51 protein-coding genes and 8 pseudogenes (2 of these 59 running past the window's edge) are annotated in these 57,550 nt (G+C 58.9%); 31 read left to right on the top strand and 28 right to left on the bottom strand.

Annotated features, from left to right (window positions below; all coding sequences use genetic code 11):
- Positions 1 to 996, top strand: partial view of an IS1380 family transposase gene (locus tag HB777_12140; GenBank protein ID QND64584.1) — the 3' portion only. It extends 345 nt beyond the left edge of the window; the window shows 996 of its 1,341 coding nt (coding positions 346–1,341); its start codon lies off the left edge, out of view; it ends in the stop codon at positions 994 to 996.
- 455 nt (positions 997 to 1,451) lie between these two features.
- Here the strand turns inward: HB777_12140 and HB777_12135 are convergent, their stop codons facing one another.
- Both HB777_12135 and HB777_12130 read right to left on the bottom strand, forming a co-directional pair.
- The gene (locus HB777_12135; protein QND64583.1) at positions 1,452 to 1,727 is read right to left on the bottom strand and encodes a hypothetical protein; all 276 of its coding nucleotides are present in this window, start codon (positions 1,725 to 1,727) and stop codon (positions 1,452 to 1,454) included.
- Between the two features lie 170 nt (positions 1,728 to 1,897).
- Positions 1,898 to 2,107 (bottom strand): cold-shock protein, encoded by a 210-nt coding sequence (locus HB777_12130; GenBank protein ID QND68748.1) that lies wholly within the window; start codon positions 2,105 to 2,107, stop codon positions 1,898 to 1,900.
- Between the two features lie 1,235 nt (positions 2,108 to 3,342).
- On the opposite strand from HB777_12130, the gene HB777_12125 reads away from it, so the two are divergent.
- The 3 genes and pseudogenes from HB777_12125 to HB777_12115 all read left to right on the top strand — a co-directional run bounded on the left by HB777_12125 (position 3,343) and on the right by HB777_12115 (position 6,121).
- A complete protein-coding gene (locus HB777_12125) occupies positions 3,343 to 4,299 on the top strand; it encodes a magnesium transporter CorA family protein (GenBank protein QND64582.1) in 957 nt (318 codons plus the stop codon).
- 248 nt (positions 4,300 to 4,547) lie between these two features.
- A pseudogene (locus tag HB777_12120) lies at positions 4,548 to 5,342 on the top strand (PRC-barrel domain containing protein).
- Positions 5,343 to 5,815: 473 nt separating this feature from the next.
- Positions 5,816 to 6,121 (top strand): GlsB/YeaQ/YmgE family stress response membrane protein, encoded by a 306-nt coding sequence (locus tag HB777_12115; protein ID QND64581.1) that lies wholly within the window; start codon positions 5,816 to 5,818, stop codon positions 6,119 to 6,121.
- A gap of 622 nt (positions 6,122 to 6,743) precedes the next feature.
- On the opposite strand, the gene arr is transcribed toward HB777_12115, so the two are convergent.
- The gene (arr, locus tag HB777_12110; GenBank protein ID QND64580.1) at positions 6,744 to 7,160 is read right to left on the bottom strand and encodes an NAD(+)--rifampin ADP-ribosyltransferase; all 417 of its coding nucleotides are present in this window, start codon (positions 7,158 to 7,160) and stop codon (positions 6,744 to 6,746) included.
- Between the two features lie 214 nt (positions 7,161 to 7,374).
- Here arr and HB777_12105 point away from each other — a divergent pair.
- The 3 genes and pseudogenes from HB777_12105 to HB777_12095 all read left to right on the top strand — a co-directional run bounded on the left by HB777_12105 (position 7,375) and on the right by HB777_12095 (position 9,698).
- A pseudogene (locus HB777_12105) lies at positions 7,375 to 8,122 on the top strand (IS5 family transposase).
- Between the two features lie 147 nt (positions 8,123 to 8,269).
- A pseudogene (locus HB777_12100) lies at positions 8,270 to 9,093 on the top strand (IS5 family transposase).
- 416 nt (positions 9,094 to 9,509) lie between these two features.
- Entirely contained in the window at positions 9,510 to 9,698 is a 189-nt protein-coding gene (locus tag HB777_12095) for a hypothetical protein (protein QND64579.1), read from the top strand.
- Positions 9,699 to 10,057: 359 nt separating this feature from the next.
- On the opposite strand, the gene HB777_12090 is transcribed toward HB777_12095, so the two are convergent.
- Both HB777_12090 and HB777_12085 read right to left on the bottom strand, forming a co-directional pair.
- Positions 10,058 to 10,531 carry a DUF982 domain-containing protein gene (locus HB777_12090; GenBank protein ID QND64578.1) on the bottom strand — a complete coding sequence of 158 codons (474 nt, stop codon included), beginning with the start codon at positions 10,529 to 10,531 and terminating at the stop codon, positions 10,058 to 10,060.
- Between the two features lie 67 nt (positions 10,532 to 10,598).
- Positions 10,599 to 10,722 (bottom strand): annotated as a pseudogene (locus HB777_12085) (SOS response-associated peptidase).
- A 696-nt stretch (positions 10,723 to 11,418) separates the two neighbouring features.
- Between HB777_12085 and HB777_12080 the strand changes: the two are divergent.
- Positions 11,419 to 12,291 (top strand): transglutaminase family protein, encoded by an 873-nt coding sequence (locus HB777_12080; protein ID QND64577.1) that lies wholly within the window; start codon positions 11,419 to 11,421, stop codon positions 12,289 to 12,291.
- Positions 12,292 to 12,383: 92 nt separating this feature from the next.
- Entirely contained in the window at positions 12,384 to 13,193 is an 810-nt protein-coding gene (locus tag HB777_12075) for a transglutaminase family protein (protein QND64576.1), read from the top strand.
- A gap of 221 nt (positions 13,194 to 13,414) precedes the next feature.
- On the opposite strand, the gene HB777_12070 is transcribed toward HB777_12075, so the two are convergent.
- Positions 13,415 to 14,284, bottom strand: a complete 870-nt coding sequence (locus tag HB777_12070) for a PRC-barrel domain containing protein (protein QND64575.1) — start codon at positions 14,282 to 14,284, stop codon at positions 13,415 to 13,417.
- Positions 14,285 to 14,616: 332 nt separating this feature from the next.
- Between HB777_12070 and HB777_12065 the strand changes: the two genes are divergently transcribed.
- The 3 genes from HB777_12065 (at position 14,617) to HB777_12055 (ending at position 16,294) form a co-directional block, all read left to right on the top strand.
- The gene (locus HB777_12065) at positions 14,617 to 14,868 is read left to right on the top strand and encodes a GlsB/YeaQ/YmgE family stress response membrane protein (GenBank protein ID QND68747.1); all 252 of its coding nucleotides are present in this window, start codon (positions 14,617 to 14,619) and stop codon (positions 14,866 to 14,868) included.
- Between the two features lie 181 nt (positions 14,869 to 15,049).
- Complete coding sequence (locus HB777_12060) at positions 15,050 to 15,313, top strand: hypothetical protein (GenBank protein ID QND64574.1); 264 nt, start codon at positions 15,050 to 15,052, stop codon at positions 15,311 to 15,313.
- A gap of 45 nt (positions 15,314 to 15,358) precedes the next feature.
- Positions 15,359 to 16,294, top strand: a complete 936-nt coding sequence (locus HB777_12055; GenBank protein ID QND64573.1) for an outer membrane lipoprotein carrier protein LolA — start codon at positions 15,359 to 15,361, stop codon at positions 16,292 to 16,294.
- 780 nt (positions 16,295 to 17,074) lie between these two features.
- Here HB777_12055 and HB777_12050 read toward each other — a convergent pair.
- A pseudogene (locus tag HB777_12050) lies at positions 17,075 to 17,149 on the bottom strand (heat-shock protein).
- 258 nt (positions 17,150 to 17,407) lie between these two features.
- Positions 17,408 to 17,647, bottom strand: coding sequence for a hypothetical protein (locus HB777_12045; protein QND64572.1), 240 nt, complete (start codon positions 17,645 to 17,647; stop codon positions 17,408 to 17,410).
- A gap of 426 nt (positions 17,648 to 18,073) precedes the next feature.
- Here HB777_12045 and HB777_12040 point away from each other — a divergent pair, with 426 nt between their 5' ends.
- Both HB777_12040 and HB777_12035 read left to right on the top strand, forming a co-directional pair.
- Positions 18,074 to 18,397, top strand: a complete 324-nt coding sequence (locus tag HB777_12040) for a hypothetical protein (GenBank protein QND68746.1) — start codon at positions 18,074 to 18,076, stop codon at positions 18,395 to 18,397.
- A 1,972-nt stretch (positions 18,398 to 20,369) separates the two neighbouring features.
- Positions 20,370 to 21,230: an alpha/beta hydrolase gene (locus HB777_12035; GenBank protein ID QND64571.1), complete on the top strand. Its 861-nt coding sequence runs from the start codon at positions 20,370 to 20,372 to the stop codon at positions 21,228 to 21,230.
- Between the two features lie 161 nt (positions 21,231 to 21,391).
- Here the strand turns inward: HB777_12035 and HB777_12030 are convergent, their stop codons facing one another.
- The 3 genes from HB777_12030 to HB777_12020 all read right to left on the bottom strand — a co-directional run bounded on the left by HB777_12030 (position 21,392) and on the right by HB777_12020 (position 23,197).
- Positions 21,392 to 21,679: a hypothetical protein gene (locus HB777_12030; GenBank protein QND62432.1), complete on the bottom strand. Its 288-nt coding sequence runs from the start codon at positions 21,677 to 21,679 to the stop codon at positions 21,392 to 21,394.
- Positions 21,680 to 21,777: 98 nt separating this feature from the next.
- Positions 21,778 to 22,143 carry a response regulator gene (locus tag HB777_12025; GenBank protein ID QND64570.1) on the bottom strand — a complete coding sequence of 122 codons (366 nt, stop codon included), beginning with the start codon at positions 22,141 to 22,143 and terminating at the stop codon, positions 21,778 to 21,780.
- Complete coding sequence (locus HB777_12020) at positions 22,136 to 23,197, bottom strand: PAS domain-containing protein (protein ID QND68745.1); 1,062 nt, start codon at positions 23,195 to 23,197, stop codon at positions 22,136 to 22,138. The genes HB777_12025 and HB777_12020 overlap by 8 nt, the downstream gene beginning before the upstream one ends.
- Positions 23,198 to 23,781: 584 nt before the next feature.
- On the opposite strand from HB777_12020, the gene HB777_12015 reads away from it, so the two are divergent.
- From HB777_12015 to HB777_12005, 3 genes and pseudogenes are all read left to right on the top strand, one after another.
- A complete protein-coding gene (locus tag HB777_12015) occupies positions 23,782 to 25,905 on the top strand; it encodes a catalase (protein QND64569.1) in 2,124 nt (707 codons plus the stop codon).
- 11 nt (positions 25,906 to 25,916) lie between these two features.
- Positions 25,917 to 26,978, top strand: a pseudogene (locus HB777_12010) (flavodoxin family protein).
- Positions 26,979 to 27,276: 298 nt separating this feature from the next.
- Positions 27,277 to 27,492: a CsbD family protein gene (locus HB777_12005; GenBank protein ID QND64568.1), complete on the top strand. Its 216-nt coding sequence runs from the start codon at positions 27,277 to 27,279 to the stop codon at positions 27,490 to 27,492.
- Between the two features lie 29 nt (positions 27,493 to 27,521).
- On the opposite strand, the gene HB777_12000 is transcribed toward HB777_12005, so the two are convergent.
- From HB777_12000 to HB777_11990, 3 genes are all read right to left on the bottom strand, one after another.
- Positions 27,522 to 28,673, bottom strand: a complete 1,152-nt coding sequence (locus tag HB777_12000; protein ID QND64567.1) for an AI-2E family transporter — start codon at positions 28,671 to 28,673, stop codon at positions 27,522 to 27,524.
- Positions 28,674 to 28,773: 100 nt separating this feature from the next.
- A complete protein-coding gene (locus HB777_11995) occupies positions 28,774 to 29,688 on the bottom strand; it encodes a hypothetical protein (GenBank protein ID QND64566.1) in 915 nt (304 codons plus the stop codon).
- Positions 29,689 to 29,902: 214 nt separating this feature from the next.
- Entirely contained in the window at positions 29,903 to 31,192 is a 1,290-nt protein-coding gene (locus HB777_11990; protein ID QND64565.1) for a divalent metal cation transporter, read from the bottom strand.
- A 477-nt stretch (positions 31,193 to 31,669) separates the two neighbouring features.
- On the opposite strand from HB777_11990, the gene HB777_11985 reads away from it, so the two are divergent.
- The 3 genes and pseudogenes from HB777_11985 to HB777_11975 all read left to right on the top strand — a co-directional run bounded on the left by HB777_11985 (position 31,670) and on the right by HB777_11975 (position 36,444).
- Positions 31,670 to 32,032, top strand: coding sequence for a response regulator (locus tag HB777_11985; protein QND64564.1), 363 nt, complete (start codon positions 31,670 to 31,672; stop codon positions 32,030 to 32,032).
- 89 nt (positions 32,033 to 32,121) lie between these two features.
- On the top strand, positions 32,122 to 35,730 hold the full coding sequence (locus tag HB777_11980) for a PAS domain S-box protein (GenBank protein QND68744.1): 3,609 nt from the start codon (positions 32,122 to 32,124) through the stop codon (positions 35,728 to 35,730).
- A 570-nt stretch (positions 35,731 to 36,300) separates the two neighbouring features.
- Positions 36,301 to 36,444, top strand: a pseudogene (locus tag HB777_11975) (site-specific integrase).
- A 26-nt stretch (positions 36,445 to 36,470) separates the two neighbouring features.
- Here the strand turns inward: HB777_11975 and HB777_11970 are convergent.
- Positions 36,471 to 36,836, bottom strand: coding sequence for an aminotransferase class V-fold PLP-dependent enzyme (locus HB777_11970; GenBank protein ID QND68743.1), 366 nt, complete (start codon positions 36,834 to 36,836; stop codon positions 36,471 to 36,473).
- A gap of 152 nt (positions 36,837 to 36,988) precedes the next feature.
- On the opposite strand from HB777_11970, the gene HB777_11965 reads away from it, so the two are divergent.
- Positions 36,989 to 37,396: a hypothetical protein gene (locus HB777_11965; protein QND64563.1), complete on the top strand. Its 408-nt coding sequence runs from the start codon at positions 36,989 to 36,991 to the stop codon at positions 37,394 to 37,396.
- Between the two features lie 769 nt (positions 37,397 to 38,165).
- On the top strand, positions 38,166 to 38,351 hold the full coding sequence (locus tag HB777_11960; GenBank protein QND64562.1) for a hypothetical protein: 186 nt from the start codon (positions 38,166 to 38,168) through the stop codon (positions 38,349 to 38,351).
- A 332-nt stretch (positions 38,352 to 38,683) separates the two neighbouring features.
- Here HB777_11960 and HB777_11955 read toward each other — a convergent pair whose 3' ends face one another.
- The 4 genes and pseudogenes from HB777_11955 to HB777_11940 form a co-directional block, all read right to left on the bottom strand.
- Entirely contained in the window at positions 38,684 to 39,121 is a 438-nt protein-coding gene (locus HB777_11955) for a hypothetical protein (protein QND64561.1), read from the bottom strand.
- Between the two features lie 322 nt (positions 39,122 to 39,443).
- Positions 39,444 to 39,550, bottom strand: a pseudogene (locus HB777_11950) (IS6 family transposase).
- A 1,134-nt stretch (positions 39,551 to 40,684) separates the two neighbouring features.
- The gene (locus tag HB777_11945) at positions 40,685 to 41,002 is read right to left on the bottom strand and encodes a hypothetical protein (protein QND64560.1); all 318 of its coding nucleotides are present in this window, start codon (positions 41,000 to 41,002) and stop codon (positions 40,685 to 40,687) included.
- A 278-nt stretch (positions 41,003 to 41,280) separates the two neighbouring features.
- Positions 41,281 to 42,111 (bottom strand): LysR family transcriptional regulator, encoded by an 831-nt coding sequence (locus tag HB777_11940; GenBank protein ID QND64559.1) that lies wholly within the window; start codon positions 42,109 to 42,111, stop codon positions 41,281 to 41,283.
- Positions 42,112 to 42,204: 93 nt separating this feature from the next.
- Here HB777_11940 and HB777_11935 point away from each other — a divergent pair, with 93 nt between their 5' ends.
- From HB777_11935 to HB777_11895, 9 genes are all read left to right on the top strand, one after another.
- Entirely contained in the window at positions 42,205 to 42,846 is a 642-nt protein-coding gene (locus HB777_11935) for an FMN-dependent NADH-azoreductase (protein ID QND64558.1), read from the top strand.
- Positions 42,847 to 42,854: 8 nt separating this feature from the next.
- Entirely contained in the window at positions 42,855 to 43,172 is a 318-nt protein-coding gene (locus HB777_11930) for a multidrug efflux SMR transporter (GenBank protein ID QND68742.1), read from the top strand.
- Between the two features lie 605 nt (positions 43,173 to 43,777).
- Positions 43,778 to 44,698 carry a LysR family transcriptional regulator gene (locus HB777_11925; protein QND64557.1) on the top strand — a complete coding sequence of 307 codons (921 nt, stop codon included), beginning with the start codon at positions 43,778 to 43,780 and terminating at the stop codon, positions 44,696 to 44,698.
- Positions 44,699 to 44,778: 80 nt separating this feature from the next.
- Positions 44,779 to 45,198: a carboxymuconolactone decarboxylase family protein gene (locus tag HB777_11920; GenBank protein ID QND68741.1), complete on the top strand. Its 420-nt coding sequence runs from the start codon at positions 44,779 to 44,781 to the stop codon at positions 45,196 to 45,198.
- 63 nt (positions 45,199 to 45,261) lie between these two features.
- Positions 45,262 to 45,576, top strand: coding sequence for a DUF302 domain-containing protein (locus tag HB777_11915; GenBank protein ID QND64556.1), 315 nt, complete (start codon positions 45,262 to 45,264; stop codon positions 45,574 to 45,576).
- A gap of 443 nt (positions 45,577 to 46,019) precedes the next feature.
- Positions 46,020 to 46,331 carry a hypothetical protein gene (locus HB777_11910; GenBank protein QND64555.1) on the top strand — a complete coding sequence of 104 codons (312 nt, stop codon included), beginning with the start codon at positions 46,020 to 46,022 and terminating at the stop codon, positions 46,329 to 46,331.
- A complete protein-coding gene (locus HB777_11905) occupies positions 46,328 to 47,167 on the top strand; it encodes an AraC family transcriptional regulator (protein ID QND64554.1) in 840 nt (279 codons plus the stop codon). The genes HB777_11910 and HB777_11905 overlap by 4 nt, the downstream gene beginning before the upstream one ends.
- A gap of 78 nt (positions 47,168 to 47,245) precedes the next feature.
- Positions 47,246 to 47,908, top strand: coding sequence for a hypothetical protein (locus HB777_11900; protein ID QND64553.1), 663 nt, complete (start codon positions 47,246 to 47,248; stop codon positions 47,906 to 47,908).
- Positions 47,905 to 48,516: a LysE family translocator gene (locus HB777_11895; GenBank protein ID QND64552.1), complete on the top strand. Its 612-nt coding sequence runs from the start codon at positions 47,905 to 47,907 to the stop codon at positions 48,514 to 48,516. The genes HB777_11900 and HB777_11895 overlap by 4 nt, the downstream gene beginning before the upstream one ends.
- A gap of 508 nt (positions 48,517 to 49,024) precedes the next feature.
- Here HB777_11895 and HB777_11890 read toward each other — a convergent pair.
- The 9 genes from HB777_11890 to HB777_11850 all read right to left on the bottom strand — a co-directional run.
- Positions 49,025 to 50,494, bottom strand: coding sequence for an amidohydrolase family protein (locus tag HB777_11890; protein ID QND64551.1), 1,470 nt, complete (start codon positions 50,492 to 50,494; stop codon positions 49,025 to 49,027).
- A complete protein-coding gene (locus HB777_11885; GenBank protein ID QND64550.1) occupies positions 50,491 to 51,627 on the bottom strand; it encodes an ABC transporter ATP-binding protein in 1,137 nt (378 codons plus the stop codon). The genes HB777_11890 and HB777_11885 overlap by 4 nt, the downstream gene beginning before the upstream one ends.
- A gap of 22 nt (positions 51,628 to 51,649) precedes the next feature.
- On the bottom strand, positions 51,650 to 52,942 hold the full coding sequence (locus tag HB777_11880; GenBank protein QND64549.1) for an amidohydrolase family protein: 1,293 nt from the start codon (positions 52,940 to 52,942) through the stop codon (positions 51,650 to 51,652).
- A gap of 331 nt (positions 52,943 to 53,273) precedes the next feature.
- Positions 53,274 to 53,588 carry an antibiotic biosynthesis monooxygenase gene (locus tag HB777_11875; GenBank protein ID QND64548.1) on the bottom strand — a complete coding sequence of 105 codons (315 nt, stop codon included), beginning with the start codon at positions 53,586 to 53,588 and terminating at the stop codon, positions 53,274 to 53,276.
- A complete protein-coding gene (locus tag HB777_11870) occupies positions 53,585 to 54,355 on the bottom strand; it encodes a glutathione S-transferase family protein (GenBank protein ID QND64547.1) in 771 nt (256 codons plus the stop codon). The genes HB777_11875 and HB777_11870 overlap by 4 nt, the downstream gene beginning before the upstream one ends.
- Entirely contained in the window at positions 54,333 to 54,899 is a 567-nt protein-coding gene (locus tag HB777_11865) for a hypothetical protein (protein QND64546.1), read from the bottom strand. Before HB777_11865 ends, HB777_11870 begins: the two co-directional genes overlap by 23 nt.
- Positions 54,900 to 54,959: 60 nt before the next feature.
- Complete coding sequence (locus tag HB777_11860) at positions 54,960 to 56,279, bottom strand: FAD-binding oxidoreductase (GenBank protein QND64545.1); 1,320 nt, start codon at positions 56,277 to 56,279, stop codon at positions 54,960 to 54,962.
- Entirely contained in the window at positions 56,269 to 57,096 is an 828-nt protein-coding gene (locus tag HB777_11855; protein ID QND64544.1) for an ABC transporter permease, read from the bottom strand. Before HB777_11855 ends, HB777_11860 begins: the two co-directional genes overlap by 11 nt.
- Positions 57,093 to 57,550 carry the end of an ABC transporter permease gene (locus tag HB777_11850; protein QND64543.1) on the bottom strand. 643 nt of this gene lie beyond the right edge of the window, so the window shows 458 of its 1,101 coding nt (coding positions 644–1,101); its start codon lies off the right edge, out of view; it ends in the stop codon at positions 57,093 to 57,095. Before HB777_11850 ends, HB777_11855 begins: the two co-directional genes overlap by 4 nt.

Below are 57,550 nucleotides of genomic sequence, written 5' to 3'. Positions count from 1 at the left end.
CTGTGCCGGCTGGAGAACCTGCCCGGCGTGCGGGAGCTGGTTGCGATGGGGCGGGCGATGGTCGATCTCTATTGCGCCTCGTTCCGGCAGGTGCCGAAGCGGATCGTACTCGACATTGACGACACCTTCGACGCTGTGCACGGAGGCCAACAGCTTCGCCTGTTCAATGCCCACCATGACGAGTACGGCTTCCAGCCGATCGTAGTGTTCGATGGTGCGGGACGGTTCGTCAGCGCGATCCTGCGACCGGCCAAGCGGCCGAGTGGGGCTGAGATCCGCCCCCACCTGCGCCGTCTGGTGCGGGCGATCCGGATCAACTGGCCGAACATTCGAATCCTGCTCCGCGGCGATAGCCATTATTGCAGCCCGCAGGTCATCGACTGGTGCCGCGCCAACGACGTCGACTTCATCTTTGGCCTCGCGCCCACCACGACCCTGCGCAAGCATGTCGCGGATCTGGAGGCCAGCACGACGGCGCGCTTCGAAGCGTCGGCCAAGACAGGCAAGGTCCGCAGGTTCAAGGAGTTCGTTGACGGCGCCGCTAGTTGGAGCCGCGTCGAGCGCATCATCGCGCGGGTCGAGGTCGGCGCCCAAGGTGCCGACACCCGCTTCATCGTCACCAATCTGGCCAGTGGCAAGGCCAAGGCGCTCTACGAGGACCTCTACTGCCGGCGCGGCGCGGCCGAGAACCACATCAAGTCCTGGAAGACGCATCTTGCCGCCGACCGCACATCCTGCACAAGAGCGACGGCCAACCAGTTCCGGCTCTTCCTGCATGCCGGCGCCTACTGGCTGATGTGGAGCCTGCGCGCTGCGATGCCGAGGCGCTCGAGCTTTGCCGTCGCCCAATTTGACACGCTGCGATTGCGCCTCATCAAAATCGCCGCGCGGGTGGTCGAGATGAAAACGCAAATCCGCCTGCACCTGCCGACATCCTGCCCCGACCAGCGTATTCTGCGCATCGTCCTCGATCGCATCCCCCAACTCGTGACATAGCGACGGGGCCAAGATGCCCCGAACCGAACCCGCCAACATCAACCCGCAAACCCCGCCTCCCATCACCGACGGATCAGCCCCGCCGCCCGACCAGGCTTGTCAAAATGCACCCACATCGCGACCAAATCGTAGCTTCAGGCCGCCGACAACTCATCGCTGTGCATCAAGGCGGCTAAGGCGCATGACGACTTCTGCGAGATGACCAAGCAGCTCGGCGGCGTAACATTGGCGCAGCTACATTCTTGCAGGAGAAGGGCAGCCATATCCAGTTCAGTCAGGCGCTGCCGGCGAAGCGAAGGCCAGCTTCGCGGCGCACAGCACGTTGAAAGGCGAGTGCAGGCAAGGCAGGCGCTCCGCTGGCGGAGTGGATCAGCCCGATTGGGGCCAATGGGAATTCTCGAAGGCTAGGAAAAGCTGCGCCACGCCTCGCGAGTTCGCGAAGACTGGCTTTGGTCTTAAACCCTATCGAAGGTGAAGGATGTCAGAAGCGTAGTGACGAAATTGCTGGCCTTTTCCTTGACGAGCAGTTCGGTCCATTCGTCCGTGCCTCGAAGCATCAGGCCAGTGTAGATGCTGTCTACCGCAGCCTCTTCTATGCGCTTGATATGCGACTTGAACACGGTTTCGTCGTCTGTCCTGTAAATATCCCGCACGACCATTCGCAGGATTTCCTGGATGGCGATCTGCCAGGCGGTATTGATCGTCTGAAGCTCGTTTGCTTTTTCGGACATCCAGATCTCCTTGATCTTGACGGCCAACGACAAGAGGCGGCAATACACGCGCAAATTAGTGGGTCGGTCGGCCGGACATAAAAAAGGTCAGGCAAATTTTGCCTGACCTCGCTTGGTCTCACGCTTTCAACAGTGCCAGTACATCCGTGGTCAAAGGAAAGCTGAACCGATCAGACGGCCTGCAGGTTGCAGGCAGACATTTTGCCCGACTTGCTGTCGCGCTCCATCTCATAACCGATCTTCTGACCTTCGACGATTTCGCGCATTCCGGCGCGTTCGACAGCAGAGATGTGAACGAAAGCGTCGGCGCCGCCGTTGTCAGGCTGAATGAAGCCGAAGCCCTTGGTGGAATTGAACCATTTAACTGTGCCAGTGGTCATGATGAACCCTTTCATAGCAATATTGGACGTCGGCAACGCGAGAGCGTTGCCGATTTGTGACGATGACGATTTTGAAGGGAAGGTTCGTTCAGGACGCGGTGCCAAACGCGCGATAACCAAAGCTCAGCAAGCAATATCGACAGAGAAATTCATATCCTGCCGCAATGGCAACGTCAACTTTTGGTTTTTGAAATTGTGACTTCAACTCTCTTGGAAGATGCATTCGGGCTCCCTGCCTCGGGCCAGTGACTGGGTAGCAGCGCCATAGCGAACGGCGTCTGGTTCCACACGGCAGCCATGCAAAATTGTGCATTGCACAATGCCTCGCATCACTCGATGTTACCCCGGTCGGCCATCTACTCCTCCCAGATGCGATGCCGATGCAAAGTGAGCCACACCTCCTCCCGTGGCAAGCTTGATATCGAACCCGCTGCCACCTCCTCCCGGCAGCGGGTTTTTTCATGCCATCAAGACGACCCGATCAGGCAATCGCGCTTCTCGAAAGCCAATGCCCAGATCCAGGTCATATTCGCCGCGATCGTCACAGCATGGAGGGGCTTTAAACTCTCCGCAGCTGTTCGACCGCCCCGCCGCCCCACCAGGATTGGGCGTCGGCAGTTGCGGTGACGGCTCTTCTGGAGCGCGACCAAGCCGTATGCTCACGCAGCGATAGCCGCGACCTTCTCTCAGCCAAGGCGCAATAGTAATCGGCGCTCGGCTATTCAGCATAAGCATAAGCGATGGAGATGCCCGGTAAGCGCTGGCGTGGCCGTTTTGCCACTATCCGGGTACGCAGAGTCGAGACAGGAGGCGAAGGAGCCCCGGCCCAACAAATGCAGAGGCGGCTCTTCGGTCCGAGCAGTCATAGCCGAGGCGTTCTGCCTCCACCACTTAGTCGCCAATTGCTGCTCATATCGGCTCATAGCGGCGATCAGGAAGTGCGCGGGCTGGCGGGACCTGCAATCCCGGATCGGGGGCGCACCATTGGCGAAAGTGACGCGTTCCAATGACGATTTACGCCGCACTTACAACTTCCGAGCTGAGAGGATCTGGAACATAACCCGCAACCGCTCGTTCAAATAGTGGCAGGGCTCAGCGGAATTGGTAGTCGGCCGGCACGCAAAGGGGCTTACAAATGGCCAGCAGCCTGCCTTGGAGCACGGACCTCCAGTTCGATTTGGCTTACTCGCCCAAAAACCAGTCCACGCGAGCCGCCCTTTTAGGGCACCCCCGAAATGTTGAGCATCTATCCGCAGCGCAACTCGCCGAAAGTGCCCATAAAGGCGCTCTGGCTGGACCTTGTCGACCCCAATACGGCCGAGGTGAAAGAGGTCGAGGGGGTGACCGGCGTTGCCCTCCCAAGCCGGGAAAATCTCAGCGAGATCGAAAGCTCAAGCCGACTAAAAGCCCGCGGCGGCGTGCTTACCATGAGCGTTCCGATAGTCACCCATGTCGAAGGCGGCGCGCCGCTGGTTGCTCCCCTCGGCTTTATGCTGTCGCGCGACCGCTTGATCACCGTTCGCTTCTCGGCTTTGCCGGCCTTTGACGCGGTTGCTGGGCGCTTCACCGATTCCGGCGAGCCGCCGACCTCGAGCCTTGAGGTGTTCCTCGATCTCTGTGATGAGCTTGTTGACCGCCTCGCCGACGGCCTTGAACAGGCGGCGACGGACCTTCGTACCCTTTCTTCAACCGCCTTCCATGTGCCGGACAGCCAGGGCCGTAAGGCGATCCGCTCAAACAATGTCATTCGCGCCCAGCTTCGCCATGTCGGTAGACTGGGTGACACTCTCTCGGAAAAGCGTGATGCGTTACTTGCCCTTGGACGCGCCATCGATTTTGCATGCGGGATGACCGCAGGCTGGGGCGATGGAGAACTCGCGTCACGAATGGACGGCCTCAAGCTCGACGTAGCGTCGCTCGACAATTACGAGGTTCATCTTTCCGACAAGGTGCAGTTCCTGCTCGACGCTATGGTTGGATTAATCGGCATTGCGCAAAACGACATCTTCAAAATCCTCACCATCGTGTCGATCGTCGGCATTCCTCCAACCCTGATGGCAAGCATCTACGGCATGAATTTCAAGACCATGCCCGAATACGACTGGGCTTTCGGCTATCCCTATGGTCTGGGGATGATCGCTCTCAGCGCTATTATTCCGCTGGCGTGGTTCAAATGGCGGGGTTGGTTCTAGGGGTCGTCCATTCATGTGGAGGGAGTGGCAAGGCTCGCTCCGAGCCCGATATGGCGTGGTTTGAGGATCTCGCCCCCGCGTGACACGGCGGAGCCAGAAAATGTCCTGTCACTCAATCATTAAGCTGCCGGAACCGAAATGTATTCGGTCCGTTGTTTCAGGCTGATACAAATGTCTTGCGGTACAATTCCACCTGATCGGCGTGATCCAAGCACGAAGTCAAGGAAAGCCGCCCATGGGGAATTTTAATGAGATTTGTCTGGATCGCGGTGCCGGTGGCGTTGTTGCTGGGGCTTGGGATCCAACCAGCGTTCGCCGTCTGTAACATTTCCGATGCCAAGCTCGAAGAGGCTGTCCTCAAGAGCCCGGAATTGCGCAATCCGGAAAATCGCTATCTCGTTCGTGACCCTGCGAACCCTTAGGGATGCCGCCTTCCTGCTGTGGTCGTATGGCCTACAGGTCGATTGCGAACGCCTGCTCGCCAATATCCGACAACTGATTGCCGCGCCATCAATGGCGAAGCTTGGGGGAAACGACGAGGACCTTGCCGATGAACAGGTGGCCGCCGAAGAACCACAGCGGCATCAGGGTGGTAAAGTTCAAGGCGATCGCGATGCTCCAGGCGCACGCGTCCTCTCATCAATATCGACGACCTTGGACCCGGTCTGCGTGTCGACGAGATCGTCGGCTCCGAGGTTCGCAGTTCGGACGACAAGATCGTTGGCGAAGTTCGCAACGTCGTGATCGGAACCAAGGACAGATGGGACTACGCAGTTATTGCCGCAGGCGGTTTTTTCATCGCCGGCAAAGACAGTATCGTCGTCCCCCTTCGCTATATGCAGGTCAATCAGGAGCGGAACAGCTTTTACCTGCGCATCTCCAGCGCCGATGTGAAAGCCGTTCCCTTGATGCCCGACCAGGAATATCTGTGGCTCGCAGATGATGGATGGCGAGCGAAGAACGATGCGATCTTCCAGAAGTTGATCCCTGACCCAGTTCGCGACGGCCCTCCAGCAGCGCAGCAACCCACTAAAGTTCAGTGAGCGATCGAAACAGTGATTGCATTCTGGGCGAAGACGAGCCGCTGATCGCCATGCCTAGCTTGCGGAAATGGTATGCATGCGCAGTGGGACGGATCGCATCTCTAAAGGTTTGGTTCAGCCGAACCTTCCTGTTGGCTCCGCCGTCTAGCTCGCATGCATATAATCCCTTGGCTAAGGGGGCGGCAGCCATGTTCGAGTGGCTTCACCCTGTTTACGCGATCTGCACATCCGGCGAGCCACTTGGTGGCGCGTACGCCATGCTCGAAAACCGAACGACCGCAACGGGAGTGTGTAGCGGTCGCAATTGGCGACCATGCTATCGACCGCCCTATTGCTTGGGTAGCCGCCGCGAGGCGGTCGTGTCGAACCACCGACGCGCTTTAGCTTTCGTGGGGGTAGAGGATCGGATATGGAACTAGTCGCTGGTTGTAGACACGAATCGTGCTGCGAAAACGAGGGCCCGGAGGATCGCCATGCATCTGACGAACGAGAGCATCATAGTCATATTGGTAGTCGGCCTTATTGCGGGATGGCTGGCCGGAAAGATCGTGCGGGGCGCCGGCTTTGGTCTGATCGGCGACATCGCAATCGGAATCATCGGCGCGTTCATCGGTGACTGGCTGCTGCCCCGCTTAGGCATCCATCTTGGGAGCGGAACGATCAGCTCGATCGTCAACGCCACCATCGGCGCGATTGTACTTCTCCTCATCATCCGGTTGGTTGCTGGTGGGGGTCGTTTCGGGGGCGGATGGAGGGGTCGATCTGGTCGATGGCGGTAGCCGGGGTTTCGAACCATCGTCCCAAAAGGACCGCCGCAATCGGGTTTTGCACGGCCTCAGTCGAAGTCGGCATTTAGCCGGCGGGTCAAGACGGCGCGGTCAGCGTTCCACAGATCCAGCGAATGGGCGGCGGCCCGCGGAGCCCAATGCTCCTAGGAAAGGCAGCTAGTCTGTTGGCCGTTGTAACCGCGATGGGAACGCATATGCTTCATCGTCTCGGACCGGCAGTTTCGCAGTGCCGCTTTTGGCCGCTTGGGGCGGATCGCTGGTGGATTTATCGGAATCCTCGATACCTGTCGGAAGGCCTAAAAGAAAGAGGGTAGTCGCCCTGGTAATCCTTGTGATGGCGCACGTTGATGAAACACTCATGGGCACTGCGCAGACAAACTTGGATATTACGATCAGCCCAATGAGCCCATTTCCGCGGCCGTGATGGTTGCGACGACGTGAGCGGCAACGAAGCCGCGCCGGCGCGGCGATCCCAGCGGTCCATCTGGATTGCTGGTGCACCTTCCGATGGAACAATGATCCGTCGAACTGGTTGACGGGGGTGGCGGCGGAGCATCCCGCTTCCCTCAAGCAAATGTTTTGGTCCATCCATTCATTCGCCGCCACACCCCTTTCAGTCAATGATGTGAGCGGCGCCGTCGGATCTCAGTCGGGCGAGCCCGTCTTTCATTTGCTGAAGTTGCTCAGATGCATGTGCTTGCCACTTCGTCACTTCGGCAATAATCCGGAGCGGATCACGGGAGCGATAAGATAGCGTCGGGTTGCCGGGAAACTTCTTGTCCGTTAGGTTCGGATCGTCCACGAACGGCCCAGTCGGCTCGACGACATAAATCCGTTCCGGCCCGCCGCCCGTGCCAAGCTCGGCGCCCCATATCGCGGCGTCCAAAGTCCCCGCGAAATATACCCAGGACAGCGGCTTATCTTCGGTAAAATTGGATTGGTACCCGACGGCAATCAGGTCGCCTGGGTCGAGGTCGGCCCGCGTCCCGTGGAAAAACGATTGTGAAAACATGGTGGCGGAAGCTGACATTGGCTCGTGGCTCCTTTTCGGCGAATCAAGGCCACCCAAATGGCAAGAGCCCCGGGCTGACGCAAGCCCCATCTCGAGCTGGAAAATGCGCCGCTTCGTCCCACTCAGATTTGACGTACTTCGTAAGCCATGGAGCGGTAGGTTCGCACAGACAATCTAAGGCTTGTTGAGATTCAGGATTCCACTTTTGGCTTGATTGTGATTCAAGCTTTGGATGGAACGATTTGTGCTGACGGACGCCCAATGGGCGAAGATGGAACCGCATTGTCTGGGTAAGCCAGCCGATCCCGGACGAAGTGGTGGCGACAATCGCCGCTTCATTGAGGCGTTGCTTTGGATCGTGCGGACAGGAAGCCCGTGGCGCGACCTTCCAGCCTTCTTCGGGAGCTGGAACACGGTTTTCAAGCGATACCGCGATTGGGTCAAAATGTTTTCATTCGGCTTTTCGAGGCCTGCTCGGATGAGCCGGACATGGAATACGCCATGGTCGATGCTACCATCGTCAAGGTCCACCGCCATGGACAGGGCGCAAAAGGGGGACTCAAAGCCAGGCCATAGGCCGCTCCAAAGGCGGCATGACAACTAAAATCCTGGCACTCACCGATGCACTTGGCAATCTTGTGCGCTTTGTTCTTTTGCCCGGCCAGCGGTTCGACACGGTGGGTGTTGCACCGCTCATCAATGGTGTCTGTTTCGGCGGCTTGATCGCCGACAAAGCCTTCGACAGCAACACCATCATTGCCGACCTGAATGAGCGCGGCGCCAGGATCGTTATTTCACAGCACTCACGTCGTACTTTTCCCCTGCCGCTCGACAAGGAACTCTACAAATGGCGCCATCTGATCGAGAACTTCTTCTGCAAGCTCAAGGAATTCAAGCGTATCGCCATGCGCGCCGACAAAACCGATCAGAGCTTTGCAGCCTTCATCAATCTCGCAGCCGCCGTCATAAACTCACGGTGAATCTCAACAAGCCTTAGAACAGATGCGGAACATTTTGATCGTCCTCAAGCCCTTTTATGGAATCTATCAGTGCCTGTTCCAAAAAGAGGTGAGTGATTTCAGCGGGTTGTGATTCTGTCGGATTGCTGAGATTCGACGGAGATCACGATGGCCTGGACTGAAATCACCCGTCCGCACTATGAGCGGCGCTGCGCCCGTTACGCAAGCGATCTGACCGATGCGGAATGGGCGCTGATTGTGCCGCACATGCCTCGGCCGAACCGCATCGGCCGGCCGCGCAAGACGGACCTTCGCGAAGTCGTGAACGCGCTCTTGTATATAGCCTCGTCGGGCGGCGCATGGCGTCTTTTGCCGAAGGACTTCCCGCCGTTCTCGACGGTGCAGAAGTACTTCTGGCGCTGGCGTGACGAGGGCCTGCTGCGCACCATCAGCAACGAGCTTGTGATGGCGGCACGCGAACGGGAAGGCAGGCAAGCCAGCCCGACGGCCGGCGTCATCGACAGCCAGTCGGTCAAGACCACCGAAAGCGGCGGGATCCGGGGCTTTGATGCCGGCAAGAAGGTCATGGGCCGCAAGCGTCACATCGTCGTTGATACGCTCGGCCTGCTGGTCGGGCTCGTCGTTCATGCCGCCGACATCCAGGATCGCGACGGCGCGCCAGCTGTCCTGAAGGCCATCCTCAAACGTTGGCCGTGGCTGCGCCATGTCTTCGCCGATGGCGGCTATGCCGGGCCCAAGCTGAGGGTGCGCTGCAAAAGGTCGGAAAGTTCACACTGGAAATCGTCAAGCGCACGGACAAGGCCAAAGGCTTCGAGGTCTTGCCGCGCCGTTGGGTCGTGGAGCGAACCTTCGCGTGGCTCGGGCGATGCCGAAGGCTGGCAAAGGACTTCGAGCGCACCATCGCTTCCGCCGAAGCTTGGATCTTCATCGCAAACATCCGAATGCTCACCCGAAGGCTCGCAAGGCCTTGAAACCAACCCGGTCATTATGATTCAGACACTCAGGCATGAGCGATGAACCCTCCCGCTGGACAGAAGCAGCCCAAGCGCGTGAGCGCGGTGACATTTTAGGGCACGTCTACCGGGCTACGGCAAGATGATGCCGGCTTTGATTGCGCGGCTCCGCCGGGCCATCGCACTGGTTCTGCTTAGAGCATCGCGATGAACTCGACCTTGTGACGCCTGGCCGAAAGCTGCGGCAATTGGTGGTAAACATGGCGACAAAGAGCATATTCGCCTGGTAACCGACGTCACCGATGCGCGACAAAAAGGACGACCTGATCCCGCAATCGCGATCCTGATGCAGGAGGTCCAGCATCGGGTCGCCAACAGCCTTCAAATCATGTATCAACGACCGATTTTGCCGCCACAGGAGCAAAGTCGCGCAGATGGCCTATTCAGTTATTTGGTACGGGAAAGAAGGCATCGTTGAACAGACGCCTTTCGATGCCGAGAAAGAGGCACGAGATTTTGCGCTGGCCAGGTTCGCTGAGCGGCAGCGCAATGACGGCATCGTGACCGTCGAAGTTCGCAAAGCGGACGGCGAGGTTGTATTTAGCAAGGCCGGCGGCAAATAGGGTTACAGCTGGTCATCCTCTTTTCCGTCCTGGTGCTGATCCGCGTTTGAGGCGCCATCTTCAAATCCACCTTCGCTGAAAGAGCCCATCTGGATCATCATCGCTCGTGCTGTCTCAATGATCTTCCCGTCCTCACGCAAACTGCCGGGCGGAGCCTGGTTAAGATGACAGACACCCAACTCCCCACCTTCCCGAAAAATCGACCTTTGGCGCACCGTTTACGCACGACACACGAGTTTCGATCAGTTGCATCTGGGTCTCCTTGGTCATAGAATTTCGCGGGCGGGGAACGGTTCGTTATCTAAATATCAATGGCTGGCAGCGAGCCACGAGCGGTCACGGCCCTCAACGACCTAGCTCTATCGCTGCGCCTTGAGCATCCTCGCCTCTCTCAACAACGATGAGCGATCATTTCCGATAAGCTTGATCAGGTCGCGCGCTTGTAACTCGGTGATACCGGTTTCGCGCGCAAGGAAACGGAACAGGAAATCGTCTTCCTCTTCCCGTTCTCCCCGATCCCGCCGTTTCTCATCCGACACATATTGCGATTTGGGCTGCTCAACGGAACGGCGCGGCTCAGCGACCTGCACACCTGTTGAGCTGAGGCCTGCCTCACTTGCAGCTGCCAAAAACTTGAGGCGAGTAATCTCGATTTCATCCGCTGTGCTAAGCCTGCCGGTGCAAGCTTGCAGCGCGTCCCGGTAGCTTGGCCCGCGCAAATCAGGCCACCGCTCCATCATGAACAGCGCCGCTTCAGACACACTCGATAAGGTGCGAACTTCGCCATTCGGCGTCTGAACGACCACGGGCGTCCTGAAGAAAGCATCGTGCATGGCATCGCCCCGTTTGTCGAACCGAACGAGATTTGGAGACATTTGTTCCAGCTACATGTGATATAGCTCAGACGTCGAACAAGTCGGACGGGCCTCTGCCCATCTCATCGATGATGTCCGGCGATTTATTGCTCGGCTTTCCGACCTTGTTAGCAATCGGCCACGGACTGATATGGCTGCATCAGGTCGCGTCGTAAAGCTTCGAATTCAGGCGACGGAAAAAGGGCTTCGATATTGTAAACAAGATGCGGGCGGTGTTGTCAGCCCAATTCATGCACGTCTGAGTAAAAATCTCAGATATGGCGACCTGTAGAAGCTCTTTGTCGCGTCAAAATTCCACCGGTCTGTATGCTGTCAGGCGACGCCCCAGGGATACAAATCGCCGCGAAAAATGCTCGCGCGCATTGGCGCGGGTTTCGTCCATGTGAACACTTCTTCGCGTCCAGGTAGGCGTGAGGCGCGAGCGCCCAACCACGCACCAAGCAAGCTCTACCGGCAAGCAAATTAATGATTACTGGCAATTGAGCTGCAAGCGCACTGAACGGAATGGTTCCCGCGCGGAACGGAAGTGAGGTCGCAACCACAACCAGGCTTATCGTTGTTGAGGATGACGGCCTTTAGGGGCGCGAAATCGACAATCCCAATGGGGACCCCAACAACGCGTCCAATGGCGCGTACCGCACGCGCGAGTTGGTGTTGCATCGGAGAACCCTAAGTCGGCCTTTGCGTGGCTGGTTGTGGTCCCTTCTATCCGTGCCAAGCGTTGAGTCTATTGCGAGGTATCTGAATGTTCTCGATGGCGGATCTGCCGCCTTGAGGTCGACACCACGCCGAAGGCACAATTGTGCCGCGAACCAGTGTGTATGTAGAATGTGGTACTCGACGCTATGCCTATTTTTTCAGTGAGGCACTCAACCGTCTACCAGTACAGCCGACCGGTAAGGTTTGGCGAACACCGGTTGATGTTCAGGCCACGCGACAGCTTCGATCAAAGGCTTCTCGACCACGCCCTCGTCGTCGTTCCGGAGCCCAAAGAGGTTCGATGGATTCACGACGTTTTCGGAAACTGCGTTGCGGTGATCGATTTTGCGGAGTCTGCCAAGAAACTGCACTTCGAAACCGCCATTCGGCTTGATCACACGCCTCAGCTTACGCCAGACTTCCGCATCGACGAGGCGGCACTCAGCTATCCCTTTTCCTATGAGCCTGACGAAGCCCTCGACCTCTCGCAGACCATCGAACGCCAGCATCCAGACGATGGCGACGAAATCGGAAAATGGGCGCGCCAGTTCTTGAGCGCCGCCGGGCAGACCGAGACAGGCAAACTGTTGATGACGCTCTGCTATGCCATCCACGAAAGCTTTGTGTATTCCCGTCGGACTGAACCTGGGACGCAGCCCGCCCTGGTCACGCTCCATCTGCGGCGGGGCACGTGCCGTGACTTTGCACTTTTCATGATGGAAGCAGTTCGATCGCTTGGCTTCGCCGCCCGCTTCGTGACGGGATATGTCTATGTCCCAACCCGAGATAGTGCGGATGTGCGGGGCGGAGGCTCAACGCATGCCTGGTGCCAAGTCTATTTGCCCGGAGCCGGTTGGGTCGAGTTCGATCCGACCAATGGCATTGTCGGCAACCGTGAGCTGATCAGGGTGGCAGTCGCTCGCCACCCACGACAAGCCATTCCTCTTTCCGGCAGCTATTCTGGTCCCGCATCAAGCTTTTTGGGGATGCACGTTGAGGTGAAAGTGACCAAGGAATAGAGCAGACGAAAGTTGCGGCTCTTTGATATTTTCTGGGAACCGTTTCGTCAAAGCCGAGTTTGCACCGCTCCTGAACCAAGATTGGAGCTGTGATGCGGATTCGCGCAGGTTATAACCTCACCTACGAATGTTCCCAGCCGACACCGATGTTGCTGGTCCTTGAAATCCACCCCTCGCGTCGGGTGGACCTGATGACGGAACAAGTGATTGGATTTGATCGGCCGATCGAAGCCAGGGGTTACATCGACAGTTTCGGCAACGCATGCACGAGGATCGAAGCTCCTGCCGGACTGACGACGATATCGACCACCTTTGAAATCTATGACAGCGGTAAACCCGATGTCGTCGTCCCCGATGCCATACAGCACGATATAAAAGAATTGCCGGATGAAGTGCTGAGGTTCCTTCTCGGCAGCCGATACTGCGATACCGATCGACTGGGTGATTTCGCTTGGGCGACCTTTGGCAACACGAAGCCTGGGTGGTCTCGCGTCCAGGCCATCTGCGATTTCGTTCACAATCACATAGCGTTCAATTATCAGAATGCCGACGCATTGCGCACCGCGCATGGCGGCTTCACCGATCGAACCGGTGTTTGTCGCGACTTCGCCCATCTTGCAATATCTTTGTGCCGCTGCATGAATATCCCCGCGCGCTATTGTACCGGCTATCTCGGCGATATCGGAATCCCGCCCGTTCCGGATCCAATGGATTTCAGCGCTTGGTTCCAAGCCTACCTCAGCGGTCATTGGTTCACATTCGACGCAAGGCACAATCACCCGCGCATCGGAAGAATCCTGATGGCGACCGGCCGGGACGCGACTGATGTCGCCCTCTCGACCAGCTTTGGTCCGTCGAGACTGGCAAACTTCGAAGTTATTGCCGAAGAGATTGCGGCCTAGAAATCTTGCAACAGCCCAATGAGATTCTGTAGCCGGAGTCTCCCAGCAGTATGCGCCGGCTGAGGCAAGCTCCTGCCAGCCCAACCCGCCATTATCGAACGCTGATAATCGATCGCCAAGCTCTCGCCCGGCATGCCGACGCCGGCAAAGCTGCCCGAACGCTGGAACGTCTCGGCCAGCCGCGACTGGCCCGCGCCTAAGAGCGCGGGCCACGCTGGGGTCTACTGGCCAACAATGATCCGCTGTTTGTCGCGATTCTGCGCGTAGGTGCCCTTGTCATAGGGAGTCTGCGCCTCAAGCTGAGCCTTTGTGAAGTTTGTGTAGAGATACCGGTTGCCATCTTTGTCGGACAGGAACTTCAATTTCTCTAAGCCAACAGCAACCGGCTTTTCGCCCATGCCGAGGAAGCCGCCGACGTCGACGACGACCGCGTCGACCTTCTTATCGCCACTCAGGACGACATCTCCAATCTCGCCGACTTTTGCATCGTCGGCGCCGTAGACCGTGGTGCCGATGAAATCCTTGATGCTGATTTTGTCTATCGGCGTCTCGGTTAGCGAAGACTTGTCGATTGCCGCAGTGGCCGTGTTGTCGGTCGTGGCTGGGGCCGCTTCATTGTTGGCCGTGGTAGCCGCGACATCATTGGAGTTCGAGGCCGCTGCGGTGTCGTAGACCTTCAGGTCAAAATCCTTTTGCGCTTGAAGGTCTTCCTTGGTGGTCTTCGCGACCAACCAGCGCTCACCCTTCTTCTCGACCCACTCGGCTTTGCTGAAATCGTAGGCGACGTTCTTTTCCCCCAGGCCCAGGAAGCCGCCCACGCCGATGATGATGTACTTGGCTTTGCCGTCCTTGGAGAGCACGATGTCTTTGACATCACCGATCTTCGCGGCATCGTCTGCAGCGCTATCATAGACGTCGGCGCCTATGATCTTGGTGACGAGGCTGCCGTCTACAACGGCCGCCGGCGCTGTCGCCGCAGTGGTCGTAGCGGCGGCAGGTTTGGTGGCATCTTCAGCGGCGGCCCCCGAGACCCACAGGCCAGACGACAGCAGGGTTGCAATAGCGGTGGTAGCCAAAAGTTTGCTGATCATGGTACGTTTCCTTTGTGCGTTAGTGTTGATGCACGCCGCGTTCGGCCGAACCGTTGCAGGGAGGCTGAGCGCGGCACAGTTTGCTACCTCACAACGGGCCGCACGAAGCGAAGTTCCCCTTGGAATTCGGAAGGCGCCTGAGAGGCGCTGTCCGGTCAGTCGCGTTCATCGACAGCAGTGTTTGTCGGCCTGCGAAGCGCCACGTAGAGTCAATTAAGCTGCTGCGATTCCGCAATTTTTTCGAGCTCGCACGCGCCTGTATCGCGGGAACCTTAATGGCTCCTGGACGTTCCCCGGTCGAACCAATTGCGGTTCGCGGAAAGGGGAAAACTATGCAGAATCCTGGCGTTGGCTGGCTGGCAGCGATCATCATCGGCGGCATTGCCGGATGGCTCGCCGAGATGTTCATGAAGAGCAACATGGGCGTGGTCATGAACATCATTTTGGGGATTGTGGGAGCGATTGTCGCCAACCTGATCCTTAGCGTGCTTGGCATATCGTTGGCAGGCTGGCTCGGCTATCTGGTCGCCGGCTTCATCGGCGCGTGTATCTTGATCGCGGTGGCCCGAGCGATAAAACGCTGATCTGCGACCTATTGCGGTCAAACTCAACCTGAGCCCTTCGCCCGACGAAGGGCTGAGGTACCTTAGCCTATACAGTCCGCCCATGGAGACGAGCCGTTCCATTGAAGGCAACACGGCCATGGATCGAAAAACCCCTTGGCGCATTTATTCTCCGGCCAATTAAGGCTTCAGGAGAGAACCCATGAAAAAGACACTGCTCATTTTGAGCCTGCTCATTCCGCTCGCAGCATGTTCCCGTACCGAACAAGGCGCTGCCGTCGGCGGCTTGGGAGGTGCCGCGGTTGGCGCTGCGGTGGCCGGCGATCCCGTGCAAGGAGCCGTCATTGGCGGTGCAGTCGGTGCGCTGGCCGGTGCGGTGATCGGGCATGCCAGTGAGGCAGGTCAATGCCGTTATCGGGATCGTCATGGCCGGGTTTACATTGCCCGGTGCCCGGACGGCTACTGATAACTAAGGCGCGTGATCTGTGCGATCACGCGCCGTCACAATTGGATGGCCTACAAAGTCAAAACACTGCTCGGTGTCTGGTTCCTTCTAAGCGCTGCCGCGATCAACGTCGGCCTTATGCCCGCGCTTTCGGCCGCACCAATCGCAGCGCAGACGATCGCCGATCACTTCTCATCGGTAAAATCCATGTCCGGCGACTTTATTCAGTCGGGCCCGAAGGGAGAAAAGACCAGTGGCAGGTTTTTTCTCAAGCGCCCGGGCAAGATCCGATTTAATTTTGCCGGCCAATCAGGGGTCACCGCAATTGCTGATGGCAAATCGGTGGTCGTTTACAATAAGAAGCTTAGGACATCGCGCCTGTATTCGCTCTCGAAGACGCCGCTCAAGCTGCTACTCGACAACAAGGTAGACTTTTCTGGCAGACACCTCAAAAGCATCAAAGAAGAAAGCGACCTGATAATTATCAAGCTGGTTGACCGATCAGCCTATGGAAATTCAAACATTTCGATGATGTTTGACAGGAAATCACTCGATTTACAAAAATGGAGCCTTACCGACGAGAAGGGACTAACCACAACGGTGGGTATCTTCAATGTGAAACTGGGCGTTCCAGTTGACGAAGGGATCTTCACTATCGATTACGCGGCAAACCGGGGAGTACAACACCGCCAAGTCGCGGTGACGCCGATGATCGAATTCTCTGGCGCGCCGGGAGACAGCGGACGAATCGCATCGCTTTGGCGCCCCATAACCGTAGCGCTAGTTAGCCGAGAGAGAGCCCGCGCGCGGGCTGCAACTTGGGCAAGGGGTCAAGCAAACGCTAAATGCGTACAACCAAGCCCTACCTTCGCAAATCATCAAGCTCGATCATTCAAAGTTAGCCATCTGTCGAGTGTTCGTTCCCCCCGACTGGGAACGACGAACAGCCCGTATCGGCTCAGCCGAGGCGGGCCGTTTGTTGAGCCAAACTGCAAAACCTGAAAAGCCCCCGTCTCTGGCGGAGAACGCGGGCTCCGATCGAGTGCGGACACCCGATCTCGGCAGTTAGCGAGGGGTCGTTATCTGCCGACATACGAACTCTTAGCGCCAGCTAATGTTCCAAGAACCGGCGCAAATGGAAGCTGAAGGCCATCAGGCGCGTCGGCGGCACCCTCAGACCAATGCTGGCTCCGGGCATGCGGTCGCCCCACCACCTCCTCTTTTTGGCGAGATTGCGCCATACGCCGGACATGGTGGAGGATCATCGTCGCCATCCCGCCGGCGGCGATGCGGCCAAGGGGACCACGTCCGTTGACGTCGCCGACTATAAGGTGGTCCCCACAGCGTGCGATTCCGATTTTGACCGTTGTCGTCCGAGGCGCCGTCCGGAGCCTTCAGAGCGCGCAGGATGCCGTCGCTCGTTGTTATCGTTCCGTCATCCTGCTGACGCAGCAGAGGCATGCCGGGGACCGCGCGGGCGTTCGGATGCCCAGGCCGCCAAAAGTGCACGTTTCTCGGCGACACCCAGTTCTGGGAGGCCCACGAAATCAGCTGGATGAGGAATCCCTGGTGGAGCAGTTTTGCCTTCCCGCTTTGATAAGAACTCGAATCCGGTTGTCATCTCCAATCTCCGCAATCTATGCCTTCCGGCTGGGCCGGGAGGCGGGACCGCAGTTTGCGCATCTTCCGAGCAGTCCGGCGACCTTGCGCTGCCGCTGCGTATCTCGGCTGATCTGCTGTTGCTGCGCGGGGGCAGCATTGCTCGACGACGCGAGACCAATGCGACGAGGCTTCAATGTCAAAAAGACGAAAGCCGACCGTGGAACGATAAAGGGGGGCATAGTCAGCGCTTCTCATAGCCATATCCTCCGTAAAGCAACATGGGTTACAAGCGGCGTCGCAGCGTTACCGCAACGCCAGGTCCGTCGAGCCTAATCTAAGCCTTGACGGCAAACGATTTGGAAATGACCAATAAATCGTTCAAGAGCAGCAACGAACTTTTTTTGCTCGGCTCTCCGGTACGTTAAATTCGCACAAAAAGGGTCGATTTCAGACAACGGCAGCTTGCCATTGAGCCGGGCGATGTGTTCGGCTGAAGGCTCTTTTCCATGCCGGCTAGGCCCGAGTTTCGGTCGCTGTTTTGTCTGTATCAGTAACAACAGCGACGGCCTCGGTTTTTTGGGCATGGTCCGCAGCGATTTTCAGTAGAGTGGAAGCCGTTTCATCGGGCGTCCACCCCTGCGCTTCTGCGGCAGCCACCAATGCCGCGAAGGCGGCTTCCAAGGCGACCTCGCAGTTGACCTCCCTGTCTGGGCTACTCTCCGGCAAGATTGGTGCTTCAACGGCTTGGGACATGCTCAGAAAGCGGCTCGCCGACGAAAGGTTCCCATCTCTTTCAGGGCTTTCCGCCGTAGCGTTCTTCCCGTACTGGTTTCAGGTTGCCTCTCTCACCGAGCCCATCTACTGGCATCTCTTTGCCTGCCGGAATCCTCGATCCTGGGAATCTTGTCCCCGTCCCCTCGCCCAAACTTCCTCCGTTGTTTGCAACCGAGCATGCCTCGGGAGTGGCGACGAATGATGACGAACCGTATCGTTCCGCGCCACACCAGCTAATCTGTCGGAGAGTCAGGGCATCGCCTAGAATGACACTTCCTGCGGCAAGGGGCGGCGCCCGTTATTCCTTGGATGTCACATGCCATGATTGATCTGTGATTTTCCGGGAACAACCTCAGCTCCAGAGCGTTTTTGTCCCGACGGGACAGCTCAGGGAGAGTTGTGATGATTAGGAAACTAGTTCTCTCATCGGTGATCGCAGTCACTTGTGCTGTGACCGCCGTCTATCCGGCCAATGCCGGCGGTGTCATTATCGGCTTCGGTAGTGGTTATGGCGACGACTATGGAGACAATTACGACTACTATGGTGATGGTGATCGGTACCCCGACTACTACGGTCAAGGTTATTCCCAATACTACAACATGTATGACAACGGCTATAGGCCCCGTTATTACCATCGGCATCATCGACACCATTGCCGCGTAGTGCTGATCAAGCATTGGCGTCATCACCACCGCGTCATCGAGCGAGTTCGCATCTGCAGGAGGTAATGGTATCAGGTCCGGCCAATCTGGCCGGACCTGCGCCTTTACGCGCGCTCGGTACTCCAGTTCTCGCAGTCGATACGTTACTTAACGCGGGTGGTCTAATTGGCGACATCGCCCGGTCGCGCGCCGTTTTCGGCTCTAAGCCCTGCGCGAGCCACGCAGCGAGGCGGTGCCATATTCCGGAGGAAGTTCAAAAATCTTCAACCACCAGCGCGGCGGCGGCCAGCCTACATAAGCGGTCAATCCTGACAAGAGCCGGCGGCTTGTGCCTGAGGCAGGTACCCCGTCGCTCTTAGGTGGACTGAGCGACGGGCGGTGTTGCCTGAAATGCGCAACTGCAACTTTAGCCGCAAGTGGGATGCTAAAACCGCACGGTAATAAAACCGCACGGTAATGAAGTCTTAAAAAGCCCCGTCGGGGTCTGAAGACGAGGCATCTTGGGTCGTCCGCCGTTGGTCCGTTGGCTGGCAAGGTCTCTCGATTCGGCGAGCTTTCCGAATCGCGAGATTTCTTGGTCAGTTGGCGCTGGCGACGGGCGCCACCAGCGGCGTGCTAGGGCACAGTCTGGCTCGACGGCGATTGTCGCGACGATCCACAAGCTGTCCGCCGCGTCGCGATAACCTCGGCTTTGCAAGCGCTGCAAGAAGGCTCACCAGCGCGCGTTTCGGCGCATGCTCAATACCGCCCGGCAGGGGGCCACGAGGAACGACCGAGGGTAGGTTCCGGTTGCGCAACCAGACGGCAATCTTGAGAGATTGTTCCAAGACAAACAATAAAGCCCCGCGACGCTAGCGGAGGCGCGGGCCGATCAGGTGTACGAGTCGCGATCCAGCAGCAATACCCGGGAGATATAGCTGCCAACCTTGTGAACTCTTAGCGCAGGCTAACGTTCCTGATGGCAGCGACAGGTTGATGACTTTCCGACCAAGCGGCTGCCAACGCGGTTCAGGCAAGGATGAAGCCGGCCAAAAGGACCGAAAGGACAAGCGAGAGGGGTACGGCAAGAAGCCACCGAGCCTCCAAAATGCTGTTATGCCGATTGTCCATTGGCTCGTGCCTCCTGATTTATTTCTCCGCATTGAAACGAAGTGCGGGACCAAGAGGTTCCGGACTCGACGATGACCTTCGTCGTTTAGTACCAACGCCTACTACCGTAGAAGCCGCCGCCTAGCAGAATAACAATAAGAACGATGACCAGAATTGTGGTGATATCCATATGCGCCTCCTATGGCTCTGACCCACGGCAAATGGCAATCGCGGCTCTGGCCGCATTGGTAGAAGCCAGGATGGTACGGCGCAGCCCAAGGGACGTTCAAAGGGCCTTCGTATCCGCGGCGATAGAGGCAGACGTCCTTGATGCCAGCTTCATGAAGAACTGAACCGTTTGCCTCAACATCCTTGGCCTAATGTCGAGCTTGGCGCGAGCTTGCAATGATCCTGCTCAAGTCAACGCTTGCCTCGTCCAACGCTCCAAAGCACCTCAACAGCAGGGTGGACGGGATAGCCTCTAACCGCGGACCCCACCACGGCCTTTCGCGAGAGCCCTGACTTTGCTTAGAAGCTTGGTAATTATAGTCATGCATGATCCTCGCGAAGAGGAGGTCAGCGGTGACGATTTCGGACTGTACTTGGTTGAGCTCATTCATTTTTCTGTCGCTCTGGCTCGGCTTTGGCTTTTCCGCCCGCCCAGCTTGGTACATCAACCGTCGGTAGCGGTAGAAGGTTCCGGCACAAATCTCGGGCTGCACCATTCGACCAGCCATAGTTTGTTGGTGAGAGTGTTATACGTGATGACCAGTCCGACCTCCGGTTGTCATTGAAACAAGACAGAGCGGTCGCTGGTCGCTTGCTGATCGTTGCCGACCCATGCAGGCAGCCTGGCTCTTGGTCGACACACGGCCCCGATGAACAGCGCGGATCCAAAGCCCGATGTTGGATGTGGAACCTCCGACCACAGCCAAGGTTTAGCTACTTGATGTTCGAAGGTTTCCGACTTGAGAGAATCCAGCTGCCCGAGGCGACACTTCGGGTCAGGCACGGCGGTTCAGGACCACCTATCCTGCTTCTGCACGGCCACCCTCGCACACATGCCACCTGGCACCGTGTTGCGCCGCTTCTCGCCGAAAACCACACGGTGGTCTGTCCTGACCTTCGCGGTTTCGGGCAGTCTTCTATTCCCGACGACACCCACGATCATGCAGGTTCCTCCAAGCGCGCGAAAGCGAGAGATTGTGTCGCGCTCATGCGCCATCTGGGTTTTGATCGCTTTGCCGTCGCCGGACACGATCGCGGAAGCTACACCGCTTTCCGGATGGCGATGGATCACCGGTCCGCGGTAACGCATCTCATCGTTCTGGACGGCGTTCCCATCCTGGAAGCGCTCGAGCGATGCGACGCGCGCTTCGCTACGGACTGGTGGCACTGGTTCTTCTTTGCCCAGCCCGACAAGCCCGAACAGGCGATCACGGCCAACCCAGAGGCCTGGTATGGCGGCTCCGCCGATCAGATGGGTGCGGAGGCGTTTGCCGACTACAGAGCGGCAATCCTCGACGCTCGTGTCATCCATGGGATGATTGAGGACTACAGGGCAGGCCTCTCAATCGACCATCTGCACGACGCGGATGACCGAAGGGCCGGCCGACGGGTCCAATGTCCCACTATGGTTCTATGGTCGATGCGCGATGATCTGGAACGGCTTTATGGCGATGTTCTCGGCGTATGGCGCCCGTGGACGACAAGCCTGCAGGGGAGAGGCATTGCCTGTGGACACCACATGGCTGAAGAAGCGCCAGTGACGCTCGCAGCGGAAATCCTGGCTTTCTTAAGTTCCATCTAGAGCACGAACCCATAAATTTAGGCGCGTCGGCGGGTGTCCGCGTTGATACGTATTGCGGACTCAAGTCAGACATCACGCGAGATCCGACAAAGCGTCAATAGCCGACATCACCACGCACGGTTCGAATGACAAAATAGACCGCCAACTAAGACGGCCTACGATCATGCCTGCCGTGTCAGCGCTGGTGACCGGGCTGGCTCGTGGTCCTCCACGCTGTTTTCGTTCACTTGGAAAGCTTTGCCCTCAGGCTTCGACTGGTTGCGCTTGTCGCTGGACTGCTGTGGGTGCGCAGGTGAGCGAGCGGGCTCTTGGTCTTCCACGCTGTTTTCATTCACTTGAAAAGCTTTGCCCTGGAGCTTCTGCTGGTTGCGCTTGTCGCCGGGCTTCTGCTGTGGTTGGCGCTGTTGATTTTGCGCGGTGTTATTGTTCACTTCGAGTTCTTTCACCATCGCGTCCTCCGTTGCTGGAAGACAACGCCCGCCATTGCGGTGGGTTCCAGGCACGATGGCCGATACGCCCGCCAAACAATTGAGATTTGCTTCCGTGATCAGCCAGAAAGAAGGCGCTCGAATTTGGCGGTCAGTTCGTCAAAGCTGAACGGTTTGCGAAGGACGGCACGGTTGCTGAAGCCTTCGTGCATGTCGCGATCGCTGTTGCCGGTCGAATAGATGAACGGCACACCGCGCTCCGCAAGCGCGTCGGCCACCGTGTTGCTGTCGTCGCCGTCAAGATTCATATCCAGCATGGCGGCATCGAAAATCTGTGCTTCGATCAGGGCGATCGCCTGTGCGATCGTGGCGGCTGAGGTGACGGACTCGCAGCCAAGGTCGCTCAGCATGTCTTCAATCATCATCAGGACCAGAATTTCATCCTCGACAACGAGCACGCGCCGGCCAGAAAGCAGTTTATCCATCGCGAGTTCCCGGTACCGGAATGTTCATCGTGCAGATCAACCCGTCCGGGCGATAGTCGAGTTGCACAGTGCCTTCGAGTTCATGGGTCAGGCCGCGCTCGATCACGCGCGAGCCGAACCCCTTTCGCAGCGGCGGCGTAACCAGCGGCCCGTCCTTCTCGCGCCAGGACAGGATCAACCTGCGGCCCTTCGAGACCGACTCGATCGTCCAGTCGATCCGGATCGAGCCCTTGTCGTTGGAAAACGCACCGTATTTCACCGCGTTGGTCGCGAGTTCGTTGAAGGCGATGCCAAGCGCCAGCGATGCCTTTGTCGAGAGGCGGATGTTGTTGCCTGTTATCACCAGTCGCTCGGCCCGCCCCTCGGTGACGCCGAACGGTTCCAGGGCATCGTGCAGCACGTCGAGCAGCCCGGCGCTGTGCCAATTTTCACGGGTCAGCAAATTGTGCGACCGGGAGAGCGCGAACAGCCGGGACTCGACGGCTTCGCGGATTGCTTTCGGATCGGAATTAGCTCGCGACGCCTGCCAGACGATCGACTGCACCGTTGCCAGCGTGTTCTTCACGCGATGGTTCAGTTCGTCGATGAGCATTTTGGATTGCGCCTGCTCCTCCTTGTGTCTGGTGAGATCGACGAAGGAGGTAAAATACTGGACGACGGCGCCGCTCTTGTCCTGGACAGGACTGGCGAAAAGGCCCGCCCAGAATTCGATGCCATCCTTGCGCCGGTAAAGAATTTCCGTACCCGCCTCCACATTGGCTTCGAACTCGACTTTGATACGCTTCAGCGCCCTGGCGTCGGTGCCGTCCGCCATCAGAAAATTGAAGGGCTGACCGAGGACCTCTTCCCTGGCGTATCCAGTCAAGGCGAGGAAGGCGTCATTGGCAAAAATGATCGGATAGCCGGGCTCCTTTGCATCGGCGAAAACCATTGCCATTCGTGTTGTCTCGGCGGCAACCACGAACGGGCCAAGGTCGTCCTCAAAGCCCTCGACTTCGGCTTCGGCGTCCTCCTGCTCTTCGGACTTGTCAACTATGCTGGACATGTTGAAGATCCATCTCACCCGCTAACCCGTGGCGACGCCGTTCGTCTCCAAAGGCTTTCTTTGGTAGCTCGCTAGGGGGCGAAAGCGCGATCGACTCTTTCAACCGCCAGCGCCCATACAGGCTGACGACCCTTGCTTTGTACCCGTCCGACAGTCGGTTAGCGAGTCATTCCGTCGCCGAGTTGCGGCCTGGTGCGGCATCTCGAACTTGATCACGGCTCGCTGGAACGATTGGTCAGAGCCGGCGTTCCTTGACTGCTGCGGACCGTGTCAACCGGGCGTGGCGGCACGGTGAACAGGATGGTTTTCCCGGTTTCATATCCTGGCCAAGCAATGGCAATATCATCTGTCCCGCCCGGTCTGCAGCATCCAACATCGTTGGGACGGATCGGTCCAGTCGCGATTGCCCGAATTGAGCGTCGTTACCATCGAGACATCGGCGCGAAATGCGGCTCTTTGAATTCCGCCGGCCGGCCGTTCAATAGGTTGAGCGCCCTCGGTATGTCTCCATGTAGCCGATCGATTGCGGAACCTCACGGCGTCGTGGCCATTGTGAATGAGTGCGCCAGCCGAACTCTTTCAAGGAACAAGCCATGGCCAAGTCTCCAAGCCGCAATGCCGGCAGCCAAGCCGTCATCCATGACCAGAAAATGGTTCGAGGCGAAGGAGGCGAACTACACCAGATTGCCAATGGCGCCGTTCCTGTGCTCACCACCGCCCAGGGCGGGCCGGTGTCGGATGATCAGAACTCATTGAAGATCGGCGCACGGGGTCCCACGGTCCTCGAAGACTTCCATTTCCGCGAGAAAATTTTTCACTTCGACCACGAGCGGATCCCCGAGCGTGTCGTGCATGCGCGCGGCTACGGCGCGCACGGCTATTTCGAAACCTATGAATCTCTGGCCAAGTACACTCGCGCCGACATTTTTCAACGCGCCGGTGAGAAGACCCCAGCCTTCGTGCGATTCTCCACCGTCGCTGGCAACAAGGGATCAGCCGATCTGGCGCGCGACGTGCGCGGCTTCGCGGTCAAGCTCTACACGCAGGAAGGCAACTGGGACATCGTCGGCAACAATATCCCGGTGTTCTTCATCCAGGACGCCATCAAGTTTCCCGACCTCATCCATTCGGTCAAGGAAGAGCCCGATCGTGGCTTCCCGCAGGCTCAATCGGCGCATGACAATTTCTGGGATTTCATCTCGCTGACGCCTGAGAGCATGCACATGATCATGTGGGTCATGTCGGATCGGGCCATCCCGCGCTCCTTGCGCTTCATGGAAGGCTTCGGCGTTCATACCTTCAGGATGGTCAACGCCAAGGATGAATCCACCTTCGTCAAGTTTCACTGGAAGCCGAAGCTCGGCATGCAATCGGTGGTTTGGAACGAGGCGGTGAAGATCAACGGTGCCGATCCGGATTTCCATCGCCGCGACCTGTGGGATTCGATCCAGGCCGGCAATTTTCCGGAGTGGGAGTTGCGGCTGCAGCTGTTCGACCAGGCGTTCGCAGACAGTTTCGATTTCGACGTGCTCGACGCCACCAAGCTGATCCCCGAGGAAATCCTGGCGCCTGTCCCGGTCGGTCGTCTCGTGCTCGACCGCATGCCCGACAATTTCTTCGCCGAGACCGAACAGGTCGCGTTCATGACCCAGAACGTGCCACCCGGCATAGACTTTTCCAACGACCCGCTGCTGCAAGGCCGGAATTTTTCCTATCTCGACACCCAACTGAAGCGGCTCGGCGGACCCAATTTTACGCATATCCCAATCAACGCGCCAAAGTGCCCGTTTCATCACTTCCAGCAGGATGGCCACATGGCCATGCGCAACCCCGTCGGCCGGGTGAACTACCAGCCGAATTCCTTCGCCCAAGGCCCGCGGGAGTCACCCCAGCTTGGGTTCAAGGCGTTCGCCGAAGTGGAAGAAGGCCCAAAGCAGCGGATCCGTGCCGAGAGCTTCGCCGATCACTACAGCCAGGCACGACAGTTCTACATCAGCCAGACATCGCCGGAGCAGCAACATATCGCGGCCGCACTGACCTTCGAATTGAGCAAGGTGAAGACCCCGGTCATTCGCGAACGGATGGTTTCGCACCTTCTCAACATCGATGATGGGCTTGCCAAGAAAGTCGCTGCGGATCTCGGATTGAAGGCAATGCCGAAACCTGCCGATGCCGCTGTTGCCACTCGCCGGGATCTTGCCGCCGCGCCATCGCTCAGCATCCTGGAAAACGGGCCTCAACAGTTCAAAGGCCGCAAGCTCGGAATCCTCGTCACCGACGGCACCGACGCCGCACTGCTCAAGGCCCTGACCTCGGAATTGGCCAAGGCCGGCGCCAGTTTCGAGATCATCGCTCCGAAGGTTGGCGGCGCGAAAGCCAGCGACGGCAGCCTGATCGAGGCGCAACAGATGATCGGGGGCGGCCCCTCCGTCCTCTACGATGCAGTAGCGTTGCTGCCGTCGAAGGCCGCGATGGCCGACCTGATCAAAGAAGCGACCGCGCGAGATTTCGTCGCCGACGCTTTTGCGCATTGCAAATTCATTGGTTATGTCGACGCCGCGATGCCTCTTTTCGAAAAAACGGGTATCGCCGGCAGCCTCGACGGAGGCGTCATTGCGCTATCGGGACCAAAGGATGTCACCGGCTTCCTGACGGCCCTGGGCGCCTTACGTCTATGGGCGCGCGAGCCCAAGGTGAAGATGTCCAAGCTGTCGTGAGGTAGTGAGTAATGTTTGAATGGCTGCAGCGTGGAGATAACGCCCCCGAGCCCCGAAAAGGTATGCCTAGCCCGCGCCTGAAGGAAGCCGAATTCAAGCGGCGGTATCGTGAGCAATTTAACGACCCCGCTTTCGAAGCTGCCGCTGCAGAACTCGACATTATCGCCGACATTGCATGGCAGGCCTATGACGATTCCCGCAAGAGTCCGCGAACCAGGAAAGCAGGCAAGGCGCCGACGCTGCCTACGACCTTTCGCTTGACTGGATCGCGGCCAAGGCTGCGATAGACGCGGCACAGCGCCGCTACGAAGGTAGCAAGAAACGCCGCGTCCTCATCATCAATGCTTCATCACGCAGCGAGCACACATGTCCGGGAGAAATGTCGAAGAGCTATCGCTTCGCGGAGATCGCTCGCGAAGTGTTCAAAGCCAACAAAACAGAAGTCGAAATACTGGATCTATCGCGGCTAGCCTCGGAATACGGCCGCAACATCCACCCTTGTAAGGCCTGCTTCTCGACTGCGGCCGCGCTCTCCTGCTATCCCAACCACTCGCTAGGCCAGACGCAGGATTGGATGAACGATATTTATCCCATGTGGGTGGCAGCGCACGGCATCATGATTATCACGCCTGTGAATTGGTATCAGGTATCGTCGCCGCTAAAGCTGATGATGGACCGGTTGGTCTGCGCCGATGGCGGCAACCCCGATCCAAGCTCGACGCATGGAAAAGAGGCGAAGGAAGCCAAAGAACTTGAACTGAAGGGCTGGGACTATCCCAGGCATTTGGCTGGCCGTCCACGGCGACACCGAGGGCGCGGAGAATGTTCGGCGCTCCCTCTCCGACTGGCTGAAATCGATAAAGATGATTCCGGCCGGGCCCAATGCCGAGCTTGATCGCTATATCGGCTACTGGAAGCCTTACGCGACCAGTCATGACGAGTTGGATCAGGACAAAGGCATTCAGGAAGAGGTGCGCAACGCAGCGCGCACATTGCTCAGCGCCGTGATGGCCCAGCGCGACGGCGATCTTGTAGCCGCAGGACAGTCGCTGGAAGACCCAAGACAGAAATAAAGGTCTCTCAATATTAGCGTCCTTACCGCCTAGCCCTTCCGCGCAGGGGCTTTCCGGGCTTGGTATGCGCATCTAGCGCGTGCCTTCTGGACCACAAACGGTTGTCAGCACCTTCTAGCGGGCGGGGCGGCGTGCCTTTGAACGGTCCCCGCTTGTCGCCACCAAACAACAGTTGGTGCGTGATTTCCTTCTTCGAACCCGTTGCACACCAGCAAGCGGCTACGGAGTGGAACCCGCGGCCATGGTCTGCGTTTCCCAAACGCTCATTCAACGAATTTCAACCACAGGAGCTACGATCATGGGAAGCACCAGCGATAAAGCAGCCGGCATTGCCAATCAGGCGATCGGCGACGCCAAGCAGGGGCTTGGCAAGGCCGTCGGCAACGATAGGCTTCGCGCGGAGGGCGCTGCACAGGAAGCCAAGGGCAAGGTCGAGAAGGCGGTTGGCGACGCCAAATCTACTATCAAGGATGCGACCAACAAAGCGGCGGCGGCAATCAATAAACACCTATGAAATTGATTGATGGGTAGGGCTATCGAGACCTACCCATCTTTTGTTTGTTCGGCGCTCTCTCCGGCTGGCACCGCGTTATCCTGGGCTGCCAGAAAGTTTGCTACGTGCTGCAGAGCCTCAAAGTGATCGCAGAAGACCTTGATTACGACGAGTAGAGGCACTGCCATCACCGCACCAACAAATCCCCATAGCCAAGACCAGAACGCGATGGCGATGAATATTGCCACGGAGTTGATCTCAAGTCGTCGGCCGACGAGCGTCGGCGTGACAAATTGGCCTTCCAGCACATCGCACAGAAGTACAAAGGCCGGGGCTAACAGCGCGTAGGACAGACTGTCGAAGCTGATCAACCCGATGACTGCAACCAGAACGATGGTGATCAGGGCACCAACGTAAGGCAGGAAGTTCAGAAGGGCTGCGGCCGCTCCCCAGAGCAAGGGATTGGGCATCCCAAGCCCCCAGAGACCGAGAGCGATAACGGACCCCAATCCGATGTTAATGAGCGCAACCGTGAGAAGGTAGTGCGAAACCTCGCGCTCGACATCATAGGCGACCTGAAGCGCTCGTTTCTTATCGCTGAACTTGGGAAATGACTGAACGATCTTCTCGTAGAACATCGTTCCGGAGGCGAGAATAAACAGCGACAGCACGAAGATGATGGTGATGCTGGTGCCCGCCGATAGAAGGTTTCCAGCTGCCTGCGAGACAATGCCGGACGGGGCGACTACAACTTTCTGGACGCCCGGATCCTGCGCTGCACCGGCAGCACTCTCGACCTGATGCGAAATCTCGATGAAACGCTCAAAGGGATGTTTCAGATCGGAAAGCCGTTCACTGAGTTTTTGGCCGATCGAAGGCGCATTGCTGATCAGCTGGACAATCGGATCGCTCAACAAATAGCCCGCGCTAGCCACGGCGCCTATTGACAATACGACCAGCATCGTCGCCGACACAGCTTCCGGCACCCCATGCTTTTTCAGGAAGCGAACGACCGGCCGCAACGTCAGCGCAAGCATGAATGCCAGGATGACCGGCATGAAAAAGTCACGCGCAACAAACAGGGCGTCCACTGCCATGAAAATGAATATCCCAATCAGCAGAGACCGGATCAAATGCGTATCGGCCTGCGAATTAGGGGTGACTGCATCTCCTGCGGCCACCCCAGCGGATTCGATTTTCATGGGTACCTCCAACGCGATGGTCGCCCTGGCTGGCCGCGACGATGATTGAGAAAGCCCGACTTCGCGCCGGGCTTTCTCTTCTTGAATCGAGCGGACTGCTTTAGCGGCTGGTCAGGAAAACCGCTTCCTCCTCGTCGCGCTGCCTGCCGCCGAGTGCGGCCGCGACACTGGCGATGAAGGCGCCGATCACCAGCGACAGCGCACCGATCAGCGCGAAGGTGGCAGTCGCCTTCCTGGCGATATCGGCTGCCTGCTTGGCCTTGACCTCGGCGTCCTGCACCTTGGCAAGCACCGCGTCGACGCGCACCTTGGCGTCCGCTTCCGACAACCCCGTGCGCGAAGCCACCAGCTGCGACAGATAGGTCTTGTCGTCGGCCGAAACCTCGCCTGCTGCGGCGCTGGCGATCAGAATGCGCGATGCCTGCGCCGTTGCCGCCGCGTCGCTTTGCGGATTGGCAGCGGCGAGCTTGGTTGCATCGGCCTGACGGAAAAACGAATCCACGAAATAGGATGTCGCCTGGTCGGCCGCTCCGCCAACGTTTGCCGAGGCACCTGCCGAAGCGCCCATGGCGGCCCCCGAAGCGACGGTCGACACCGCCTGCACGCCGGAGCCGATGGCCGCAGAGAGAGCTGAGCCGAGTACACCGACGACGAGCAGCGTTGCGAGCGCCCAGGCAAGGAAGCCATGGGCGGTGTCACGGAAATATACCTCATCGGTATGGATGCCGGCCCATTTCGTGCGCAGGCGCCCGGCAAGATAGCCGCCGACGCCCGCGGACAGCCACTGTACGATGATCAGCCAGACGGCGGTGGAAACCGCGAATGTAGTGACCGAGGCGCCCGAGCCCGACCATGGCGAAACCATAGTGAGCCCAAGGCCGGAGCCAAGTAGCATCAGAATGAACGTGAGCGTGCAGGCAGCGAAGGCGCCGGCGATGATCGGCCCCCAGCTGACGGCGGTGGAAGAGGATTCCGTCGAAGCGGAAACATCGACCCCCGAGAGGATTGGTTGCATAGCAGCCTCCTACCGGACGAAAAGCATGATGAGGATGATGATAGGAATCGGAATACCGAGCAACCAGAGCAAGATGCCGCGTCCCATGAGAGCCTCCCGTTACTGCGTTACGATGCAGTAATAATTCGGTGATCGGCCTTTCGTTCCGTGTCCAAATGGATACGTCATTTGCGATCAACAGTTTGCCTAGTAGCAGAAGGGCATCGGGGCCTAATCACCAGAACAGCTGGAAGATCATGACCACGGCTGCCGCCGCCATGACGGCAGTTGCGAGCCAGCCGACGAGCCGCATTGCCAGCGAAACCGTGCTTGTGCCCATGACCTCGCGTCGCGCCGTCATCAACATCATGATCGCCATCACGGGGACCGCGACGACACCATTGACCACCGCGCTCCAGAAAAGGGCCCTTATCGGATTGATCGGGGTGAAGTTGAGAGCCGCGCCGATGAGGGTGGCCACTGCGATTGTCCCGTAGAAGGCCTTGGCCTCGAGCGGCTCGCGCTCCAGCCCGGTTGGCCACTTTCGCGATTCACCGAGCGCATAGCCAGCCGAGCCGGCGAGTACCGGGATGGCGAGCAGTCCTGTGCCGATGACCCCGAGCGCGAAAATGAAAAAGGCAAACGAGCCGGCAACTGGCTTCAAGGCTTCAGCCGCCTGGCTCGTGGTTTCGATGTCGGTGACGCCGTTGACGTGCAAGGTAGCTCCGGCGGTGATCATGATGGCGAGGGCGACAATATTGGAAAACGCCATGCCGACATAGGTATCCAGACGGATGCGCTCGATCGCACCTTGCGCTTGTTTGGGGGCGCCTTTGAGCGGATCGCGCTCTGGCTTGGCCTTCATGTCCTCCACCTCCTGGGAGGCCTGCCAGAAGAACAGATAGGGACTGATGGTGGTCCCAAAAATCGCGACCACCGCGGTCCAGAATGGAGCATCCGAGGTGAATGTGGGGATGAACAGACCTTTCGCCACCTCATTCCAGGGAACGTGAACCACCATAGCGGTTCCGAAATAAGCGAACAGCGACAGCGTCAGCCATTTAAGAACGGAAACGTATCGGCTGTATTTCAGGAAAACCTGGAGAACGACCGACACCGCCCCGAACAGAACGACATAAACAAGCAGGGGACCCCCTACGATCAGCCTCAAGGCATCCGCCATGGCGCCGAGATCGGCGCCGATGTTGATGGTGTTGGCGATGAGCAGGAGGGCTACGACGGATTGCAGCAGCCAATTCGGATAGTAGAGCCGCATGTTGCCTGCAATGCCTCGCCCGGTGGTCCGGCCAATCCGCCCGCTGATTTCCTGAACGACCGACATTAGCGGGTAGCTGAAGAGCATCGTCCATGTCAGGGCGAATCCGAATTGGGCGCCGGTTTGCGAATAAGTTGCAATGCCGCTTGGATCATCGTCGGAGGCACCAGTAATCAGACCGGGGCCAAGCACGCCGAGCAATCGCGGCTTTGACGGACCGACGACTGGATTGGCATGTTTCGCGCCCATGGGTGCCTTTCGCCGATGAAATCTGGTCTAACAACTCGCCAAGTCAGCAAAAGCTCCAGCGCAGGGCCTATTGGCGTATCTCGGTGACGGCGGGGGGCTGGTGCCGATTGCCGGAACTAATTTGCCAGTCGAAACTTCCTTTCGAAGGATTCCAAGTCGACAGGGTCATTTTGCAGTTGGTCGACACCCCCGTTGAAGCGCAAGAGGAGGTTTAGATGGGCTTTTTCGGTAAGTACTTCTTACGCGGCCCACGGCGTCAGCAGGCACATACTGCCCCTAGAAGGCCTTTAGCGAGAGCGTGCGGATGGCGTTCGATTCAACGTATGCATGTCGGGTTCACAAAGACAGCCATCGCTCACGAACATAATACGACACCTCATGGAACCTTCCCCCGAGACGCGAGTTTCGTGTTGACTGCGAGCTCCGCAGTCAGGGGGCTTCTGATAACATGCCGATTTTGCTGCTCATGGCCCATTGATGGCCGTTATTCTCATCGTTGAAGACGAGGTATTCATCCGCCAAACCGCCGAGTGGACAATTGGCGACCTGGGTCATACCGTCCTCCTGGCCGGCGATCTGGCCGCCGCACTCTTGCACCTGTCGACGCCTCCACAAATTGACGCGCTCTTTGTCGATATCCGCCTCAGTGCATTGGCCTTCGGCGGATACGACGTGGCGAACCAGGCCATCAAGCTTCAGCCGGGATTGCGGGTGCTATACACGTCCGGCAGCCCTCTCACCGCCGATATGACAGAGATGTTCGTCGATGGGGGTCAATTCCTTCAGAAGCCCTATTCTCCGGCTCAACTTGAATATTCCGTCAAAGAACTTCTTCACTGACATGGCTTCGTGGCTTTCAACATTGAACGAGTCGCGGCCGTAGATCTTTGTTAGGAAACCTGATCTCGAATTTACCCACGGAGAAGGACATCGAGAACCTACTTGCCCTGTCCCCTGACAACGCAGCACATCATCAGACGGACGAGTCCATCGTTAAAGCGGGCGCCCTGCAGAGCGCGATCTTTAACAGTGCGAACTTTTCCAGCATCGCCACCGACGCCAAAGGGGTGATTCAGATCTTCAACGTCGGCGCCGAGCGGATGCTTGGCTACACGGCTGCCGAAGTGATGAACACGATCACCCCGGCCGACATCTCCGATCCACAGGAGTTGATTGCGCGCGCTCAAGCCTTGAGCACGGAGCTTTCGACTTCGATCACGCCAGGCTTCGAGGCCCTGGTGTTCAAGGCCTCGCGCGGAATCGAGGACATCTATGAGCTGACTTATATTCGCAAAGACGGAAGTCGGTTTCCGGCGGTGGTGTCAGTCACAGCGCTGCGCGACGCGCAGGACGGCATCATCGGATACCTCCTGATCGGCACCGACAATACCGCGCGCAAGGAGGCTGAAGAGGCGCTCCGCCAGGCAGGCGCGTTGCAGAGCGCGATCTTCAACAGCGCCAACTTCTCTAGCATCGCCACCGACGCCAAAGGTGTGATTCAGATCTTCAACGTAGGCGCCGAGCGGATGCTCGGTTACACCGCGGCCGAGATGATGAACACGATCACCCCGGCCGACATCTCCGATCCGCAGGAGTTGATCGCCCGGGCCGAGGCGTTGAGCGTCGAACTCGGCACCTCGATCACGCCCGGCTTCGAGGCCCTGGTCTTCAAGGCGTCGCGCGGGATCGAGGACATCTATGAGCTGACCTATATCCGCAAGGACGGCACCCGGTTCCCGGCGGTCGTGAACGTCACCGCGCTGCGCGACGCGCAGGACGCCATCATCGGCTACCTGCTGATCGGCACCGACAACACCGCGCGCAAGGAGGCTGAGGAGGCCCTGCTCCAGGCAGGCGCCCTGCAGAACGCGATCTTCAACAGCGCCAACTTCTCCAGCATCGCCACCGACGCCAAGGGCGTGATCCAGATCTTCAACGTCGGCGCCGAGCGCATGCTGGGCTATGCGGCTGCCGAGGTGATGAACAAGATCACGCCGGCCGATATCTCCGATCCGCATGAGCTGATCGCCCGCGCCGAAGCGCTGAGCGTCGAACTCGGCACCCCGATCACACCCGGCTTCGAGGCCCTGGTGTTCAAGGCCTCGCGCGGCATCGAGGACATCTATGAGCTGACCTATATCCGCAAGGATGGGACCCGGTTCCCGGCGGTCGTGAATGTCACCGCCCTGCGCGACGCTCAGGACGCCATCATCGGCTATCTGCTGATCGGCACCGAGCTCAAGGCCGGCGCTCTGCAAAGCGCCATCTTCAACAGCGCCAACTTCTCCAGCATCGCCACCGACGCCAAGGGCGTGATCCAGATCTTCAACGTCGGGGCCGAGCGCATGCTGGGCTACGCGGCCGGCGAAGTGATGAACAAGATCACGCCGGCCGACATTTCCGATCCGGAGGAACTGATCGCCCGCGCCGAGGAGCTGAGCGTCGAACTCGGAACCCCAATCACGCCCGGCTTCGAGGCCCTGGTCTTCAAAGCCTCACGGGGGATCGAGGACATCTACGAGCTGACCTACATCCGCAAGGATGGAACCCGGTTTCCGGCGCTCGTCTCGGTCACGGCCCTGCGCGACGCTCAGGGCGCCATCATTGGCTATCTGCTCATCGGCACCGACAACACCGCACGCAAGCAGGTCGAAGAAGAGCAGAAAAAGTCCGATCAGCGCCTGCGCGACCAGCAATTCTACACCCGCTCGCTGATCGAATCCAACATCGACGCGATCATGACCACAGACCCCTCCGGCATCATCACCGACGTCAACAAGCAGATGGAGGCGCTCACCGGCTGCACGCGCGACGAGCTGATCGGCGCGCCGTTCAAGGACTACTTCACCGATCCGGGACGGGCCGAAGCGGCGATCAAGCGCGTGCTGCGCGAAAAGTCGGTCACCGACTACGAGCTGACGGCGCGGGCCCGCGACGGTAAGCAGACTGTGGTGTCCTACAACGCCACCACCTTTTACGACCGGAACCGTAAGCTGGAGGGCGTCTTCGCCGCGGCGCGCGACGTCACGGAGCGCAAGCGGGTCGAGGTGGAGCTGCAGCAGGCCAAGGCCGTCGCCGAGAGCGCCAGCCGGACCAAGTCGGACTTCCTGGCCAGCATGAGTCATGAGATCCGCACGCCGATGAATGCGATCATGGGCATCTCAGACTTGCTGGCGAAGACCGCGCTCACCCCCGAGCAGGACAAGTTCGTGCAGATCTTCCGCCGCGCCGGCGACAACCTGCTGAACCTGATCAACGACATCCTCGATCTCTCCAAGGTCGAAGCCTCGCAGCTTGAGCTAGAGCAGACAGGCTTTTCGTTGGCTGACCACCTGGAGAAGGTGATGGAGATGGTGGCGCCTCGTGCACATGAAAAAGGGCTGGCACTGGTCTGCGAGATCGCGCCGGACGTCGACACCGACCTCATCGGTGATCCGACACGGTTGCGGCAGGTGCTCCTCAACCTGCTTGGCAATGCGATCAAGTTCACCCAATCAGGGCGGGTATTTTTAAAGGTTGAGCCGGATGGGGATCGCTCGGTTCCAACCGCCCTGCGGTTCACCGTTTCGGATACCGGCATAGGCATTGCAGCAGAGAAATTGGGGCAGGTGTTTGAACGGTTCACGCAGGCCGACTCATCGACCACCCGCAGGTTCGGTGGATCGGGGCTGGGTCTCACGATTTCGAAGCGCCTGGTTGAGTTGATGGATGGACGCATCTGGGTGGAAAGCGAAGTTGGGAAAGGAAGCGTGTTTGGCTTTGCTCTCCCATTCGAGGTCTGGGCTGAGGCCAACCGGCCGGCGGCCACGCCCGCCGGCATGGGGGCAGAGGCACCACTGCCCGCGCTGCGGATCCTTCTCGCCGAGGACTCACCCGACAACTGCACGATCGCCCTCGCCTATCTCGAGGATACTCCCTACCGGATCGACGTGGCCGAAACGGGAGCATTGGCCTGCCAGATGTTCACGGCGGGCCATTATGATCTTGTCCTGATGGACCGACAGATGCCGCTCATGGACGGTTTGACCGCAACGCGAACCATTCGAGCTTGGGAGAAGACGAACGATCGTGCGCCAACACCGATCATCGCCCTGACGGCCTCTGCTCTGAAAGGGGATCGGGAGACATGCCTCGCGGCGGGGTGCACGGCCTATCTAAGCAAACCCATCAAACAGCACATCCTGCTGCAAGCGATAAGGGACTATTCCGTGGTGGCAGTGCCATCGGCACGAAAGGATGGCGAGCCGCTGCGCACGACCTCAAGGGCGGACCAAAGATTGATGGAACGCACACCCGCCTATCTCAGGAATTGTCGGGAGGGCGCCATTGCGATGGTTGAAGCTCTGGATAGGTTTGACTTCGAGGCGGTCTTGATCCTGGGGCACAATATGAGGGGATCTGGTGGCGCGTTCGGATTCCAAGCCATTACTGACATTGGCGCAGGCCTTGAACAAGCGGCGGAAATCGCCGACGCCGAAGCGTCGCGGAAATGGGTAGGCGAATTGTCCAGTTATCTCGATCGTGTCGAGGTCATTTGATCGGCCAGTTGGAAAGATCACCGAATTCTGCGATTAGCGCCGAGTTGGTATATGACTCATGAGGCCTAGGACAAATCGATCCTCGTTGTCTTCAGATCCACACGCGCACTGCCGCTGGTAAAGGCGGCTCCGCCAGAGTAGCAGAGAGGCCGTTCAGCCGTTCCGAGGGGCGCTGGCTATATAGATGAGCGTTCGGATTCCGTGGTTGATCGGGACGTCAGAGTACTGAGCAAATGCGATCATGCCCAAGCGTGAAAGATCACAAGCGGTCACTCGATACATGCCCCAGTTAACGGCACCAGCGTTCTAGAAATGGAGCGCAAGTATTTGATAAATAATGTGATTACTGTCAAAGTGTATTGGTGCATAACCATCCCACTCATCCTATTTCTATCACGTAGGATCACGCTGTTACACATTGAATCATCGACATTTTTTACTTGTCGAACTCCCGGATATTGTGGCAGGGTGGGGCCTGTTTTAAGGAGGATTGCAGCCCCCTGTGACCCCAGTCGCCGACCCCTGCTTACCCGTCTGGCGACCCCACTTGAGAGCCGACAGGAGAGCCCTGTGCCTAGCCTTACTGATGGAGAAATTCGCCGGGCATTGAAGCAGGTGGAGCAAACCGGAAAACAGCTAAGCCTCGTCGATGGCGAAGGACACGGCACCGGCCATCTTGTCTTGGTCCTAAAGCCTATGCCAACGCGGGTCACTCTGATTTTGCCCATCTTTGCTTGCCATTAGCGCCCCAGCTTTCCCTGGTGGTCGGCTCGAAGAGGATTAGAATATCTTGGACGCGATGTTGCATCCGATCCAACCTTTTTACAGAACACGCGCGACAGCCCGCAGGTCAATTCCTTTTTCTTCCTGACAACTAACATGCCGTTGCCCACCTGCGCGCCGAGCCATTTATGCAAGCTCGTCACGAAGATGTCGCAGTCGAGCTTTCGGAAGCTGAGCGGCATCTGGGCGAAGGTCTGCGCTCCGTCGACCACGGTGATGATGTCATGTTCGCGTGCCAGGGCGCACAGATCCTCGACCGGCAGAAGCCGGCCGTTCCAATGGTACATATTGCCGACATCGCGGCCAATCTTCCACATCGTCATCAGCTCGTCCTGCGCGAATGGCCGGAGAACTAGGCGAATAAATGCCACGGTGAATGCGGCCAACCACTCATGCCCGCGGATACTGCTGCCCGCGCGCGTGAGGGAACCCTCAACGTGTATGCACCGTTAAGACGATTGCCAGGAGAATCGCCATGAATAGCGCGGACCCGACCCACCGAATTCAGCCTGAAGTGCGCGCCGCAATTAGCGCCTTCCTCAACGAGGTCCAAAGAGACCCGAAATCATTTGCTCTCTCGGAAGCCCTAGCAGCAATAAGACAGATCTTTCCTGAACTGGAAATCTCCGACGCCGATCTTGCCGACGCCATCGCAAGCGAAGCTCTATCGGCTGGCGTCGGCATTGAGTTCGACGTGCTTAAGACGCGTAAGGCGCTCGAACGGAGGACGATCGAGCGATGGGAGAATGAAGGCGGCGCTAGCGGAAGGAAGAAGAACACAGATCGTGCTCAAAGCGACGCGGCGCATCGAGCTAAAACCACTGACACCAATGGCACGAGGCGACGGGCAAACGAATCTAAGGAGCGGCATCGGTTGATCTAGCCAAGTCACTTCCTTAAGCCGCCTCTTTCTTCCGCCGGCGTTCGTTGCGCTTGGTAGCCAAGGGCGGTCGCCGATCAAGAACTCCATCAACGCAATAGCGCCCCGTGTCTGACTCGAACTATCTCACTCTAAGACGCCATCGCTCACTACCGCGGACAGCTGAGCGAAGAGACGCTTCGCAACTGGCGTTGCATGTGGATCTTCAGCTCAGCGTCGCAACACTGGGCGAGCGCGCCACATGGCGTCTTCGTACTGGGCTCATATGCTTAATAAAAAGGCCAGTCTCGATTTCCGCCAGCCAGCTTTGCGGGCGGCCGCTTCAGAGCAAAACCACCGCTCCCCTTTCCAAAGGCTTATACGTGTCTGCCAGTAGTATTCCTGTCCGCGGAACATGGTAGATGCGCTCGCCTGTGTTGTAGCTGATATTGCCCTTGATGTTGCAGCCTACGAGAGGTGGGTCGATTTCAAGGGTCAGCAAGCCGGCCAGGAATGCGCCGCCCGCAAAGATGGACACCCACCACGACGGGTTGCCAGAACGACGACGGCGTTTGCCGGCGGGTACCCTTGCGCCACTGTCCAGAGCGATTGTCGTAGGGGTGCTTGTCCACGCCCCTCTTCCCCCAGGGCAGAATGCGACCTCTTGCCGTTTGGAGTCCAGATGCGGCTAGTTCACCGGCCCTGTGGAGCGCCAATGCTTGAATGTGGCACCGTGCTTTCATCCCCTACCGCCCTGAATTCCTGTATACTTGGCGCAAAGGAACGACCAAAAATGGCCTTCACTGTCATCTGGTACGGAAGACAGGGCATCGTCGACAAGGAGACGTTCGACGCCGAGAAGACTGCGAAAGACCATGCAATCAAGATGTTCCAGACCCGAAAAGGTGACGATGGAATCGTCGCCGTTGAAGTTCGTAACGACAACGGCGCTGTGGTCTTTAGCCATGCGGAGAGCTAGCGATGGCCATCCGGTCTCGCGCAGTCGCTACCCAACCGTCGGGGCGGCTTCACCGGCCCTGTAGAAGGAGTGCCAAATTTTTCAGGCTTGCCTGGCGACGCGTCGGCGCGTTCATTCACCTGCCGGCAATCGCCCTGCAGAGTTCGGCGCAACAGATGGTGCAGCTCAGCCCAGCAGACCTTGACGCCGCTCTCGAAAAGCACCTCGGATAATCATGACCGCACCATCCCTCATACAACGCAGCCTTCCCGCGTGGGGAGCGCTTGCCCGCGCTGCGGCGGAGGCTTTCCATGCGAGCGCTTCAAAAATGATGCTGCGAAACGGCGCTGGCTTTATCCGACGAACGCGTCGCGCAACCGAGCGAACATGCCGGGCTGTCTCCCGGTACGCACCGCACGGATGTGACGGGCGGCCGTTGCGGCGGTCACCGTTGCGCCAAAATGACAATAGCAGATGATCTCATGCAATTGCCTGTCGGTCAGTTCGAAGAACCGCTTCGCTTCGCCGTAGTTGTCGTTTTCCAACCCGGCGGCGCGCAGGACAGGATCCTCGAAAGCGACTGAGATCGGCGAGCCGTCGCCGCGCATGGCCCCGCGTGCTCTAACCGGCTGATACTCGGTCTGAGGCAGTGTCGAGAGACGCCGGTCAGGGTTCCGTTCGAGGAGCTCCGCCCAGCGTTCAAGACGTTCGCTGCGCGACATGGCCTGGCGCGGGTAGGCCTGATCGATCTCGGCGACGATCTGCAGTTGCTCGATCGTTTGGTGTTTCATGTTGGCCTCCTATTCGGACGATAGTTGGTCCACCCATATCCTTCTTATGCCTGCAGCCAGCGTGACCCCAACGGATCGTGAAGTCCAATCACGATGATGCCTGGAGGGCTTCGTTCACGCAGATGTGGAGGCTTCGCAAAGATCCGGCCATTAATTTGGCGAACGCGGTCAAATGCGCGGCTGTTCGACGATGTCGGTCTGGAGTCCGTGCCGATCGAGGTGATCGACGGGCAGAGTCTGTGCTGGAGTAGCCCGGCTCCATTGCTGGCCGGGCAGCGGGATCAAGGGAGTGGCAGTTTAGCTTCGAAACCGCCGAGGGCCGGGGCCGATGCGAGTTTTCCGCCCGGTCGTTAGGCCCTTGTGGCTCCAGTGTACGACTTCTGGCACGACCTGGCGCCTGGCTACTCCGTAGGATCGCAGTTTGTCCGTGTCGAAACCGCTATCGAAGTTACCCGGCCCGATGGCGGAGTGTTGCGGATTGCGCGCGATCCAAGGACCGGTCCGTCCAACAAATTGAGCGGAAGCCATCTCAAAACGGTCCAGCCTGTGCGTCGTCAGGATGGCAGCCGAACCAGCGAAACAGCCAATCAGGTGTCCCTTCCTTCGACCTTTAGAGACTGATCAGTCAGCTGCCGCCAAGCCAGAATGGCGATCGCTCTCACTGCTGCGGCGCTGGTATCGGTGTGCCGCCAAACCAACCAGCCGCATACGCAATCACGACCAATACCACGATCACGGCTACCACGCCGTACCAGAGGCGTCTGTCCTTGAGATCCTTCGTTACCTCCTGCCCGCTACGTGTTGGCCACTGGGCGAATTCCTTGAGCCTTTGGCCGTCATTTCCCAGATGAGAGACCCATTGCCCTCGTAGGCACACAGTGGGCTGGATAAGGGTCTTTGAGAAGCGCGCAATACGACCGCGCCGGCATGATCGCCAGCGGCGCGACCGGCGGCTGCAGGCGTGCTCGACGAGTAGCGTTGCTGCGGCATGGATGTCAAAAGATCGGCGATGCCATCCAGCGCCCGTGTGATCGATGCGGCGCGCGTTATCCTGATCTTCCAGCACGGCTCCGCGCAGCCGCACCCTCATTAGACCGTTTCGAGCCGACTGAACCGAACTGGGATGAGTTTCCGAGTCTTGAGTTGCCCTGCCGCATCCTTGTCGATGACAGTCAGCAACTCCGCTTTCAAAATGGGTTCGACGAGGCGGGGCGGGCGTTACTCCAGTGCGTCTAACGACCCTTCCTGCGCAAAGCTGCAGCTTGTCGAGTGCCCCCGAGGTCCTTGGACTTCAAATGAGCCTTTTCCCTCTGAGGCTCCAAGAGCGCCTCAGTTTTTCGTGTCCCGTGGTCCAGCGCCAGGGGTTCACTCCAAACTGAGGTCACTTTTGGGCGACATGCATGTGAACCATTGTGCCGAAGCACTTCGTCGACCCTTGGTGAGGGTTCGGATCGTCCGTCTATATGATGCGAGCGCCGAGTCCTTCTCGGCGTCCCTAAGTAGAGCGCGTTGAGGTGGGGTCCAAAGTGGTCGCCCTAGGTGCACGGCGCGAACTTTCGCAATCTACCGCACCGGATGGACCGCGCGAAAGGCCGGGAGTTCCACGCACGCGGAAACGATCGCCCGAATGCGGGGCATGTCCTTGAGATCGACACCCCAGCGCTCGGCATTGTAAACCTGCGGCACAAGGCAGAAATCCGCCATGGTCGGGCTGTCGCCATGACAGAATCCGCCAGTCGATGGATGTGTGAGCAGGGTTTCAAAGGCGCGAAGCCCCTCGATGAACTTAAGCATCCAGGCACTACGCACTGCCTCGCCGCCACCAGTGAGTTCCACGACATGGGCACTGACGCCCATATTGCAGACGGGATGGATATCCATGGCGATCGCGTGGGAGAGAGCCCTAACGCGCTGGCGGCCGGGCGTTCGGAAGATAGAGAGGCGTGACGGAGGAGAACGGCATGAGCCATGACGGCCAGCAGTCGGACATAACCCTTTCTCTGGAATGGCGCGTCGGTCGCGGGTCAAGGGGATGAGCCGATTGCAGAGGATTGAGCCCTTGCGGGCGCGGTGCGTGGAGGCTCTCTTCGCTCAGCCGCAACGGCGAAGCTTAAATGCAGGCCGATGAGTCGTTCGATCCGCCAGCAGGGCAGCCGATGTCAAAGTTCGTTCTTGAGGAAGCGGCATCCAAAATCGAGGAAAGCGCGGACACGTCGGACGCGTCTCAAGTCTGGGTGTACAAGCAACCACACTTGGGATTGCAACTCGCGGACTGGTTCGCCAATCTGCTGCATCAAATGTGCCTTTGCTAGGTAGTCTGGTAGAACCGCCCGTCCGGCACCAGCCGCAGCCGCCTCGGCCGCTGCCCACATGCTGTTTACCCGCAGTACGCCACCGCCCGAGCCGATCCTGCCCTGGAGCCATCGCGAGGAAGGAATTGCAGCAAGACTGTCATCCAGGGTTATCCAAGCATCATCAGGCACGCCAGCGCGGGCATAGACGCCGAAGCTAAAATCACCCGCTTGCCGCCCCACCAGCGCCTCTGGTGGGGATCGCGTAGGCCGGATGGCGATTTCGGCCTCGTACCGGGCCATGTCCGCAAAACCGTTTGAAACATTCAAGGTGAAGGTGATCTGCTGATGCGCCTCGCGAAAGGCCACAATCAGACGGCTCACGATAGGCACCAGGGAATCCGTGGTCGTGATCACCAAGCGACCAATTAGGCTTTTATCACCTCCCGCTATTCGCCGCTGAACCTGGGAAAGCGCATCTTCGACACGCTGATGTGCCGCGATAAGTTCGCTGGCTAGCGGCGTCGAGCGGTATTGCCCGGAGACCTTTCCGAACAGCGGCCCACCGACCGCGAGCTCAAGGCTATTCAACCGACGGTAGATCGTCGCGGGATGGGTCTGGAGCTCACTTGCCGCTGCAGCCGCAGTCCTCGTTCGCGCCAACGTCGCTACGAGCTTCAGATCGGACGCATCAATCATCTTCGCACCGGTGCGAATCCGCTTCGCATTTTCATGAGAGAATTTGCAACTGCGCGACGGTATAGACCCAGGGACTCTAACGAGGAAGCCTATATGCACTCCCTTTTGCACATCGAAGCGTCGCCTCGAGGTGATCGGTCTCACTCGAGCCGCCTCGCCAAAAGCTATATCGCGGCCGTCAAAGCTGTTCGTCCTGATACCGTTGTGGACCACCTGAATGTCTGGTCCGAACCGCTTCCCGAGTTCAGCGGGGCATTGCTGTCGGCAAAATACGCTAAACTGGCAGGGCGAGACATGCTGCCAGAAGAAGCGGCCGCTTGGGAAGAGATCGGTCGAATGGTCGCTCGCATCGATCAAAGCGATGCGGTCTTGATATCGACACCAATGTGGAACCTGTCGCCGCCCTATCGGCTCAAACACTACATCGATCTGGTCACCCAGCCCGGTATAAGCTTTTCTTTCAATCCAACCGCTGGATATTTGCCCCTGCTAACTGACAGACCGGCGGTGGTCGTCTTGGCAAGTTCGGGTGACTTCTCGGACGGATGGAGTTGGGAGCGACCAGACCTTGCCACACCCTATCTCAAGCAAGCGCTGCGGTTCATCGGATTGACCAGCGCAGTCGTCGTTCCGGTCGGACCAACGACTGGCGATCCGACCCAAATCGCCAAGGCAAACAATGCGGCGGAAGCTATGTTGACCGACCTTGCCGGGCAGTTTGGGATCACACCATGAGCCACACGATGGCCTGGCTCTTACTCGTTCTTTCCGGGCTGCTGGACGTCGCTTGGGCTCTGGCCACAAAAAAAGCTGATGGCTATGCGAATTGGGGGTGGACAGCATTGTCGCTGGTTCTGCTTGGGGCATCCGTGTTCACCCTTGGCAAAGCACTGTCCGCTCTTCCGCTTGGCATGGCCTATGTCGTATGGACTGGAATTGGGGCTGTCGGCTCGGTTTTGGTTGGCACCTTGGTGTTCCAGGAGGTTCTGGACTTTCAACGGATGGCCTTCATCGCGATTGTCGTTGTCGGCATCATTGGCTTGAATTTGTCAACGCCGTAAGAGTCATACAACCGCGTCACTCGCTGGCTCAATGACGCAAGGCATCGCCTCGATATTCATGTTCGACGAATTTCGTCCTCGAGACAATAAGCAGTGACTGTGGCCCCATCCGAGTCCGGCTCGGCGGATTGGGCCGCCAATCCTGCGTCGCCGACCTGCTGTCGCCTGACTTCACCGTCGTGTGCCCGGACCTTCCTGGCTTCGGCATGTCCTACAAGCCCCCCGATCACCCGGAGAGCTCTCATTCCGCGAAACGTGGAAAGGCTTTGGCCTTGCTCGATCTCAAGCGTCGGCTGGGGCAAACGACCTTCTCGGTGCTAGGGTCGCGGAAGCCTGGTTGATTTCAGAATGGCAATGGACCATCCCGGGCCTAGAACAGCGATGACTTAGGGTATTCCGCTAACGTCACAGAACGACTATTCTACTGTGCGGCATTCAATTGGCACTTGGCCTATCCGGATAAGTGCCCCTTCAAGTCATTGTTGGGGTGTAGTTTTAATTTTTGCGACAGTGCAAAAGAAAAGGGCTGAGCCCGCTAACCAATGAGAAGCCGTTTAGATCTGGATGCGAGCCGACGATCCAAGCCCGGAACAGTGGCGGGCTCGTTGAACTGGGACGATTTGCGATTTTTGCTGGCGGTCGCAAAACACGGCTCGCTCTCTGCGGCCGCGCGGAATTTGCGGACCACGCAGCCCACGGTGGGTCGTCGAGTCGCGGCTTTCGAGGCCAGCCTTGGCACACAAATCTTTCGCCGTTTGCCCGGATCGCTTGCGCTCACTGAGTCCGGTGTTGCGATCCTGGAAAGGCTCGAACGCATCGAGGCCGAAACCCTGGCCATCGAGCGAACGGTCTCCGGGCGCGATGCGGGAGCCGAGGGCGTCGTCCGGGTCAGCGCAGCGGAATGGTTCTGCGCGCGCGTTCTGGCTCCGATCTGTGCGGAACTGTCCGAAGCCCATCCCGGCATGACCATCGAACTGCTCGGAGAGGCCCGCCGGGCTAATCTGGCGCGAAGCGAGGCGGACATAGCCTTTCGCTTCGTTCGTTTCGAGCAAGGTGAGGTGGTCCAGCGGCGACTCGGTGGCTTGGCCTTTAGCCTTTACGCCGCGCCGTCCTATCTCAACCGGCATAGCGAGCCGGACTTTGGGACAGGGTTCAAGGGTCATGCCATCATTGCGATGCGGAGCGAACTGGACGCGATTGCCGATCTCGCTTGGCTCGAAGATATCGCCTACGAAGCGGCCGCCGTGCTGCGAACGGATAGTCGCGAAGCACAGGCAAATGCGGCGGTAGCCGGCGCCGGCCTTGCCTGCCTACCGCGCTACATCGGCGACAACACGACAGGCCTTGTTCGGGTGAACACTCCCCTGCCCGTACCGGCGCGCGATATCTGGATGGGCATTCACGCCGAGGTTCGCAACACGCCCCGTGTGCAGGCGGCAGCGCGAATCCTCGCCACCGGCATCCGCAAAAAATCCTCCGGTCTCGAGCCCGGCGGCCGTCCCCAGACGAAAATGCATAGGGCCTAAACAAGGATCGGCAATTTCCTTTGCGTGGCAACTTCGCTTTTGTGGATCATCACTTCCACCAACGAAGGAGCTCGGTCGTGATGATCGATTGGAATGGCTATCACAAGCAGTTGCTGGGCCGCATCGGCGAATTGGGCAAACGCTCGCCGGATACGCTCAACGGATACAAGACTCTCAGCGCGGCCGGTGAAACGACGCAGAAGCTTTCGGCGAAGACCCGTGAGCTCATTGCGCTCGCCGTCGCGGTCACGGCACGCTGCGACGGCTGCATCGTCGTGCACGCCGATGCGGCCCTCAAGGCAGGGGCCGAGCCAGACGAGATTTGCGAGGCGCTCGCCGTCGCGGTTGCCCTGGGCGCGGGCGCGGCGATGGTCTATTCGGCCCGCGTGCTCGACGCTATCGCGGTGAAGTCTGGGCCCGCCACCGCGGAGAGGTTCGATGAGCGACGGGCCGTCAGGTTTGCCAAAAGTCGACTACGCTCAGCCGCGAGACGGACATGAGTTCCAGCACATGGTCGCTGCGAGCTCGTCATTTGATACGGTCCTCGAGACCATTCGCACCGTATGCGCGAGGCGGATATCTGGATCATCCATGAAATCGATCCGCAAATGCTGCTGAAACGTGGCGGCTATATCATGGCGCGCACGCGGCAGATTCTTTTCTTTCATCCGCGCTACATGGTTCGCCTGCTGGGCGCAGATCCGGCTGCGCTTTCAGAGGCGCCCCTGAAGGTTGTGGTCATGGAGGATGAAAATGCGGTTACGGTGAGATGGCCGGTCCCTGGGCTGCTGTTCGATCGCTACGGTCATGATGAATTGTCGGTGCTGGGGCGAGAGCTGGAGCAGATCTATGCCGCTATCGCCGCCAGACTGGCATGAGGACAGCGCAGGCTGTTTCGCAATGGCATGAGCCGGGTCTAGTGTAGGGCTGCGAGCCGAAGTTACAAGACCCCTTGCCCTTGACTGCGCTGCTCTGGGCAGTGTCTGCGATTTCGCGCATTTCGCCTGTCACCTAGACGGCGCTACGCCCGAACACGGAAACTGCGGCTGCCGTTGGTGTCGCGCTGACACTCGCTCTAGAGGCATTGAAAGCCGAGGATCGGACGGCCGCGATGGCGTAACAAGCCGTGCAGCACGCGACGGGAATGATTCACGCGTCTCCTTCCCAACCGGTCTAATCCTATCAGGCTGGTTTGGTTGCCTATCGAGCGGCCGGAGCGGTTTCGAACAAGCCTGATCTTCCAGCACGTTCCCCCGCCATTTTCTCGAACCGGTTGACCAGCCACTCGCGTTTCAGCCGCGACAGCCGCTGGATCCGGAGCATGCGTGAACCTGTCGATTCCGTACTGGCGGCAGACCGAGCGCAAGCTGTCCGTCTCGTCGGTCGGTTTGTCGTCGACATCCTGATCGCTGATCGGCACGCGGGCGTGGCATCACCATCGACGCCCGGGGCGAATGGTCAAAAGCTGTTGGCGTGTGGGCGCGATGTGAATCGTTGGCCAGATGGAGCAAATCTGCCGATGTGTTGGCCGAAATCAGCTGCAAAGCCGTCGCTCAAATCCGGATTTAATGCGACAATTCTGCAAACCAGGACGAAGTGGCTGCAGTCCGAGCTTACAGAAAGTCAAGGATGACTAGGCAATTGCAAGGTGACAAGAAGCGCTTGCCAACATTCAGGGTAAGGAATGCCGTAGTGGATGGTGTGGATGCCGTCGAGGCTGACACCGCGCTCGCCTTCGGACGCCATATGCACGATCAGTTTGGTGTCGGATTGATAAACCGAGGTGCGCAGGTCTCGCTCAGCGGTCGCGGCGTCGTCGAAGCAGGAACGGGGGACGTCATCACCGTCAACCCCGGCGAAGCACATGACGGGGCACCCATCGGCGATGGCGGTCGGTCGTGGCAGATGCTCTATTTTGAGCCGAAGACCGTCTCTAGTATTTTTCACGACATGACGGACGGCCGAGCCAAAAGCTTCGAGCTATCCGATCCTGTCATTCGCGACAGGGCCGTAGCGGACCAATATCGGTCGCTTTTTTCCGCCATGACCGCCTGCTCCAGCACAGGACAGCACATGCAAGCCGAAGAGTGTCTGTTTCTCCTGCTTGAGCAGCTTGTTGAGAACAGAGAAACCGTCAAGAAGCCACCATCGGTTCCGAAGGCGATTGCGGCTGCCAGATCGAAAATCGATGATGAGTCGGCCGCACCCATCACCCTCGATGATCTGGCGCGGCTTTGCGGAATCAGCCGTTTCCAGGTGGTGCGGGGCTTCGCGCGCGCGACTGGTTTCACACCTCACGCTTATATGATCCAGCGCCGGCTGCAGCTGGCGAAAAGACTGATCACGCGCGGGGTTGATTTGGCTCAGGCCGCCGCATCGAGCGGCTTTGCAGACCAAAGTCACATGACGCGGCTGTTCGTTCGCACCTACGGGATGTCGCCAGGATACTACGCGGCGGCGCGGCTTTAGGCGGCACCTGCAATTTCGTTCAAGACGAAAGGGCACTGCAGGAAGGACGATGGCTCAAAACATGAGAGAGCCAGCTATATGCCTGTCACCTTCCAGTATGCCAATACAATGCGTTCTGAATTCCCAGAGCTTGCAACGTGCACCCTCCACATCGAACCCATCCATCCCGACGCCGACGTTTCCGACGCAATTGCGCGCTTTCATGCCGTTGCCACTAACAGGCTCGCCGTATCGTCCGAGGGCGAATTCTCCGAGATACGGGCGTGGCGGCGTGCTTTCGCCAAAATGGGTCTGAAGCAGTATAGATGCGCCTCCGAAGCCCTGTTGCGCCGGTTTCGTAAGGAAGGCCGCCTGCCGCGCCTCCATCCCCTCGTCGACCTGTGTAACGCCGCTTCGGTTGCATACGCGATCCCAATCGCGGTCTTCGACGCCGCAAGGATTGAGGGCACGCTGGAAGTACGACACGCGACTGGCGAGGAAATCTACCAGACGTTTTCCGGTGAGGTGGAGAAACCAGAACCCGGCGAGATAATCTTCACGGACAACGGCAGCCGTGCGCATGCTAGGCGCTGGACAAACCGGCAAAGCGGATATTCCGCCGTTCGATCGGATACGGCCACCGCCTTCCTCGTCGCCGAGGCTTTGCACCCAACGGCAGTCGAAGACCTTACCAAGCTGATGGAAGAGTTGAAATCTGTGATCCTCGCATCCTGGCCGGCGAGTAAGGTGGCGGTGGCATGAGCATCGAATTTCTCCTGACGACACTCCTGATCGTCGCTTCTCCCGGTACAGGGACTATTTACACGCTCGCGGCGGGCCTGTCGGGTGGTGTGCGGGCCAGCTACGTCGCGGCCTTCGGCTGCACGCTCGGAACAGTGCCGCATATGATCGGTGCTATCAGCGGTCTTGCTGCGCTACTTCACGCCAGCATCACAGCGTTCCAGATTCTCAAATGGCTCGGTGTCGCCTATCTGCTATATATGGCTTGGTCCATGTTCCGCGAACGCGGTGTTTTGCGCATCGACGGCGCTCCCGTCGCCAAAAGCGACCGGCAAGTAATCGCCTCGGCCATCCTTATAAACCTGCTCAATCCGAAACTGTCGATCTTCTTCTTTGCCTTCCTGCCCCAGTTCGTGACGGTCGGTGAAGCTGCCCCAATCATGTTGATGTTAAAGCTCAGCCTTGTCTTCATGGCGCTTACCTTCATCGTCTTCGCGGCCTATGGCGTATTTGCCGCTTACCTGCGCCGTCACATCGTTTCCAACCTTGCTATTCAGCGCTGGATGCGGCGTAGCTTCGCAGCAGCATTCGGAGGACTTGCCATTCAACTCGCTCTCGCGACTAGATAAAATCTCCACGCTTGTTGTCGAAATTGCTAACATTCACGAGAAATCGGCTGCGCTATCCTCTAACTCAGAAGTGAACGCACAGAGCAACGCTGACGGCTGGGCGGATTCTTCAATATGATGGGAGAAGAGCTTGCGAGCGAAAGAAAACCCCTTTGGGAGGTAGTGCCGGCCCCTCGCGGAGATGCCGCATTCAAGTCATTGTGTCAGGCTCATGCCTCCGTCGCAACGGCGACAGGTTCAAGATGCCGAACCAGCACTGGGAAAGACTCGCAGCCAGATCTGCGTGCAATCGGCACCAGGAAAAGTTCTTGTTGTTGCGCGTGGCACAACGAAGCGTTGCTGGCGGACTGGAGCTGTCGTTGAACTTGGCGGCGTTTATGTGCCCGATTGCCCTAGAAATCATAACTCATCTCCTGTTGTGTGAACACAATCCCACGCTGCTCTTGCCAGCCGACAAATCGGCAACCCTCTGATGGCACAAGGTAGCCAGTTGAATTTCGTGTCTTCTTCAAAAATCGGCAAAACTTCGCGGAAATACAACGTCGGCCGACCGACGATTCTGATCCACCTCGCCAAAGTTTTTCCACGCTGTCATGGCCGAATAGGAGGCGCCAAGGATAAGATCGCTCTCCTCGGCAAACTGCACGCGGCCTTTGTGGACCACATATTGCCCTCCAACAATCACGTCCTCGACCTGATCGGATGTGGCGCTGTGCAGAAGCGAGCGAATTGGGTCGAAAATCGGACCGATGCGCGGGTGGATAAGGTCGACCAATACCAGGTCGGCCTTGGCCCCTGGTGAGATACGGCCGAGATCATCCCTGCCGAGAGCTCTGGCGCCGCCCAATGTGGCGGCGGTGAATATCTCGGCCGCGGTGGCAGCCTCATGGTCACGCGTTGCCACCTTGCCAAGTACCGATGCCATTTGCATCTCCAGCAGGATATCCTGCGGGTAGCTGTCTGTCCCAATCGACATGAGAATGCCATGTTCCTGATAGCGGCGAAAATCTTCCAGCACCACGCCACGGCGTGCCCACGCCAGCGGCGCGTGCGCCACACTCGCCCCGGACCGGCCAATCGCTTCAAGGTCGCCGCGATATGGGTAAGCGGTGAGGCTATGACCGGAAACATATACGGCGTGGCCGAGCACGACGTTGTGGTCGAGGATGCCAAGGTCGTCGACGTACCCGATCGGCGTGAGACCCGTTGTCCGCAAGGTTTCGTGAAACTCGAAAACTTGCTCGGCGATATGCAGCGTCAGAGGAGCCGATAGACGATCCGCAAGGTCCTTCGCGCCGACGAGCAACTCGGCTGTGGATGTGAACAACTCATCGACCACCACCGCCGTGCGTATGCGGCCATCGCCTGCTCCTTCGTGCGCGAGCGCGAAGGATTCCGCCTGATCGAGCAATCGCCTCTCGGCTCCAGCTTGAAATTTTCGCACAACGGCATCGTCATCGCCGTAGAGGTAGTCGGCAACCGCCAACGCTGGCCCATAGTAAAGCCGTATGCCAGCTTCGATTGCGGCTTCAACGACGGTGTGCCCATGCGCAAAACCGCCGCTGCCCATGTCGAGCACCGTCGTCACGCCGCTGCGCAAAAGCGTCCCGAAGCCGAAGCGCGCGCTTGCTGCAGGGTCTTCGTATGAACCCAGACCAGGACTGTCTGGCTTGCGGCGGGTTGAGTAATTGAGATAGCCGGTAAACAGCAGATCGCGCCTTCCCTGATCAACGACGAGACGATCACCCGCGTGAATGCCGACATGGGCATGAGTGCTGATCAGGCCGGGTATGAGCAGCTTGCCCGGGGCTTCCTCGACAACGTCAACATCGTCAGGCACGTCGCGCCCGACATAGCTGATCGTGTCACCCTGCCAGACCACCACGCCGTTGGCCAACAGCGTTTGGCGCACGCCGTCGAACACAACGACCCAGCCGGCACGAATGGCTCGCTTGTGCAGGGGACCAACGGTGGTCACTGCAAGATCTCCGCGAAAACCATCGCATCGCTCTCGTCGATGTCGACGAACACATTGTCACCAGCGGCCGGCCGCATCTCATCGTAGTGCGACGCCACTTTGATCGTCATTGCGTCGGTGGAGATCTGTGGGCAGGAAATCCGGACACGCGTCTGGTCACCGAGCGGCATAACCTCGAGAATGGTGGCATTCATGCCTTGGCCGGTTGGCTGCAGCACGAACGCCTCAGGTCGAACGCTGACGGTAGCCCGGGTACCTGCGGTCATCGGCGTGGCGGCATTTGCGTTGATGACACGGCCTCCGGCTAATCTGACGGCGACGCGACGGTCGCTGGCGGATGAAACGACCGTTGCGCCCATGCGATTGCTGTCACCTATGAAGCCGGCGACGAAAAGCGTTGCCGGGCGACGATAGATCAAGTCCGGGGATGCCAATTGCTGGACCGCTCCCTTGTCGAAAACCGCAATCCGGTCCGACATCGACAAAGCTTCGACCTGATCATGCGTGACATAGACCACGGTGATGCCGAGCCGCTTCTGCAGCGATTTCAGTTCGAACTGCATCTGGTCGCGAAGCCGCTTGTCAAGCGCGCCAAGCGGTTCGTCCATGAGCACCAGCTTCGGCTGGAAGACTAGCGCCCGCGCCACGGCGACACGCTGCTGCTGACCGCCAGACAACTGCGAAGGCTTGCGGCCGCCAAATCCGGAAAGCTCGACCATGGCGAGGGCGCTATTGACGCGATCGGTTATTTCGGCCCGGCCAAGCCGGCGTACCTTAAGCGGGAAGGCAAGATTCTCGGCGACAGTCATGTGTGGAAACAATGCGTAGCTCTGGAATACCACGCCTATGCCGCGCCGATGAGAAGGAACGCCGGTAATCGGCGCGTCGCCGATGAAGATCTGGCCAACACTCGGGTCCTCGAAACCAGCCAGCATCATCAGCGTTGTCGTCTTGCCGGATCCCGACGGCCCTAGCAGGGTCAGGAACTCGCCGTCATGAACATCGAGATCCAGGCCCGTCACGGCGAAGCTGTGGCCGCCATCATAGGTCTTGCGAACTCCCTTGAAGCGAACCGTGGCTCCGTTTCCGGCGGGCGCGGTCGACGATGTATAGTCATCAGTCTGGTTGGGCATCTGCCTCTCCCTTTGCAGCCTATCAAGCAGTCCACGCCGGCAGCGCCGGCGGAAACACGTCTTCAATCTTGCGCCCCGACCAGTTCCGGGATGCAAAGTCTTCTTGGATCCTGTGAGCGCCGTCGCGCACGCGACCCACGTCATCGGCGACGTCGAAGGCGAGCACTCGTCCGTTCTCGACGACCGTGTCGCCGTCGACCACCACCATCTCGACACAGTCGCTCGTCGTTGCATGCAAAAGCATACGGATTGGATCGAAGACCGGGCCAACGCGCAGTCTGGCGAGGTCGATAAGCGTGAGATCCGCTTTGGCGCCCACAGCCACGCGACCGAGATCGGGCCGGCCGAGCGCTTCCGCTCCACCCAGCGTCGCGGCGCGAAACACGTCCGCCGCGCTTGCCGCTTCCACGCTCTGGTCAGCAATCTTGCCCAGCAGCGACGCGCTGCGCATCTCCGCTATCATGTCGAGTGGATGGGAGGCGGTGCCGATCGACAGTTTGACCCCGCGCTTGCGATAACGATCGAAACTCTCAAGGATGCCGCCGCGCCGCATGCCAGCGATCGGTGTGTGGGCAATGGTGGCACCCGATGCCGCCAGCCGATCGAGATCATCATCATAAGCATAAGCAGTTTGCGAATTGCCGCCAACGAATCGACCATCGCCGAGCACCGTACGCGGCCGCAGGATACCGCTGTCCTCGATCAGGCGGACTGGAGTGCGGCCGGTCCGCCTCAGTGCCTCGTGGAATTCGTAGACTTGTTCAGCAAGCCGGAGCGCGATACCGACACCCAGATCGTCGGCGGCATTGCGTGTCGCTTCAAAAATCGCTGGCGTGCAATTGAAAGCCTCGCCGGGAATGAGCATGCCATGGAACCGGCCGCCATTGTCGCCGGCGTGTCGCGCGATGAAGTCGGAAGCGTACTGAAGCTGCCGCAAGGCCACGTCCTCGCGAATTTCCCGTACGATTCGCCCCCGATCGTCGACAATATATCGGCCCGGATTGAAGGAGGGACCGTAGTAGAGGCGGATGCCACTTTCGGCGGCCCGCCGCAGCATGGTTTTGCCGTCATCGAACAGGCCACCGCCCATCTCAACGACGGTGGTAATGCCATGCCGCAGCAGCAACGAAAATCCATAGCGGATCGAAGCGTCTGCATCGGTGCCGTGGTCAAGGCCGACCTGCCCTTCCCTCATCGGCTCATAATTCAGAAACCCGGTGCCCAGCAGGTCCCGACGCCCGCCATCGACAACCAGGTGGTCGCCGTAGCTGGCGCCGACATGCGCGTGCGTGCTGATCAACCCCGGAATGAGCAATCGCCCCGGCGCCTCGATGCGGCGGGCGACCGGCCCGTCATAGCTCTGGCCGACGTGAACGATCCGATCGTTACGATAGACGACGACACCATTGTCGAGAATGCGATGGTCGCCGTCGCGGTGGGCGATTGTCCAGGACGCATGTATTGCCGTCGCGCCATTGTCGGTCATGGTCGGCCCCCGTGTTGACGAAGCTCCCGATCTGCGTCTCTGGAAAACTCATCCTGCGGCCATGGCCGCGCGCGACGTCGAGATCGATGTAAGGCCAATCGAAACCGACCTGATATTGATGCAGCATCGAAGTGCGGCCTAACGGTCTCGCCACGACCGATCATTTAGCGAAGCTGCCGACTACCTCATAGTGCTTCACATGCTGTTCGAACCGTATCAGCAGCGCGCGATCTTCCTCGGCGACAATCGCGGTCTCGAACGTGTCTCCGGCAAACGCGCGCACCCCCGCCATGTCGTCGAACCACATGATGGTTTTGAATTCGACAAGGTCGCCATCGCGCCGTCGATTGATCTGCATGTCGTGGGGGCCGTTATCCATCGCCTTCAAGGCTGGAATGATCGTGTCTCGCAAGAAGGCTTCGTAACGGTCGGCTTTTGAAACCTCGGCCCAGGCCTGCCAGATACGCGCAATCATTTGTCTCTCCTGTCGTCCATGGGGGAATTCGTTAGCGCATCCGGCCGAGGCTCCGGCTGCACGAGGTCTTGCAGAACGGTCTGCAACATCGAGTCACGGTGCGAGAAGCGCCCGTACCAGGCGGACAGTTGCGGCCTGCCAGCGGTCCAATCATCTTTCGGAAACCGGAAGGAGACATAACTCAACGCAACAGCAACCGCGATCGTGCCGAGGTCGACGCGCTCCTCGAAGGACGGGCTGGCGCGTTCGAGATAATCGTAGCATCGCCATGCGCTTGCCCGCAGCCGCTCCGCCACCTCTGGCATCTGCTGGTCGACCGGCCGCCAGCGTTCCAGAAACCGCTCGATCATCGTGTCCATCAGGCCGGTGCCCAGCGACTGCATCGTCAGCACCGCCGCGCGTTCGCCGCCTTGTGCCGGCAACAGCGTTTGGCCAATGGCTAGTCCGCACAGATAGTCGCAGATGGCACGTGAATCGAAAACGATGAGGGAACCCCCAACGACAAGCGTTGGCACTTTGCCAAGCGGGTTCGCGTCCTTCACCCGTGCCGGCACGTTCCAGGTATCGCCGGGAACGATGTCGATCGTCGAATGCAGATCGAGTTCATGGGCCACGACACGTACCATGCGTGCGTAAGGCGAATAGGGAGCGGACAGCAGTTGCGGCTTCAAGTCGTAACCCCGACATGTTCGAGCACGTGTAAGACCAGGGGCGCCGGTGGCGGGCATCCCTTGGATGGCCGGCTTAGACGGGGCAATCGGCTGCATCCAGCCAACCCGAGATGAAGCTGGTCAGATAGCGCCGTTTGGCTTCTTCATTCATCGTCGACGTGATGTATTCGTGCCAGCGGCGGAGTTCGTAATAGATGATCTTGCTGTCCCAGGTGCATGCGATCGCAGCGCGTTCGAGCGAGATACGGCTCAATGCGGGGTAGTTGTCCTCGACCGAATAGGCATAGTTGAACGCGGCATTGCCCTTGCCGAAGATGGTGATCGTCACGAACCCTTGCCCCAATATGGCAAAGCCGACGCGCTGCTTGAGATCGATGTCGCCGCTCTCGATCTGTTGCGTCAGGAATGCTTCCAGATTCTCGGCGGTTCCAGGCTGCAAGTCGACGCCCTCGCGCCGCAAATGATAGATTTTCAAGGCAATCTGGTCGTGCAGGAGAAGCCCGATTGGATCCGCCCGCCGACGCATGTAGCGATAGACCTCGCCATGCTGGTCGAGCATGGTATCGACGTTTGCCACGCCGGCAAGATAGGTCGACGGAAGCGAGCTTTCGTTGCGCTGCTCGTAAGGTAGCACTGTCATCAGCCCGCTCCGCCGTAGGTCATGATCTCTATGCTAGCCAAGTCTTTTCCTCCCATCGGATCAGAAGCGCGGACTGTCGACGCCACCTTGTCGCAGCTGCCGGGCGTCCTTCCAGCGGTAGATCGGCAGCAACAGGCCGGGTATCCGTCCAAATCCAATTGGCGCCCGCTTGAACGGTTTCAACCGGATCTGCAGTGCCTCGACAGGCGTCCCGATCAGATGTTGGGCAATCGCCTTGCCCATTGCCGTCGCCGTCGGCACGCCACGGCTCGAATAGCCCAGCGCCGCCGTAACGCCCTCGGCCAACTGGAAATACTGGGGGAACGTGTGAGGGTGCATGTCGACATCTCCGAACCAGTAGTGTTCCCACTCGATGCCGCGCAGTTGCGGAAAAACCCATTCGAAGCGATCGGACATCATTCTGCTTGTATGGGTTCGGTTTCTGCCGCGAACCCGCTCGACAAAGACCGACGTGACTAACCTCCCCTGGACGTCCAGACGCATATTGGTGAAATCACCGCGAGTATCGAGGACATGATTGCCGCCGGGCAAAACCGTGGAGCGCACCGCGTCCGGCAGGGGCGCCGTAGCCATGCAAGCAACGGTGCTCTTGGCAAAAGCAGCGGACAGCCCTGGCCAGAGCTTGCCCGTATAGGCTCCCGTGGCAATCAGCACGCGATTGGCGGTAACGGCACCGTCGCTTGTTTCGACGCGCCATCGGTTGCCTTGCGGCCGAATGGCCAGCACGGGCGATTGGGTGAATATCCGTGCCCCGAGCCCTGTCGCGGCGGCCGCCAGCCCTCGCGCATAGCCGAGCGGATTGAGATGGCCGGCATCCTTCAGCAGCCAGCCGCCGAAAAAGCGCGGCGAGCCAGTCAGCGCAGCGGCTTCGGCCTTATCGACAGTCCGGCATGCGGCACCGAGCGCGGCATAGTCGGCGTTTCGTTTGGCAATCGTTGCCAGCACCGACGGAACATGCGCGACCTGCAGGAAGCCGTTCCATCGAAGATCGCAATCGATGCCGTAACGCTCGACGATATCGGCCACCTCCCGGCCCGCGCCAAGCTGCATCGCAACCATGCGCCGGCCCCATGGCACTCCATGCAGCCGGTTGATGGTGGCCAACGACATATGCTGGAACGTCGGTGTGCAATGCCCGGCATTGCGGCCGGAACCGCCATAGCCAATGTCCTTGGCTTCCAGGACAACGACATTCCTGCCGCTCTCGGCGACATGAAGTGCTGTCGAAAGACCCGTGTATCCTGCACCCACGACAACCACGTCTGCGGTATCGTCGCCGTTTAGAGACAATGTCGGTGGCGGCGGGGGCGCGGTAGCCGCCCAAAGTGTCGTCGCCAGATCGGTCGGTTCAATCTGCACGGGATGCCCTCCGCAGGTTACGGCGACGAAGGCCATCGGCGACGATCTGGATGATGGCCGAAAACACCGCCAGCAGTGTGCCGGCGGCGAGGATTGTCGGATCGACATTCTCGCGAAGGCCGCTCCACATCTGTCGTGGCAGCGTCCATTGTTGTGCGTCAGCCAGGAACAGCGCGATGACCACGTCATCGAACGAAACGATAAATGCGAAGATCATGCCGGAAACGATACCGGGCAGGATAATCGGCAGCGTAATGCGCCAGAAAGTCTCCACCGGGGAGGCGCCCAGGCTGAGCCCCGCGCGAACGAGGTTCTGGTCGAAGCTCGCCAGGATCGATGTCACGGTCAGCACCACGAATGGCGTGGCAATCGTGGCATGCGCCAGCACCAATCCGAGAAAGCTGCCGGTCAGGCCGATCGGCACATAGGCGAAATAAAGGCCGACGGCGGTGATGATAACCGGAACCACGAGTGGCGCCGTGACCAGTGCCATGAAGAAGGAGCGTAGCGGAAAGTCGGGCTTGGCAAGTGCAAGGGACGCAAGCGTTCCCAACACGGTGGCCAGCAAGGTGGACAGCGTCGCGAGCAGGACGCTGTTCCTGGCGGCCAGCTGCCATGCGGGCGAGGCCGCCAGGATCTCATACCATTTGAGACTGAAATGTTCGATCGGAAAGGTGAAATATGGAGCCTGGTTGAACGAAAGCGGAATGATCACCAGGATTGGCGCGATCAGAAAGACGAATACCAATCCGCTGAATAGATAGAGCGCATTCAGCCCGATCGAGTTGCGGCCACCGAACAGAAGATGGAGCATCATCGGCGCGCCTCCATCATCAGGTCGATCGGGCCGACGATCAGGCGAATGAGCAGGTAGAGCCCGCCCATGCTTGTCAGCAACAGCAGCGACAGAGCTGCCGCCATGCCCCAATTAAGCGAGTTGGTCGTGTGGAAGGCGATGAGGTAGCTGAACAACTGGTCGGCGGGACCGCCGACCAGGGCTGGCGTCACGTAGTATCCAATGGCACTGATGAAAACCAGGACACAGCCATTGATGATGCCCGGCTTGACCAAGGGCAGATAGACCTTCCACAGGGTATATGCCGGGCTCGCGCCAAGCGACAAACCGGCGCGGACATAGTTGATCGAAACCGTCTTCATCGAATTGCAGATCGGCAGCACCATGAACGGCAGCAGCACATGCGTCATGACGATGATCACGCCGATGCGGCTGAACATCAGCGGCAACGGCTCATTGGCAAGACCGAGCATAG

The organism is Mesorhizobium loti (genome assembly GCA_014189435.1).
Lineage (GTDB): Bacteria > Pseudomonadota > Alphaproteobacteria > Rhizobiales > Rhizobiaceae > Mesorhizobium > Mesorhizobium loti_G.
Note: the sequence above shows the minus strand (reverse complement) of the source record. Positions and strands in the feature narration are given on the sequence as shown.

Coding starts and splice junctions, on each gene's coding strand:
- HB777_12135 (QND64583.1), bottom strand. CDS start 1,727: ATGTCCGAAAAAGCAAACGAGCTTCAGACGATCAATACCGCCTGGCAG.
- HB777_12130 (QND68748.1), bottom strand. CDS start 2,107: ATGACCACTGGCACAGTTAAATGGTTCAATTCCACCAAGGGCTTCGGC.
- HB777_12125 (QND64582.1), top strand. CDS start 3,343: ATGTTGAGCATCTATCCGCAGCGCAACTCGCCGAAAGTGCCCATAAAG.
- HB777_12115 (QND64581.1), top strand. CDS start 5,816: ATGCATCTGACGAACGAGAGCATCATAGTCATATTGGTAGTCGGCCTT.
- arr (QND64580.1), bottom strand. CDS start 7,160: ATGTCAGCTTCCGCCACCATGTTTTCACAATCGTTTTTCCACGGGACG.
- HB777_12095 (QND64579.1), top strand. CDS start 9,510: ATGGCCTATTCAGTTATTTGGTACGGGAAAGAAGGCATCGTTGAACAG.
- HB777_12090 (QND64578.1), bottom strand. CDS start 10,531: ATGCACGATGCTTTCTTCAGGACGCCCGTGGTCGTTCAGACGCCGAAT.
- HB777_12080 (QND64577.1), top strand. CDS start 11,419: ATGCCTATTTTTTCAGTGAGGCACTCAACCGTCTACCAGTACAGCCGA.
- HB777_12075 (QND64576.1), top strand. CDS start 12,384: ATGCGGATTCGCGCAGGTTATAACCTCACCTACGAATGTTCCCAGCCG.
- HB777_12070 (QND64575.1), bottom strand. CDS start 14,284: ATGATCAGCAAACTTTTGGCTACCACCGCTATTGCAACCCTGCTGTCG.
- HB777_12065 (QND68747.1), top strand. CDS start 14,617: ATGCAGAATCCTGGCGTTGGCTGGCTGGCAGCGATCATCATCGGCGGC.
- HB777_12060 (QND64574.1), top strand. CDS start 15,050: ATGAAAAAGACACTGCTCATTTTGAGCCTGCTCATTCCGCTCGCAGCA.
- HB777_12055 (QND64573.1), top strand. CDS start 15,359: ATGGCCTACAAAGTCAAAACACTGCTCGGTGTCTGGTTCCTTCTAAGC.
- HB777_12045 (QND64572.1), bottom strand. CDS start 17,647: ATGTCCCAAGCCGTTGAAGCACCAATCTTGCCGGAGAGTAGCCCAGAC.
- HB777_12035 (QND64571.1), top strand. CDS start 20,370: ATGTTCGAAGGTTTCCGACTTGAGAGAATCCAGCTGCCCGAGGCGACA.
- HB777_12030 (QND62432.1), bottom strand. CDS start 21,679: ATGGTGAAAGAACTCGAAGTGAACAATAACACCGCGCAAAATCAACAG.
- HB777_12025 (QND64570.1), bottom strand. CDS start 22,143: ATGGATAAACTGCTTTCTGGCCGGCGCGTGCTCGTTGTCGAGGATGAA.
- HB777_12015 (QND64569.1), top strand. CDS start 23,782: ATGGCCAAGTCTCCAAGCCGCAATGCCGGCAGCCAAGCCGTCATCCAT.
- HB777_12005 (QND64568.1), top strand. CDS start 27,277: ATGGGAAGCACCAGCGATAAAGCAGCCGGCATTGCCAATCAGGCGATC.
- HB777_12000 (QND64567.1), bottom strand. CDS start 28,673: ATGAAAATCGAATCCGCTGGGGTGGCCGCAGGAGATGCAGTCACCCCT.
- HB777_11995 (QND64566.1), bottom strand. CDS start 29,688: ATGCAACCAATCCTCTCGGGGGTCGATGTTTCCGCTTCGACGGAATCC.
- HB777_11990 (QND64565.1), bottom strand. CDS start 31,192: ATGGGCGCGAAACATGCCAATCCAGTCGTCGGTCCGTCAAAGCCGCGA.
- HB777_11985 (QND64564.1), top strand. CDS start 31,670: ATGGCCGTTATTCTCATCGTTGAAGACGAGGTATTCATCCGCCAAACC.
- HB777_11970 (QND68743.1), bottom strand. CDS start 36,836: ATGACGATGTGGAAGATTGGCCGCGATGTCGGCAATATGTACCATTGG.
- HB777_11965 (QND64563.1), top strand. CDS start 36,989: ATGAATAGCGCGGACCCGACCCACCGAATTCAGCCTGAAGTGCGCGCC.
- HB777_11960 (QND64562.1), top strand. CDS start 38,166: ATGGCCTTCACTGTCATCTGGTACGGAAGACAGGGCATCGTCGACAAG.
- HB777_11955 (QND64561.1), bottom strand. CDS start 39,121: ATGAAACACCAAACGATCGAGCAACTGCAGATCGTCGCCGAGATCGAT.
- HB777_11945 (QND64560.1), bottom strand. CDS start 41,002: ATGGATATCCATCCCGTCTGCAATATGGGCGTCAGTGCCCATGTCGTG.
- HB777_11940 (QND64559.1), bottom strand. CDS start 42,111: ATGATTGATGCGTCCGATCTGAAGCTCGTAGCGACGTTGGCGCGAACG.
- HB777_11935 (QND64558.1), top strand. CDS start 42,205: ATGCACTCCCTTTTGCACATCGAAGCGTCGCCTCGAGGTGATCGGTCT.
- HB777_11930 (QND68742.1), top strand. CDS start 42,855: ATGGCCTGGCTCTTACTCGTTCTTTCCGGGCTGCTGGACGTCGCTTGG.
- HB777_11920 (QND68741.1), top strand. CDS start 44,779: ATGATCGATTGGAATGGCTATCACAAGCAGTTGCTGGGCCGCATCGGC.
- HB777_11915 (QND64556.1), top strand. CDS start 45,262: ATGCGCGAGGCGGATATCTGGATCATCCATGAAATCGATCCGCAAATG.
- HB777_11910 (QND64555.1), top strand. CDS start 46,020: ATGCGTGAACCTGTCGATTCCGTACTGGCGGCAGACCGAGCGCAAGCT.
- HB777_11905 (QND64554.1), top strand. CDS start 46,328: ATGACTAGGCAATTGCAAGGTGACAAGAAGCGCTTGCCAACATTCAGG.
- HB777_11900 (QND64553.1), top strand. CDS start 47,246: ATGCCTGTCACCTTCCAGTATGCCAATACAATGCGTTCTGAATTCCCA.
- HB777_11895 (QND64552.1), top strand. CDS start 47,905: ATGAGCATCGAATTTCTCCTGACGACACTCCTGATCGTCGCTTCTCCC.
- HB777_11885 (QND64550.1), bottom strand. CDS start 51,627: ATGCCCAACCAGACTGATGACTATACATCGTCGACCGCGCCCGCCGGA.
- HB777_11875 (QND64548.1), bottom strand. CDS start 53,588: ATGATTGCGCGTATCTGGCAGGCCTGGGCCGAGGTTTCAAAAGCCGAC.
- HB777_11870 (QND64547.1), bottom strand. CDS start 54,355: ATGCAGCCGATTGCCCCGTCTAAGCCGGCCATCCAAGGGATGCCCGCC.
- HB777_11865 (QND64546.1), bottom strand. CDS start 54,899: ATGACAGTGCTACCTTACGAGCAGCGCAACGAAAGCTCGCTTCCGTCG.
- HB777_11855 (QND64544.1), bottom strand. CDS start 57,096: ATGATGCTCCATCTTCTGTTCGGTGGCCGCAACTCGATCGGGCTGAAT.